The organism is Microcoleus asticus IPMA8, assembly GCF_013179805.1.
Taxonomy (GTDB): domain Bacteria; phylum Cyanobacteriota; class Cyanobacteriia; order Cyanobacteriales; family Microcoleaceae; genus Microcoleus; species Microcoleus asticus.
Genome location: NZ_SRRZ01000005.1, coordinates 57672 through 102818 on the forward strand (window position 1 = coordinate 57672; position 45147 = coordinate 102818).

The following is a 45147-nucleotide window of genomic DNA, read 5'->3' on the forward strand; positions in this document are numbered from 1 at the left end:
ATAAATCAGCATATCCGAACCCTCTAAGTGCGCCGTTACTTTTTGCAACACGCCCCCTTTCGCTGACACTACAGCATCAATCGACGCAAACACCCGAGAAAAACTTACTACCAGATTGACTTCTTCCTCCGGCGAAGCTTTGTCCACAGACTCCGGTAAACCAATCAAGTTGACAAACATCACCGTCGGTTCAGGAAAATCCGGCGGGATTTTCCGCCTGTCAGCATTTTCCACCAGCAGCCTCAGAATGGCTTTGGGAATATAACTAGCAAGGGGTTCAAGCCGCTTGACAGATTCCCCGATTTCTTTTACCAAGCCCGAAACGCTGCGATCGAGCAACACCGAACTCGGCATCCGCCGCCGAGTCAAAGTGATATCATACTCTCCGAGTTTATCGTCCGTTAAATCGTCCGCCACCAAAAAATAACCCGGTTTCCCGGATTCAAAACGAAATTCCTCTCCCAAAGACTCTTTAGCAGTTTCAGTCAAACACACCCGCCCCACAGTCCCAGAACCCTCAGCTTGCTTGGCTTGCTGGACTGAATGCCCCAGCAGTACGTAAGCCATCCGCTGCGGGGTACCAATGTCAGCACTAATGTAGCGGCCGCAGTGGATGCCCACCCGCATCTTCAAAGACAAAACACCCCGCGCCGTTTCAATATTGGCAAATTCAGCCATAGCCCGCTGCATCCGCAAACCCGCCCGCACCGCCCTCGCTGTATCCTCTTGGTGAATTCCTGACAGAAACTGCACCAGCATCGCATCTCCGGTAAACTCCAGCAAGTCCCCGCCCGATTTGCTGACAATTTCAATCATCGAGGCAAAATAGTCGTTAATCACCCCCAGCAGCGTTTCAGCTCCCTTGCGCCCCTCGGCCGCATTCGCTTCCAACAGCGACGTAAACCCGGCCAAATCCGTGAACAACAAGGTGCCTGTTTGCCACTGGTAGCGTACCTCGCCCGGGTCGGGCGGAGATTCGGACACGGGTCTGGGTACGTAGTCGTGGAGGATGTAGCGGAGAGTGCGCAGGTGATCGAAAACCGCCATTAGCGTTGCGGGGGACGGATCTACCCACGCAGCAGCGTACAGTTGGGCGGAAAGGAGCGATCGCAGCCGCAGTTCGATCGCAGCTAAGGGAGGATTGTAGGTTAATCTATTAATAATTTCCACCTAGTCTATTCTTAAAAAATAAGGTAAGTTCGATCGCTCTAGAGGCAACACAAATAGCTCGACTTAATACCATTATGATAAGTTTCCCGTGAACCCATACCAACCTAACCCAGAACCCACGATAGAAACTTCCGAAAGTCACAGTTTGCTAGCTCCCGATTTGATCAAAGCTGCTCGATCGGCCTATGGTATGTATCTAAAAGTGCATTCCGACCAGATGCAGCGTCCGGCCGGTGTAGTTGTCAGTCAAGGCAGCGATCGAGGTCAGCTAATTTTTGCTTCGCAGCCCGTTTTGTTGCCCGGTGAACGTTTTGTTACTTTTGACGAAATAGAATCTCAAATGTATTAATGAGTAATTGGTAATTGGTCATTAATCATTGGTAACTAATATTATGTCCGCTCAAACGCTCGCAATAAAATAGGTTTCTAGTGCAGGCCTAAGTTTTCAGGATTTTATGAAAACTTGCATTCTTGACTATTAACACCTTTTATGATTGGTAATTGACCGGACACGATCTAAAAACTAACAACTAACAAGTGACACATAATCACAGTCAACAATGAACAGTCAACAGACAACTTAATGGAAATAATTTTTAATTGCCTTGTCACGGCGATCGTCTTTATTGTCGGATCTGCTATTGGCAGCTTTCTAAATGTGGTAGTCTATCGGTTGCCTGCGGGTTTGTCGGTGATACACCCTCCTTCTCGCTGTCCCAAATGTTTAAATCAACTCAGAAGTTACGAAAATATACCCGTTTTCGGTTGGTTGTGGCTGCGGGGACGCTGCAATCACTGCCGCAGTCGCATTTCTGCCCGTTATCCCCTGGTGGAAGCAGCTACGGGTTTGCTGTTTTTGCTAATCTTTTGGCGGTTTGGCGTAACAGTGCAAACTCTGGGTTTTTGGGCTTTGTTTAGCTGGCTGTTGGCTTTGTCTTTGATTGATTGCGATACAATGACTTTGCCTAATTCTTTAACTCGATCGGGTTTGGTGCTCGGATTGGTTTTCCAGGTGGCGAAAGGTTGGTGGCCGACATTTAGTCCGATCGACTCGGTACACTATCTGGTACTCGACGGGATCGCGGGAGCAGTTGTCGGGTTGTGGCTGTTTGACGCGATCGGACTCGCCGGGACGATCGGTCTGGGGCAGAATGCTATGGGCGCCGGAGATACCAAATTGGCCGCCTTGATGGGAGCTTGGCTGGGCTGGAAATACTTGCTGCTAGCGGGATTCATCGCCTGTGTAGCCGGGGCTTTTGCCGGTGGCGGGGCGATCGCTCTGGGGTTGCTCGATCGGCGTCAACCCATGCCTTTCGGCCCGTTTCTGGCTCTCGGTGCAGCACTTACTGCTCTGTGGGGCGAAGCCATCTTATCTACTTACTTGCAGTTGTTTTTCCCTAATTTTAGTTTCTGATCTGCCGGTAGTCTAGCGATCGAACTTAATAATATCGGTTCATAAATTGGTAAAATTGTCCCGTGTCTTGGATTACACTTAAAACCACTAGCTTTCGCTGGGAAGCGGAATTAATGCAGCAGCTCCTGGCTGCTCATCAAATCCCCGCCCGGATTGTAGACTTGGGCATAGCATCTTATTTGGGTGCTGGAAGTGCTACAGCCCTGCAAGTTCTTCCAGAACACCAGCGAACAGCATCGCTCCTCATCAGTCCAGTTGAAGATGAGCCAGAATCTGGTGATTAGTCATTAGTCATTAGTCATTAGTCACTAAACAACTAGCAATTGACAACTAGCAACTGACAACTAACAATTACTAATTACCAATTCCAAATTACCAATTACCAATTACCAATTACCAAGTTTTAATGTCTCTATTTGATTGGTTTGCAAATCGACGAAAATCAGTACCGAACTCCCAAGAACGGCCGGAACGAGAAATTGCGGACGGACTTTGGAATAAATGCGAAGCTTGCGATGCCCTGAGTTATACCAAAGACCTGCGAGCAAATCAAATGGTTTGCTTGGAATGCGGGCATCATATCAGAGTTTACAGTGACGATCGCATCGAGCAGTTGATCGATCCCAATACCTGGATGCCCATTAACGAAGGACTGCACGCCACAGATCCCCTAAAATTTCGCGATCGCAAAAAATATAGCGATCGACTGCGAGAATTTCAAGAAAAAACAGGCCACCTAGACGCCGTAGAAACAGGCATCGGCAAACTCGAAAATTTGCCAGTCGCCCTCGGAGTCATGGAATTTCAGTTCATCGGCGGCAGCATGGGCTCAGTAGTCGGAGAAAAACTGACTCGCCTCATCGAACACGCCACGCGGGAACGCTTGTCCGTGCTCATTGTCTGCGCTTCTGGCGGTGCGAGAATGCAAGAAGGAATGCTCAGCTTGATGCAAATGGCTAAAATTTCCGGGGCTCTGGAACGCCACCGGGAAGCGAGACTGCTTTACATCCCGATTTTGACCCACCCGACCACCGGCGGCGTCACCGCCAGTTTTGCCATGCTGGGAGACATTATAATTGCAGAGCCAAAAGCTACTGTAGCCTTTACGGGCGGCCGGGTAATCGAGCAAACTCTGCGCGAAAAGCTGCCGGAAAATTATCAAACTTCCGAATACTCCTTCGCCCACGGTTTTGTAGACTTGATCGTACCCCGGACTCAATTAAAGAAAACTCTCGGTCAGCTCATCAGCCTCCACCAGCCCCAGCCGTTCTTGGCAGGCTCGGAATTGTCCGCCCTCGATGGCAGCGACGGCCACGCTGTGCGCCCGCAGACTCACGCTTTCAAGCTTTCTCCCTAAGCAGCAACGCCGGATGATTGTCTGTTGGTAAGTCCGGGGGAGAGACGAAAAATTTCTGAGCAATTGCTCAAAACCCGGTTTCTCGCAAAAATATTGAGTTTGGTAGCGAGACATTCACGCAGACACTAGGTTTTGAGCCCCGCGCGCAAGTCCTATTGGTAATAACGACGCAGCAGTGGGATGATATTGATCGGAAGTTGATTGGCCCTGAAGTTGGGCTGGGCAAAAATGCCTAGTCGCAGTTAGCGGTTAGTTAGCTGGCGATCGAACAAGATCTCAGAACAAACTAACAGAACAAGCTAACAGCGCTTTCTGAAATTGTCCGGCTTTCAGTTAATAGCCGTCAACTCAATTTTGACCTGTCAGCGACCTAAAAATTATGGGTTTTGCAGACCTGTCCATCGCAGAAATAGCAGAGGACTTCAACGTCCCTGTTGAAGACGTGATCCGCTTGTGTGACGAGTTGGAAATTGCCTACAAGCACCCTCAAACCCGTTTGGCTTTGGAGGATGTTAAGGCAATTATGTCTACTCTCGAAAAAAGGCGCGACTCAAAACTTCTTGCAGATTAGATCGCAAAATTCCTCTACCTTTAAAGGTATGGCTGCACTAACTTTCGCCAGTTGTTGCAGAAAGAGGGAATTTTGAACAGAAATCTGTTTGCCAGCTATGCTCTCTTAGCGTTCAATAATTTGCCGGATTTTTTTAAGGAGAACCATGCTTAAAAGATACTTAATTGCTCTGACCGCTGTATTCTTGACATTTCAGTTATTTGTCAGCAGTGCGATGGCTGTCGAACTGAGTCCTGAACTTCGCACTGTGACTTTGAATGACAAGGGTGCTCCGGTAGTGCTGAGCCTCAAACAAGTTCAGCAAGGCAAACGCCTGTTCAATTCGGCTTGCGCTCAATGTCACGCTGCGGGCATGACAAAAACTGACCCCAACCTGAATTTGAGCCCGGAAACTCTGGCTTTGGCCAACCCGCCCCGGAATAATATTGAGTCGCTGGTGGACTTTATGAAAAATCCCACCACTTATGACGGGTTTGAGGAAATTTCGGAAGTGCATCCGAGCATGAAGAGCGCGGATATTTTCGCTGAGATGAGAAATCTCTCGGATGACGATTTGTACGCGATTGCCGGTCACATTCTGTTGCAGCCGAAAATTGTTGCCAAGCAGTGGGCTGGTGGCAAAGGCGCTCGCTAATCGATTTTAGATTTTAGATTTTGGATTTTGGATTGGGGATGGAGCTGGGGTTTGGCAAGGATTGCTGGCTGGCTGTTTTTCTATCTAAAATCTGAAATCTAAAATTTACCCCCTGCTCATTGATTCTCGCCAGTCGAACCCGCCGACTTAAGCTTGTGGACTGGTTGAGGGCGACGAAAGCCAGAGTGAAACAAGAAAATTCGATTTTGCGAGCAAATGTTAGTGAATTATTGACAGTTCTACGCCCTTATGCTGCATCGTAGTGTTTTTGTCTGCTTTCTGTTGGGGATGTTAATTATTTTGCCGCTCGTGCTGTTGGCTCCTCAACCTGTTTTGGCTGCTGGCGATTCTTACGTGAATAGGTATTTAGAAGCCAGCGAACCTGTGCCTTTGGAGTTGGACTCTCAGGGGAATACTCGGTTGTTTTCGGCTCAGGATTTGTCTGCGGGCAAGGTGTTGTTCGAGCAAAGTTGCATGAATTGTCACGTCGGAGGAGCTAATTTACCAGATCCCACGATATCTCTGTCTTTGGCTGACCTGAAGGGGGCAACCCCTCCCCGCAACAACATCAATAGTTTGGTGGCGTTTCTGAGAGAACCGATGACTTATGACGGTACTGAGGAGAGTTTTTGGTGCCGCCAAGTCCCGGAAAGCTGGATGCCGCAGGCAGAAATCGAAAATTTGGCGGCTTTTGTGATCCGGGCCGCTCAGAAAGCTCCGGCCTGGGGCGTGGAGAATTTTGAGAGTTGAACTACCGCTGCAAAAAAGTGGTAAATTACTCGGGAGAACGCGATGCGACTGCGCGATCGCGCCTGTTTTAACAGGTAAAATATCTAAAGAATCACCCTTTCCGTGTCCATTAGAGGAGAACTGCGTTGAAAAGACTCTTATCGATCGCCCTGTTAGCGTTCGCAATTTTTACCGTCGGCTTTGGCCGCCCTGCTTTGGCAGGAGATGCTGCTAAAGGAGCTAAAATCTTTAGCTCAAACTGTTCTGCTTGTCACATCGGTGGCGGCAACGTGGTTATGGCCATGAAAACCTTGAAATCGGCTGCTCTTGAGAAGTACGGCATGAATTCTATCGAGGCTATTACCACTCAGGTAACTAAGGGCAAAAATGCTATGCCTGCTTTCGGTGCCAAGTTGAAGCCCGAACAAATCGAGGATGTAGCAACCTATGTGCTCGAACAATCTCAGAAAGACTGGAAAGGCTAAACTGCCTCTTTGAAGTCGGACAAGCTGGGCGGGCTTGATTTAATTTAAAACTTGTCCTCCCGATCGCACCCTCTCTCTCTCTTTGGCGAATAAATGTCGGTTTGCAGCGATCTTAACCTGTTTGGGAAAGATCGCCAGAAATCGGATTTTTATTAGCCCAAGGGCGAGGGAGGGTAATTCGATTTTAGATTTTAGATTTTAGATTTTAGATTGAAGATTGAAGATTGAAGATTGAAGATTTTAGATTTGAAATTTGAGATTGCTAAATGCTGACTTTGGATAAATTGTTCAGCACCTTACATTAACAAGGCTTACACATGGGGGCTAGAAACTCGGTTTATACGAAAAATCCTGGGTTTTAATTAGAGAAATATAGGAAGAAACCGGGTTTCTGAGGTCGCAAGTGCGATCGAGAATTAATTAAAATTTATAATTTATGCGGTTAATAAATTAAAGTGTGTGCTAGGATATAACCCCTTATTAGCAAAGCTTTGAAATCGAGATTAAAGTCGATCAGCAAAGTGGACTCTACACCTGCCATGAATATAAAAACATCAGCAAAAGTTAAAAGTCAAGTTAAAACTCTCGGAGACGCAGCCTCAGAGGCGATTGAGAAATATTTCCGCAAAAGTGTAGCGCACGAGGCTGAAGTTATCAAAGACAAAGACGCGGAAGAACTTCATCAAATGCGCGTGGGATTGAGACGTTTGCGATCGGCTGTAACGGGTTTTGCTCCGGTTTTAGACTTGCCAAAAGAGGCTTCAGAACGCAAAATTGGTAAGGTTGGGCGGGTTCTGGGAACGCTCAGGGATTTGGATGTGATGCTCGAAAGTCTCCAAAACCGCTATTACCCGAATTTGCCGGCTGACGAACAGGAAGTTTTAGATAAGGCTTTGTTGAATTTGCTCAAACAGCGGCAGCGGGCTTTGAAAGGGGTGAGGGCTGTTTTGGATGGCAAAACTTACCAGTCGCTGAAGCAGTCGATCGAGGATTGGCTGGAAAAACCGCAGTATCGGGCGATCGAACATTTGCCAATTGCTGAGGTTTTGCCGGATTTACTGTTACCTCAAGTCAGTGAGTTTTTCCTGCATCCGGCTTGGCTGTTGGGAACGGAATATGAGGAGGGCAAAGTTAAAGTTGCTGATGATTTGAATGCTGAGGCTGTTGAAGAGAAGTTAGCAGCGGAGGGAACTATTCTGCACGATTTGCGGAAGCAAGCGAAGCGGGTTCGCTATTTGATGAATCTGTTTGGGGATTTTTACGGCGAGACTTACGAAGTTTATGTCGAAGATGTGAAAGCTGTTCAGGAATGTTTGGGCGATATTCAAGACAGTGAAGTTTTAGGGGAGTTTCTGACAGATTTTGTCGATCGCGATCTGAAAAAAGAGTTGCCGAAATTGGCTGATATTTTGGCAAAAAATCGCTACGCAGCTTGGCAAAAATGGCAGTTTTTGCAGCGCAGGTATTTGAATTCGGAAATTCGGAAAGGTTTGCGATCGGTATTAATTCATCCTGTGGTTGAAGATGCTGTTAAGGTCGATTAGCAGTCGGAATTTTAGTGGTTTGCAGTTAAGCTTGGGCGCGGTTTGGGCGCAACTGCAAGCAACAGAGAAGTAGCTCGTTCTAATTAAACGTAAGGCGCTCTAGATTCGCGTATCCCTACCCCCTGCTCTTAAAATTTTGATTGCCTATATTAAAATTCTTGCCGACAGGGAGAGTCCCCCGCCTGTCAAGATTTTGGTTGAAAGTAAACAAAAACTTTAGTCATGGAAAAGAAAATGAGTAGCCAACTTAACAAACCTCTGGAAATATGGATCAATGAAGATTTACTACTTCCTGGTGTACGCCCAGCCCCACTGCTAATGCACCTCAGCCCGCCGGACACTAATCCAAAGTTACAGTTTTGGAATTTGCTCAGGGGTAAATTGCCGGATCTAGTCAAGATTCACCGATTTACAAACTTGGCAGATGCAGGCAAGATTGTGGTAACTCCACATTTTATTTCAAGTTATTATAGCTTTAAGAAGCAAGGTAAATTTTATAAATTCAAACGCCAAGTATTAGGATCGCAACGAACTCTCGTCACCTTTTCAAACAGTATGGAGTTTAAGCCTTCTCAAGGAGAAATATTTTTTGCATCTGCCACTTACAATGATAAAAAAGAAAAATCAATACCTACGCCCCAATGGCTTTAGGAATTAGGAGAGAAGGTAAATATATCAAAGCCATCAATTCCTACTGTCGGTTTTGTGGGAAATATTGAATACCCATCCAGACTAAATTCGCTGATATTACGTTATATTAATTTTTCGGATTCTATGGTTAACTGGATGGCAGGCAACCTTTCTGTTAATCGTAATTTGAATTTGGGAAGGCGAATGTTGATTGCAGCATTAGTCCGAAAAAAAATAATTAATGAATTGCGAAAAGCGAAAAATCTACAAACATCTTTGATTGAAAGAAAGGGAGAGTTTTTTAGTCTGCCATTGGAAGAAAAAAAACGCCAAAGAGCCGAGTATATCGAAAATATCGAGAATAATGCTTATATCTTGGCGATGAGGGGAGACGATAATGGCTGTTACCAGCTCTTGGAGGTGATGTCAGCAGGAAGAATTCCGGTTTTCATTGATACCAATAGATTGTTACCGGAGTTGAGAGGGATGAAATGGGAAGATTTTTGCGTTATCGTTCCTTTTTCGGAAGTGCATCGGATTGGAGATTATATCCAAGCTTTTCACGATAAACTTTCGGATGAGGATTTTGCTCAGGTCTGCCGGAAATCTCGCGCTGCTTTCGATCAGCTACTCCCTCACAACTTTGTTGTGAGGATTTTGGAAATAATTGCCAAAAGTACCAACTAATGATGTATAAAAATGGCGATAGAAGGGCGGCTAAGAATGTCAGAGTTAATTTAACTATCGGAGGAAATTACAGCATTTATTAATCATTTGCCCGATTTCTCTCCGGCAGATGTGTTAGAGTTGGCTAGTTCTTTTTATTGGCGGGAGTTGATCTCAAGAAAAAGCGATCGCTTTTTTCTTAAGAGAAAATCACGACTGCAACCACTTCATAAACTTATTCGTCGCAGTGCCGATCGACTGTCCGACCTGTTTCTTCAAACGCCACCGCTGAAAGGCTTGTTCGTAATCTTCCCCTTCAGTTTGATAAACATTCCAAGCATTCAGCGACAATCCTAATCCCCACGTTAGTAAAATAAAAAGCGACCAAGAAAGCTCGTGCGCTGCTGCTAGATTAAACAAAACTAAAAAAGTATTGATAATGCCGTACTTGGTCACATTTTTCTGCAATTTGCGACGACGGTAAGTGTTAAAAACCAGCTTTTCTTGAACTTCTCCTCTAGTTGCTAACCATTGCTGTTCCGCCGCCAGAATATCCTGTTCGGAAATGCCCAATTCCGCCGCAATCTCGAAAAGCTGGACTCTGGATAATTCCCCTTCATCCTGGCGCCGCGCGATCGCAAGCTGTAAAATACCTTGAGCATCCTCTGATCCGTAAATTTGATTTATTTGACTTTCATTTGTCGCCATAACAAGTTTCCTATAATTCCTGACATCATTTCTATGATAGAGATAACCGCAGTTAAACGGCAGGTAGTGACATTGGCGGATTTCAACACCCGGAAAATGAGGAGGCGATCGCACTTCCCACAGTCGCCAACCGTGTAGGTAGTTCACCCCAAAGTATACATCCAGCCATCCCTCGCACAAACCCTCACAATTCCGTCCCAAACTACAGGTGTCGCCTCAAATGATAAACCGGGTTTAAATCTCCCCGATTCTATTACATTCAAACGGTAAAACTCGCCTTTAGCATTTCTCAAAGCATTCTGATCCCCAGACTTCGCTCGTTCCCAATTTAAATTGAACAAATAAACACCGTTGTATCCCGCACTGATCAGTTTATTGCCATCGGTAAAAATCGGAGTAGAAATTGAAGAACCAATCGCTTTTTTAAATACTATTACCGGAGTATCGTAAGACTGCTTCCGCCAAGGTACAGCAATTTTTTTGCCTGTAACCATATCTTGGGAACCGATGTATAAGTTGCCGTCGATCGCATTTGTGGCAAACAGGGCCGGAAACTCACCTGGATTGTACTCGTCATTCAACGCCACCGAGCCAATTATTCCGCCTTCCCAGCTAGAAAGTCGGCGATTTCCCGTCGGGAAAAACCATTCAACACAGGCATTCGGCTCCTTGTTTGGATTCAGCTTCAGCACTCCGCCGTTGCCCTGAATGTATTGTTTTTCAATCGCACAAAACAGTTTACCAGATTTAGAAATTACAGCACTTCCGTCCAAATCAGAACCCGTATAGAAATCCCAGACTATCTTTTTAGTTTCAATGCTAATACCGTAAATATGACCGGAACCAGCAGCTATAAATATTCTATCTTTGAGCCTCGATGGCGATGATTCCGCTACCAAGTTTCCGCCGTGCTTGCTGATATCTGCTGCTGCATAAAGCTGTACTTCCGACAAGATATTTGGCTGCTTGATTCCTTGTTTAATTTTTGCTTGGCTTGTGGAACTATCGAGAAAATAGCCGATCGCATTTTCCCCCGCATTGAACAAAACGCCACCGCCGATGTCCAAAGCGCTGCTGTCATTATCCCGGCTGTAGCTGGGCGTTCTCCTGATGTCCAATTTCCAAAGTTCCTTGCCAGTTCTAAAAGATATTGCCCTAAAACTCGGCACGACATTTTTGCCACCACCGCCACTGCGGCTTCCCTGCAAAATCACAATTCTGTTTTCGGAGCTGGCTTTTTCATCGATATAAATCGTTGATGAACCTTTAATTATATCATCAAATTTATAGCGCCAAACTTCTTTATTTGTAGCAATATCTATTTTGCGCAAATTGTGGTCGTAAGCACCTATAATTAAATAAGTTTTCCCCCCGTCTCTGGTAATTGTCGGCTGTCCAGTCCAACCGGCGCCGCTCCAAACTACAGACCGCCTTCCCAGAAAAGTCCGGCCGCTGCCGAGTTGAAATTTGTCGATTAACTTCAAACTTTTCGGAACACCTCTGCCGTAGAAACGGCGCTTGTCGTTACCTAAAAATGTCGGGACTAATAATTCTATTTCTGGCTCAGCTTTTGCCAGAGAATTGTTAAGATTAGTTTCTAATAAAGCTTGTTCCGAAGAGGCAGTTTGGTACAGTTTGAGAACAGCAGGAGGAACAGCGGCGCTCAGCAAAAATTGTCCGAGCTGTTGATTGAAGGTTCTCCGAGATGATAAACTCATGTTAAATCGAGATAATCAGCCATAACATTAAAACACAATTATCAGCAACAACTCAATTAAAACATCTCGCGCTAAACTGCTAGAGAACTGACAAGCTTACCCAGTACGAGTGAAAGTGGATTTGATTATGGTCAACCGTCTTGCTCAATCCCAAAGCCTTTACCTGCGGAAACACGCCGAAAATCCGATCGACTGGTGGCCTTGGTGCGACGAAGCTTTGGAAGCGGCCCGAAGCGAAAATAAACCGATTTTCCTGTCAATTGGCTACTCTAGCTGCCACTGGTGTACGGTGATGGAAGGAGAAGCATTTTCCGATCGCGCGATCGCTCAATACATGAATTCGCACTTTATACCGATAAAAGTCGATCGCGAAGAACGCCCGGATATCGACAGCATTTATATGCAAACCTTGCAAATGATGACCGGTCAAGGCGGTTGGCCGCTCAACGTTTTTTTGACTCCAGACGAGCGAGTTCCCTTCTACGGAGGCACTTATTTTCCCGTAGAACCGCGCTACGGACGACCGGGATTTTTAGAAGTTTTGCAAGCAATTCGCCGCTTTTACGACACAGAAAAAGGAAAAGTAGAAGCCTTCAAAGCAGAGATTTTAAGCAACCTCCAACAGTCGGCAGCGCTGTCAGGATTAACCGCCGAATTAAATCGCGAAGTTTTTCAAAAAGGCTTAGAACTTACCACCGGAATTATTGCCGGCAGCAACCCCGGCCCCAGCTTTCCGATGATACCTTATGCTGAGCTAGCACTGCGGGGAACGCGATTTAATTTTGAATCAAAATACGACAGCAAACAAGTCTGCACTCAGCGCGGATTAGACTTAGCATTGGGCGGTATTTACGACCACGTAGGAGGCGGATTTCACCGCTATACGGTTGATGCGACTTGGACTGTGCCACACTTTGAAAAAATGCTCTACGACAACGGTCAAATTGTTGAATATTTGGCGAATTTGTGGAGCGCGGGAATACAAGAACCCGCTTTTGAAACTGCGATCGCGGGGACAGTAGAATGGTTGAAGCGAGAAATGACCGCGCCGACAGGCTATTTTTATGCTGCACAGGATGCGGACAGCTTTAACACTTCTGAAGAAGTTGAACCGGAAGAAGGAGCATTTTATGTCTGGACTTATGCCGAACTAGAACAACTGTTAACTGCTGAGGAACTGGCGGAAATTAAAGCCCAGTTTACTGTTAGTCGCAGCGGCAATTTTGAAGGTCAAAATGTATTGCAGCGCCGCCATCCGGGAAAACTGAGCGACACGGTAGAAACGGCTTTGGCTAAACTCTTTGCTGTTCGCTACGGTGGCAATCCCGATACTGTAAAAACTTTTCCCCCAGCCCGCAACAATCAAGAAGCTAAAAATGACAGTTGGCCGGGTAGAATTCCCGCAGTAACTGACACGAAAATGATTGCTGCTTGGAATAGCTTAATGATTTCGGGTTTAGCCCGCGCTGCGGCTGTTTTTGGCAATTGGGAATATCTGGAATTAGCTATGACAACGGCTAATTTTATTTTAGAGAATCAGTGGACGGATGGGCGATTTCAGCGGTTGAATTATGACGGAAAATCTGCTGTAACCGCGCAGTCGGAAGATTATGCTTTGTTTGTGAAAGCTTTGTTGGATTTGCATCAAGCGAGTTTGACTTTAGGAAAGGGGGAAGAAGCAAAACAGTTGCCAAATTCTCAGTTTTGGTTGGAGAAAGCTGTGCAGGTACAAGAAGAGTTTGATGAGTTTTTGTGGAGCGTGGAATTGGGAGGATATTACAATACTGCTAAGGATGCTAGCGGAGATTTGTTGGTGCGAGAACGCAGCTATATAGACAACGCAACTCCGGCGGCGAATGGAATTGCGATCGCCTCTTTGGTTCGTCTCGCACTGTTGGCGCAAAATTTGGAATATCTCGATCGCGCGGAGCAAGGTTTGCAAGCTTTCAGCAGTATTGTACAAGATTCTCCGCAAGCTTGTCCGAGTTTGCTTTCTGCTCTCGATTGGTATCAGCATTCTACCCTAATTCGCACGACTCCCGACCAGATTTCGGGGTTGATTTCCCAGTATTATCCGACTGCTGTCTGTCAGATTGAGGCTGATTTGCCTGAAGGGGTTATTGGGTTAGTTTGCGAGTGTTTGACTTGCAAAGAACCGGCGAAAAGTCAAGAGAGGCTGTTGGCAGAAATTTGGCAAAGTCAAACCCGAGTTTAGCACGGGGAGCGGGTTTACGAGATTCTTAGTTTTCAGGCGACGCATTTTGTCTGGCGCGTCGCCTATGAGATTATCGAGCTTATTTTGATATGTTTTCAGGCGGCGACGCACCCTACGTTAGTTGTTAGATGAGCGCCATTTGTGAACCCTCAATCTTCCAAAATTTCAACTAAATCTTCCATTGTCACGTCGAAGGCGCGGGCTATTTTGTAGACAGCAGAGAGATCGACTGTGTTTAAAGCATCCCGCCTCCCGTAGCTTTTTACCGTGTTGTAGTTGACTCCAGAGCGATCGGCAACTTCTTTAAACGTCCAACCTCTTTGCTGAGCTAGTTCTCGAATCCGCAGTCTAACGTAGCCCATTAGTGCGATCGCCCCTACTATTCCAAAAACTCGACCAAATCTTCAATCATTACGTCAAAAGCAAGGGCGATCTTCTGAACGGCACTCAGATATACCATACTCATGCCGTCATCTCGTCTAGCATAACCCTTAATCGTGTTGTAATTAACCCCTGAGCGCTCGGCGACATCTTGCAGCGTCCAGCCCTTTTCTTCTGCCAATTCTCGAATCTTTAGCCTAACTCGCCCCATTTGTGCGCCCTCAATCTTCCAAAACCTCAACTAAATCTTCCATAGTCACATCGAAGGCGCGGGCGATTTTGTAGACAGCAGAAATATCGGCCGTGTTCAAAGCATCGCGCTGAACGTAGCTTCTAACAGTGTTGTAATTCACTCCCGATAGATCGGCAACTTGCTTTAGAGTCCAACCCTTTTGCTCAGCTAGTTCTCGAATCCGCAGTCTAACATATCCCATGCTTTAGCTTGACATTGATGCGTATGCAACATACAATAGCTATGTACACTGAAAACGATCGCCCTCCTAGCCTGGAAAACTTAAGGGCGATCGCCTTTTCTATCACTCTCCGCTAACGCGGGGAAGGATTACCCTATGATACCAACATCAAAGCCCAAATTAAACACTCATCCCTGGTGTATCGTGCGACAATTGCCAAATATGCAGCGATTGGTTGTGGCAAGGTTCCACCGCCGAGGCGATGCAGAGGGATATCTCCAGATTTTACGGCGGTTGTTGCCGGCGGCCAAACACGCGATCGTATTTGATACGACTGGGGCAGAGAAATTGCCAGAAGTTCGATCGGCTCAATGAGAGCAAATGTTGTAATTGATGGGAGCGAGATCCTTTTTTGTTTTAACTAGAAAACCGATTAATAGAAAAGGGAACTCGTCCTTTCCTGACAAAAAGGAAGTAAGTCGCTCTAATTAAACGTCAAACGTTTTTCTGTTAGATACCCCACTTCTTAAAGAAGTGGGGTATCTGAGTATTCTATTTTTTTAGGTGGGCTTTTAGCTTTAAATGCTTAAGAATCCCCATGCAGCTAACAACTAGCCATTAGCAACTAACAACATAAGCTTTTTTTATCTTGACGGCACACAAGTTATTAACTATAATTACCAGACCAAAAATAACAAAAATCTTACGCCTAACAATTTTTCTCAAATAACCGTTAAACTATTCTAACGTTTGCGCGTACCCAACGTCGCAAGCCAAACCTATATCTGTTAAGGATTCGTCCTGATTCACAGGAGCAAGATTTTAAAATATGCATCTGAGCGAACTGACTCACCCAAACCAATTACACGGTCTCTCGATTCATCAACTCGAACAAATTGCCCGACAAATTCGAGAAAAGCATTTAGAAACTGTAGCAGCCAGCGGCGGGCACCTCGGCCCCGGATTGGGTGTAGTGGAACTGACCTTAGCACTTTACCAAACACTTGACCTCGATCGCGACAAAGTTACTTGGGATGTCGGCCACCAAGCTTATCCTCACAAATTGATAACCGGCCGCTACAACCAATTCCACACCCTCCGCCAAAAAGACGGCGTTGCAGGCTATCTCAAGCGCTGCGAGAGCAAATTTGACCATTTTGGTGCCGGTCACGCTTCCACGAGCATCTCAGCAGCATTAGGGATGGCGATGGCGCGCGACCTCAAGGGCGAAAACTTTAAGACTGTAGCAGTCATCGGCGACGGTGCATTGACTGGCGGCATGGCACTCGAAGCGATCAACCACGCGGGCCATATGCCGAAAACCAATCTGATGGTAGTGCTCAACGACAACGAGATGTCAATCTCGCCCAATGTCGGCGCGATTACCCGCTATTTGAACAAGATGCGACTCTCGCAGCCGGTGCAATTTCTCAAAGATAACTTAGAGGAACAATTCAAACATATTCCCTTTGTCGGCGAAACTTTTACCCCAGAAATGGAACGCCTCAAAGAAGGGATGAAACGCTTGGCAGTCTCGAAAGTTGGAGCCGTAATTGAAGAATTGGGCTTTACTTACATGGGCCCGGTAGACGGACACAATTTGGAAGAGTTAATTGCCACTTTCAAACAAGGTCATACCATCCAAGGCCCGGTGCTAGTTCACGTTGTGACTGTGAAGGGCAAAGGATATGCGATCGCCGAAAAAGACCAAGTAGGATATCACGCCCAAAATCCCTTTAACTTAGCCACCGGCAAAGGCATTCCCTCTACAAAACCCAAGCCTCCTGCTTACTCGAAAGTCTTTACCCACGCCCTAGTCAAGCTAGCAGAAAATAATCCAAAAATTGTCGGCATTACCGCTGCAATGGCAACCGGAACAGGTTTGGATAAACTTCAGGAAAAACTGCCTAAACAGTACATTGATGTCGGCATTGCCGAACAGCACGCCGTGACTTTATCGGCTGGTTTAGCCTGCGAAGGAATGCGCCCCGTTGTAGCAATTTACTCGACCTTTTTGCAGCGGGCATACGATCAAATAGTTCACGATGTCTGCATCCAAAATTTGCCCGTTTTCTTCTGTTTGGATCGAGCCGGCATTGTCGGTGCTGACGGCCCCACCCACCAAGGAATGTACGATATTTCCTACTTGCGCTGTCTGCCAAATATGACAATTATGGCACCCAAAGACGAGGCTGAATTGCAGCGGATGATAGTCACGGGAATCAACCACACAAGCGGCCCGATCGCCATGCGTTACCCGCGCGGCAACGGTTACGGCGTGCCTCTGATGGAAGAAGGTTGGGAAGAGTTGCCGATCGGCAAAGCCGAAATTCTCCGCAACGGCGATGATTTGCTGATATTGGGTTACGGTTCAATGGTTTATCCGGCGATGCAAACTGCCGAGATGCTGAGCGAACACGGCATTGAAGCCACTGTAATCAATGCGCGTTTTGTCAAGCCTTTGGACACCGAATTAATCTTGCCTTTAGCACAGCGAATCGGGCGAGTTGTCACTTTAGAAGAAGGCTGTTTGATGGGCGGTTTTGGTTCAGCAGTAGCCGAATCTTTGTTCGACAATAATGTCCTCGTTTCGCTGATGCGGCTGGGCGTACCGGATACATTAGTAGATCATGCAACGCCAGAGCAATCATTTGCCAGTTTAGGGCTAACTCCACCGCAAATGGTCGATCGCATCTTAGCAACATTCAGCCGCAAACAGTCACCTGTTAGCGTGAAATAGCTAGAATTGTAGGGTGCGCCTAGCGCACCTTACTCTTCGATATCCGATCTATGACAGTGAAAGAGCAGCATGATTGAAGGAAGATTTGAGGATAAGGGAGAAAAAACAATGACTAACGTGAAACCAAATCGTACCGTGCGGCGGGGAAGACTGTTCCCAGAAATTCAGTGGTCAGAAGAAAAAAAAGCCCAGTGGCGAGCCGAAAGAGAAACATTTTATCAGCGCTGCAAACCAATTTTCGATCGCCTTAAACCAGAATTAATCGACACTCACTACAACTGGTACATGGCCGTTGAACCCGACAGCGGGGAATATTTTATAGACAAAGATGATATGCAAGTTGCAAACATAGCCCATGAGAAATACCCGAAAGCTAAATTGCACGTTTTTCGGATCAATGAAACCGGAGTTTGTGGCACAATATGATTCAAGGAAGATTTGGTGATGAGGACGAGCTATTTTTTGAACTTGAACTGATTGCTGATAACGGCTTAGAATTACCTGTTGATGCTCTGCTTGATACAGGTTTTTCTGGCTGGTTAGCAATGGACAGTCAGGATTTAGAGGGACTTGATTGGACATATGTGAAACAAGAAAAAATGCGAACAGCTAAGGGAGAATTTGATTTTGAACTTTATGTAGGAAAAGTGCGTATTGAGTACCTAGAATTTGACATTCCCGTTCATGTGGGTGAGGGAGTACCGGAAATTTTAATCGGTCGCCAGTGGCTGAAAAATCGGCGCTTAGTAGTTGATATGCCTGCGGGTGTTTTGACATTGGGAGCGAGTTAAAATCAAAATGAATTTAAAAAGTTTTGACATAGTAATAGTAGGAGCAGGCCCAGCAGGCGGTCACTGCGCGAGAATCCTAGCCCAATCCGGCCACAAAGTCTTGCTGGCAGAGCAAAACGACAATTTTAATAAAAATGACTTTTCCAGCGCCGCCACGCCTCTAGAAACCCTCTCTAAATTTGATTTACCTGAATCCGTTATCGGCAGTTTTTGGCACAAACTTACTATTGAAACTAGCAAAGTCAGTCAAAGTTGGGAGTCTCCCGAAAGCTTGGGAGTTGTTCTCAACTTTGCTAAATTTAGAGAATTTCTAGCCAGCGAAGTTGAGCGATTTGGCGGTGAAGTTTGGCTTGGTTATCGTTACACCGGACATTCACCAGCCAAGGGCGAAACAACAGTAGAATTTAAACAGTTATCCGACGGTCAAGTTATCAAAGTTGGCACGAAAGTATTGGTTGATGCTACTGGCTTTGCTAGGGCGATTATGTACGAAAAAGAGAAAGATAAGCCAGATTTTTTGTCGGGAACCGGCATCGAATATTTAATTGAAGTAGAGCCAGAAGTTTACAATAAATACAGCGGTGATTTAATCTTTTTTTTGGGCGATAAATGGATGCCGAAGGGTTATTCCTGGATATTCCCAATGGAACAGAACAGGCTGAAAGTGGGTGCGGGTCGCATTTTTTTAGATCCGAAAACGGTGAGGCATTTGTCACCGCTGAAAAAATATATTGATTTACTGATTGATGAATATCTGAAGTCAAAAAATTATCAAATTATTGACAAACACGGTTCGACACTGAAGTACAGTCCTGGTTTGAAAGATATTTATTGTATAAATAATATAATTGCGATCGGCGATAGTGTCTCGACAGTAAATTTTTTAGGTGGCGAAGGAATTAGACACGGGATGGATGGTGCGGAAATAGCGGGGAAATATATTCAAAGGTATTTGGAGGGTAAAATCTCAGATTTTCGGGATTATGAGACGGAAATGCACCGCAAGTTTGATAAAAAATGGAATATTTCGGAAAGGTTGGCTGTGAGAAAATATATCGATGATGTTAATGATGAACTGACAGATAAAATGATTTCTTATTTAAAGTATATGAAAACAGAAGATGTTATGGGTATTTTATTTTATTATAAGTTTGAGAAGATTTCCAGAGGGTTAGGCGGTTATTTGCAGCGGAAAATCAAGGGATTGATTAAGCGATTTCACTTGTAAGGTGCGCCAGTTGAGAAATTTGGGTTGAGGGGAAAATCTCGCTGGCTGACGCACCCTACAAACCTAATTGCCATAAAAATTTTTCTGCTGTAACTTGAATGCGCGGCAGCGACAATAAATCATCGTCAAAACTGCTAAAATTTGACCTATATGATACACCAAAAGTATACCCAGTCGCTCCAATTAAATGCGCTACAATTGGATCGACATCCCCGTAAGGATAGGCAAAACATTTAACAGATTTTTCTAATTCTCGTTCCAAGATAGCACGGGATTTCGCCCCCTCCCGCACACTTTCTGTCGGCGACAATGCAGTTAGAGGTTGATAAGTAGCAGACATAGAACCGAATTCAATCCCTGCATCCCGCAGTTGGTGAATTTCCGGCCATCCCATTAACTGCACTTCTTCAAATTCGGCTTTTTCCCAACTATTTGTCTTTCCTATCGACTCCGCTACCAGAAAAACAGTCGCTGTAAAATCAAAGCGTTTTAGCAGAGGCCAAGCATATTGGAAAAAGTCGAGATAGCCACCGTCAAAAGTGATCAATACAGCTTTACCGGGTAAAGGAGTTTTATCCAGTTTCGCACTTCGCCAATCTTCCCAACTCGCACTATAATAAGCACGATCTTTGAGATACTGCAATTGTTGTTCTAAAACCTGCGGAGTAACTGCGTCTAAACCGTCAGGAGAAATGCGACGGTAGGCGAGAATGGGCAGCCTTTGTGTAACGCTATGATTGTCAAAAACTTGAGGTTTCACCGAGTGAGAAACTTCCCCATACGGCGATTTTCGCCCAATAATTTCCGGTGCGTAAAATACTTGCTTTGGAAACTCGTTTTCTGAGGCAATTTCCATTGTTGTTTCCCCCGCAATTGCCGCCGCTGACGCGATTTCCCGCAGCGCCGCCGCAGGGAGTGCGGCCCGGCGGCTGACACTCGTCCCGATCGCACCCGATCGCCTGCCGAACATCGCCGCATTTGGCGGGTAAATGCCCCCAGCACTCGGTGCATTCAACGAGTCGGGCAAATCAGACCTTTGTTTAGCACAAGAGGCTAAGCGCGATCGCAGCGATTGCTTGCCGTTGAGCGGTTTTCCCAGCAAAGCTTCTCGCACGCTCGCGACGCACAACTCAAAACCGCTATTTCGAGTAATTGTCGATCGCAATTTTTGAGCAGAAACAAAATTATTTTCCACAGCAACACTGACAATACCGACAGCAACGCCGCCTACTTTCACCAGCACGTCAATTTCAGAAAGCTCAACTTGTATATTAGCAAAATCCTCGCTAACTTCTAAGACAATCAAATCTTTTTCGAGGGTAATTGTTGCGACTTCCTCTGCTATTTCTGGCTTGTAGAAATCCTCCAAATGCCAATGCGGACGCCCCCATAATTCTTGCAAAAATAGCGTCCAGTCATTGTTTTTGTGTAATGGTTCCAGCAAAGTTTCCCACAATTTATTACCTTTTTCGCAGCGATTGCGTTGAAAGAAGCGATCGAGAATGGGCCAAGCAAACTGGGCTGCGATCGCATCCGCCAAAACCGAAGTCGCAACCATGCCATCGCAAATCGGCAATTCAATAATACCGAGTTTAATTCCTTCTAGTTGGATCGTACAGCACAGGCGATCGCATATTTGCGGAATATCGCAAATATCGGAAATTGGTTCGCTCACTTCTACCGTAACTTTCCAGGCAATTTCACCCTTGACTCGCTTAATCTTATCTAAAATATATTTAATTTCATTTTTCGTAAAAATTTTATGATATTTGTGAACCTTATTACTTTGAACCTCTCTCTCAATCCCTTGGTGCCAAGGTAGATTTAAACTGAGGTTAACGGCTTTTTCTTGATAAAGTTTCAGCATTTTTTCATCATAGGCAACGCCCATAAAATCACAAATTTCTTTTAATTTTTTTTCTTTATCATCTACAATCTCTTCATATTTGACTAATATGTGATTAGATTTTTTAGCATATTTGTGACTAATTAACATCGCCTCTTTCCAGCGAGTAATACAGTGGTTTAAATCCCAACCTGGCCCCCACAAATCATGAGAACTCCTAGTAGCCTCATGCAGAGAAGCTATTGTATCCATACTGTTTCGCAAAATATGTATAAATTTAGCATCCGGCAAAAAGCGCTGTATATCCTCAATAAAATATATGTGTTCCGGCGTTTTTTCCAACCAAATACTTTTGTTTTGTTCCGCAGCCAAACCATCCAAAACTCCGACAAACCAACTAACTTTAGTTGCCACAGTTTGACTATCATCAAAATCTTGTAAAAGTTCAGGGCGATTAATCTCATCCTTAAAAAAAGCTTCCATCCTACCTGGCAACTTTCCCGCAAACTTATTGTACAGTAAATAATGAAAAAACTTAGATTCAGGAAAAGAAATAACTTCAGGATGAGCGGCTAATAAACTTTGAAGCATGGTTGTGCCGCTTCTCGGACAGCCTAGTAAAAATATCCGTTTCATTTTTATAGCTGATAAATGGTTTGTGAATTAGATTTTTTTGATTAAAAGAAGAGAGCGCTAACTGCACAGATGAAGAGAAGAAACTCCTATGATTTATGTATTATTTATTAGAAATCATTGATAAACTTTTATTTTTTATTCCAGATACTAAAAGTTTTTTCCTAACTCCAATTATAGTTTTCTTTCAACAAATCCGAAAGTTCTTGATTGTAAGGTTTGAAATAATTTATCAATTTTTGTTCGATTTCTGGCGGCATTTGGCTGTAGCGATCGATATGATTTATTTGATATTCTTTAATTGCACTCGCACTAATATCCAAAAAATTCAATACTTCCGAAAATACTTTGTCGGTATTTGCGTAAAAATCTTCGGTTTTGAGAATTAGCAACTGTTCCCTCGGAAAATAGTCGAGCCAATTTTTGATTTGTTCTACATAAATTCCCCGCGACAAATAGGAATAATGCTGGTGATTAAAACTGTAATAATTTTCATCAGCTTGGATTTTTTCAATCTCACCTTTGAGTCTATCAGGTTCAGAAGCGATCGCCTTTTCAAAGTCCAACTTTTCGCAGCCACTTGCCACTTCTAAATGATAGTGCATCCATGCTCGTTTTACCGGGTTTTGCAGCATCACAATCAGCTTAACATCCGGGAAACACTTGTAAACTCGCTCCGCCACCAAAGGATGATAAATATAGTAAGGAGTCATCTCCCACAGCAGCACCTTGTCACCCGCGACACTCCGCGTCAACTGCTTGCTGTACCACTCAACACCACGCTCAAAATTCAAATCAAAAAAGTGAATGTCCCGGGAACCTTCTTTAATAATTTGCAAATGATTTTCGAGATTGCTGTATAGATATTCCGTGCCGCCGTTTTGAGCGCCAACAATTAAAAAGTCAGGTTTTTGCTGATTTTTCAACTGAGTCGAAATCTTGGCGTAGCCGGGATTATTCTTATCCAAATCGTAAGTAAGAGAGGCTAGTTCAGGTAAATCCCGAAGCGGCATTTTGCCCTCAAATTCCCAACGGTACGGCGGACAAAGAATCGTTTTTTGGTTGACAGTCGATCGCACGTACAGCGGATAAACCTGCCAATGATAATCGTAGGCGTAAGCCAAAGTTTCCTCGTAAACCCCAGCATTCACGTAATACTGACCGTTTCCTAAATCCAGCCTGTCGATTTGCAGCCGGATTTTGCCTTTCCCTTTCACCAGCGGCAGCAGTCTGCCCATTTGATTAGTATTAGTCTCAAAACAGCTTTGACCATCTTCCCTGCTGATTGTCACGGCAAAAATAGCAGCAGAAATTTCCTGCGACACCGAATAATGAATTTCAATGCTAATAGCATCACCGCTATCTATTTCTGAATCTGGCAACACTTGAACATCGGTAATTTCTACTTCCATAGAACCGAAGCGATTCTGATTACCTCCCTGTGACGAGCCGCTACTCGTAGCTTCAGCAGCACGCAGGGGAGTGCGATTTGATGTGGACGATCGCATTTCTGACAAATACTGACCGACTACCACTTCTGGTTCGCCATAAGCCACGATTTCACCTGATTTCAGCCACAAAGCCCGATCGCACATTTTCTGAATTTGCGACGCGGTGTGAGAAATCAAAACAATCGCACATCCTTGATTCTTAAACTCAGTTATCTTATTCAAACATTTAGTTTGAAAAGCCACATCACCAACCGACAAATGTTCATCAACTAACAGCACTTCGGGATCGGTATGCACCGCCACCGAAAAAGCCAGCCGCATTTTCATCCCCGTACTGTAAGTCCGCGTCGGGCTGTCAATAAACTGTTTTAACTCTGCAAATTCCACAATATCGTCAAACCTGCGCGCCACTTCCCGGCGAGTCAAACCTGCCACCACCGCACCCACAAACACGTTTTCTCTGCCCGTTAGATCCGAGTGAAAACTCGCACCCAAATCCAACAAGCCGCCAATTCTGCCGTTAACTTTAATAGATCCTTCCTCAGCCCGGCAAATACCGCCGACAAGTTGCAGCAGCGTTGATTTTCCCGCGCCATTCTTGCCAAGAATTCCCAGCATTTCGCCAGGAGAAACAGTAAAATTTATATTCCGCAGCGCCCAAAAACTCGCCTCCGGCTTCAGCTTCCACCAACCGGACAAAGCGGCTTCCATAATCGTATAAGGTTTCGCGGTAGAGTAGCGGTTAAAACGCTTACCCAAACCTTTGACAATAATTGCTTCACGCATTTACACTTCCTCCACAAAATGAGCGCTTTGCCGTCTAAAAATTCCCAGTCCGATGGGTAAAAGAGCCGCCACAGCCAAGCTCAAAATTAACAGAGCCGACCAATCCGGCTGCATACCTTTAAGAAGTATGGCGCGGTAAGCTTCAATCAGGGGCACCATTGGATTTAAGTAATAAAAAATCTTAAATTTTTCCGGGACGCTGCTGATGTCGTAGAAAATCGGAGTCAGGTAAAACAGCATCTGCAAAACTACTCCCAAAGTGTGCTGAGTGTCGCGGAAAGTGACATTCAAAGCGGCAAGGGGATAAGCAAAACTAACTGTTAGGAAAAACTGAATAATCATCAGCAGCGGCAACAACAAGAGCACTGCATTCAGAGGAACGCCATCAATTGCCAGAAAGATAAGTAACACTGGCAATGCTAAGAAAAAGTGAATGAGCCCCGTCGTCGTCGCGACTACCGGCAAAATTGCCGGGGGGAAATTTGGCTGCCTGATTAGTGGCTTATGATTGGTAATTAATGCCGTTGATTTAAATAATACCGTTTGAGACCAATTCCAGATTAACAAGCCGCTGAAAGCAAAGGAAGAAAATTTTGGAATATTAAGGGGTACGACAGAGCGAAACAAAAAGGAAAATACAGCCAACTGTAACAGCGGACTGATTAAAGTCCAAGCAATCCCCAAGGTCGATCGCTTGTAAAGTAATTTCATATCGCGATCGACCAACACCCGCAGCAAATCGAACCAATGAGCAATTTTGCGCCGATAAACCAGCGTTCCCGCATTTCTCACCGCACACCTCCGGCACATACCAGCGGTTCAACCCCAAGAACCGCAGCCAAACACTGGGCTTGCAAGTGCGCTTCCCTGTAAGCAAAAGGACTTTGCAGAACTCCCAGCAACTCACTCACTACCAATTTGCAGGTCAACTGGCCAGGAATCATCAAACGACGCAATAGCATCCTGTTCAGCCAGTGAGAGCAAACAAAATTCCAAATTTCCAGCCGCGGCACAGTGCGGTTGCGCGTGCAGATGACAACGCTCATTGACGGCAGGTGGCGATGGGAAACTGCTGCTGGTTCCTGGCCGAAGAGCTCTACCAAAGTCGATCGCACGAACTCTTTGCCTAACTTATCCACAATTGTTTGTGGCACTCGATCTGTCGCAATTGTTTGTTCCCAGGGACTGTTACTAACATCAGCCCAGCCCAGAGGTCGTCCCCGGTAGCGAACTAAAATGCGAAATCCTTCATATTTTCCGAGTTTTTGAATCGGATTAATCTGTTCGGCCAACTCAATTTCCATTACTTTTATTGCCATAAGTTGCTCCTAAAAATAGTGCAGCGGGAACTAGAGAGAAAAGTTCTCAGTTTTGAGTTGGGAGTTTTGAGTTGCAATTTCCCAATTTTCCAATTTCCCAACTTTTGAGGTTGGAGTTTTGAGTTTAAAGTCCCCGACATACTTATTAATTGCTAATTCGTACATTTTAAAAGCAACTAAAGGCTTTTCTTCGATCGTTTCAGCCTTGCAGGGCATACCGTTAACCCCGATCGCCCGAGCTAGGGGTTCGGCAAAGTGAAGCGCCAGAATCGATCGCAAGTGAGCGCCTCGCAGCGGTTCCGCGCCCGCTTGCGGAAAAATGTGGCCTACTTCCTGTTGACCGTAATACAGGTAAACCCCAGCCGGTCGTTCCGCGTCCAGCAGGCTTTCTGCAGCTTCCCAACCTTGCTCCAAATCGATGTTAATTTCATGTCCGCCCAAATCGCCGCGGGTCGGGGTTCCTTGCATAAAACTAGAAATTGCCGATCTACTTTTCAACTCATCGATAACACCCCGCAAATACCAATAACCGCGCAATTTTGCCCGCAACCACCGCCAAGTTCCCCGCATCCGCAAGCTTTCGAGTAAATCAAGGGATTTCCTCAGTCCCAGAACCAGCCAATCCACAGCAGCCGGGCAGAAAAACGTGACAGCTACCAGAATTTTATCTACCAGCGAGTAAGCAGTTTCGTAGGCTGCTATCGGCAGTGTCGGTTTAAGTTCCGGGTGTCGGTGGCCGATCAAAACATCCGATCGCCCTTCCTGACGAAATCGGCGGAAAGAGCGATCGATATTGTTGGTTTCGTGTTCGTAATGATAGCCCACTGCTTCAGCAGCCACAACAACAGGTACATCAGCTTTCAGCAAACGCACCCCAAACTCGTAATCTTCCCCGCCGCAGTTCCCGAAAGCCGAATCAAAGCCATCAAGACGAGCAAACAGTTCTGCATCCAAAGAAAGGTTGCCGCTGAGCAAATCTTTATAAGTAAATCGGTGACCGGGCTGGCTCATCTGATAAAACTTGTCTTCCCACCACGATCGCACTTCCACGTCAAAAAGTCTAGTTCCTCCGTGCAACTTAGGCGGATATGGGCCCATGACAGCCGCTCCCGGACGCTCTCGGTGAGCGCGCGCGTGGCTTTCAACCAAAGGCGGCAGGGCTTCGATATCGTCGTCGAGAAACAGCAGCAATTGCCCCGTAGCCGAAGCCGCTCCCGTATTGCGGGCGATGGCAGCACTCCGGCAATTTACCTCGAGCGCGTGCAGTTTAAACGGAGCTTTGTAGTCTTGTAGCATTGCCAAAGTATCGTCTATGCAGCTATCTGCCACTACAATAACTTCGATCAGCTCGATCGGATAAGTTTGCGAGTGCAAAGCATCCAAAGCCCGCCGCAGCGAAGAACTTCGATTGTGAGTGGGAATAATTACGCTAACAGTCAAATTTTCCATATTTACATTACCAAAATTAACTTCATCTACATTTCATCTGCTTTCATCTGCGGTTAAAAATAATCTAAAACTCCCTATTCATTGCTCCCCTTAATTTCTTGCAACCACTTCCGAGAAGCAAAATAAGCCATCGGCCCACTGACACAGCCTCGCAGTTGAGCCAACAGCAAATCGCTCGGAATCGACTCGGGTTGCTTTCGCAAAGAAGCAAATAATTCAGGAATTTGCTTGGAATGCAACCATCCCCAAGCTAACCGCAGCACACTGAATTCCCTGTTGATTACAAACATCCGCGTCCAGAAAGCATAGACTCCGATGCCGTAGCCTTGGAGCGTTTTTTGCAATTCTTCCCAGGTGCGCCGATGGCGGTGCCAGCTCAAAGCTCTCGGCTCGTAGACGATGCAGTAGCCCGCGCGCAAAATGCGGGCAAAGAGTTCACAGTCTTCCCCTCCGACAGTGGGCGTTCCCGCCCCTAAAGCCTCGTCAAACAAGCCGATACAGTCGATCGAACTTTTCCGCAAAGCCATACTCGCCGAAACCCCCACAGGAGCGACAACCAGCGGGTTGCAGTGCGCCCCGTCAAAAATTCGGCGCTCGAAGCCCCGCCCGTGGGGGCTATAGCGCTCGAACCATTCTTGCGCTTCGGTTTCTAGTTCCAAGGGCATCAGCAGCCCAGTGACGCACATCACTCGCGGATCGCTAAAATTCCACAAGAGCGATCGCAGCCAGTTGGGATCGGGGGCCGCGTCGTCATCTGTAAAGGCTACGAATTCGTGTTTAGCTTCGCGTAAAGCTCGGTTGCGGGCAGCGCTGGAACCCGGTACGTCTTCGCGAACATAGCGGACTTTTGGGTAATTTTTGACCAGTTCCTCGGTAGCGTCCGTGGCGGGACAATTGTCAATTACTAAGTATTCCTGACCGTCGTCTGGGAGCTGCATAAACGCTTCAAGAGTGCGCCGCAAATCTTCCGGGCGATCGCGCGTGCAAACCGCTACTGTGGCGATCGGGATTGCCTGCAGGGACCCGCGTTCGTCCCATGCGAGGGAATCGTAGAGCCAATTTTTCCAAAGATTCTCCCCCGCAGCATTCATCAGTGTTTCCTGCAATTGAGATCCCTCAATGCTACCTCTGACTACCGAAAGTAGAGCTTGGCCGATCGGTTTTCCGTGCAGTCGAATTAAAACCAAAGCTTTGCTGTAACGCTCCTCAACCGTAATTGCGGGCGGAAGTTTGGAGATTTCCAGGTCAAGAATAGCTGTTGCCATGAGTTATGCCATCTTAAGATTGTAGATTTTAGATTCTAAATTTTAGATTGTGAAAAACTCATAAATAATCCGTATTTCCCCGGATGTTTTTTAGCCAAAATTGTTTTATAAGATAGCAATTTATTAATGCTATACTTGTCGCACCCGGCTTGCGAATCAAACATAAAGCCTCATTTTTGTTATTGCTGTTATTCATATTTTAACTTTCGATGACCTGCTGATGTCAAGTTTTTTTCGTACATTATATTTGCCGTCAAAAACGAGCGCTCGTTGAGGCTTGTGTCAATTGCAGATGCTATAGGCAGCCGTTGCGCTAGCAAGCCTCGCCATTAATGCCACATCTAAAAACCCGATTTTTTGAGAAAACCGGGTTTGTGGGATCGCTTCTCACTCATTTCAGCTTTAATTGCGATCGGGTACTATGCTCGACAACATACCAAACAATTAAAAACTCTCGCAATTCCAACTTTCGCGAGTAGTAGTTCTCTAGCAATCCCAAGTCCGTTGCGATAATATAGATGCAGTAAATGAAATACTAATTTTTGGGAATAAATCCCCATGCCAAGTAGAACATCACAAAAAACAATAATATTTTCTATGGTCTTGTAGATACTGTCTTGACCTGTCAACCGGTAGCGATCGCATAATTGGGGTCGAAAGGCTTTTGGGATTTTTAAATCCCAAAAGCCAAATGCACCAACTTCCGATATCATTGCACCAATCACCTGCATTTTGACCTTTCCACAACCCAATAATCGCACAGCGAGTTGCTTTGAGTAACGGATTGCAGGGCATCGCCACCACAGCCAGCAAATACAAAGCTTTTTGCAGTCGGATATTGCCGGCGTATGAGAAACGAGTTTTGCCTTTAATAGAAGTCCCAGAATTGCATTCGCAGGGAGTGAAGCCTGCATAAACTGCTAATTTCCAAGCATTCTCACAATCAAAAACCTCACCAATGTACGGTAATAATATGGATGCCGTTTGTTCACCAATTCCGGGAATTGAGGTCAAGATTTCACCCTTTTTTTTAAAATGGGGGTTTTGGTCAAAATGGTCACTAATCAGTTATTTTATCGGTTGTTATTACTGTTTAAGATACTCCAAATATGCTAGCGTAAGGGAAGCAACAGTTGATCTAGCTGTTTCCAGACGGTTCTGTTATTGAGTTGACATTGCGATCGCAGATTCGACCGATCGCAAAGCTAGCTTGTAATTCCTTAACTTCTGGTGCAGTAGGTGTCGAAAATGAGGGTTTAACAGATGCACAAAAACGAGCAATCAGTGTCGCATCTACGGAGTCGGCTTGGGTTCGCAAAAGTTCGCTTTTAGCAAACCCTTTAATCCTGGCAGGATTGACGATACTAACCTGATAACCAGCAAAATGGAGGAATTCGGCTAAGGCTTCCCCGTAAATGCTAGTAACTTCCATGCAATCAGGGAGTTTGAGTACACGAAGTTGTTTCAGACGGAACTTACCCCGCACACGGGGTAAGTTCCGTCTGAAACTGGTAGATAGACGAGGTTCAGTCGGTTATTTACAATCTGCGCAAAACGCAGCAGTCGTTTGCTGGCTGCCGTCAAAAAACTGGAATATCACTGAACTGCAAGGATACATATTTGAGAACTACGATGTGGTATTTGACTCCACACAAAGCTATTCCACAAAGTTTAACCAGGCACGAATTAGCTGAAAAAAACTTAAAAACGCAACCCTAAATAAGACCCAGCAATGATAAAAAAACAGCACATTACAGGTGGGTTGGACACTCACCGAGCCGAGATTACTTCTGGCAAGTTAGTGGTATTTTTACAGGATGAATATCATCTATTGTCGGAATTGATGTGGCTGTGTTGGGGGTAAAACAAAAGAACGTATCGTTTTGTCCCCTAGTCAATGAGCGGAGTAAACAAACCTATTATGGGGCAGTCAGGCGATGTGAGATTTGAGGTTTGAGACTTCGGTGTGAGACTTCGCCGAAACGTTCGACGCTCAGCGCGACTAGGCTCAAACGTTCGGCGAGCACTCAGCCGAGTCGCGCTGAGTCGAACGATTTGAGATTTACTCCCGATGAATCTGGGAACTAGAACAAGAGTCTACAACTTTGGGTGGCTGGCGACTACTGTCGGAAACTTGTGTCCGTTTTTGGGCGGGGTCAAAAATCCATTTCAACTCTCTCCAGGATAGCCACAAGGTTTGCTTAGAAGAATGTATCAAACTTTTACAAAGAAACCAATCGAACTCATAAAGCCTCTCTCTGCTCTGACAACAGCAGTTAGCTAGCACGATTCTTGTTCTCCAAGTTTTTCAGATTGGACTATACACCGCCCTCAAAAACCAAAAAATGAAGATTTGTAAAGTTTTATCAAGATGTTTGGGCATCTGAATTAAAATCTTCTCATAAAAAAGACCAGCTTTTAGCAGGCGCAAATTGTGGAAAAAGGTTTAAAACTCAGAATATGAGATCGAGTTCGCTGATCTTACATGGTTCAATAAAATGTAACTTTTGATGCCAGAACCAGTAGCATGAACTTTGTCGAAGGCCGAATGCCCGTCAGGCCAATGCCTTCGGAAAATCGCTTTCCTGGCGCTGCATCAAATCTTAAGTGCAATTACTTTCCTTGCACGGGAGCCGGAGCCTTCGAGCAAACATTTAACTCCAGGGCTTACGCACCACAACTTTACAGAAACCGGGTTTTTTACCCGGAGCGAGGGCGGCAACAAAGTGTTTCCGTCCATCAAACCCGGTTTCTGTGTCCGGGAGTGAACTCGATCGAATGAATGCAGTCGCAACCGATGTTTAAATGTGGCGATACTGCAAGTTGCGTGCAAAGCAGGGAGCTAACCGCAGTGATGGATCTCGATTGTTTACCTTACGGCGCAGGCCACGCACAGGAAGGGGTCTGTCTGCTAGTCCGAATGGGGCCGCACCGCATTTTACTCGACTGCGGTATAGAGGATATTGCACCCCTGTCAGCGACACTAAATCGATCGCTGCCAGCCGATTTTGTGGTGTGCACCCACGCCCACTCTGACCACGCCAGAGGTTTGCTAGCACTCCATCAATCTTTCCCCCACTTGCCAATTTACGCCAGCGAAGTGACAACGCGGCTGCTACCGCTCAACTGGCCATCCCGGTCTCAGCAGCCAGAGTCTCGGTTCTGTCAGGCACTGCCCTGGCAGTCGCCGATCGAACTGCGCCCGGGACTTAGCGTGCAGTTGTTCCCGTCGGGCCATTTGCCCGGAGCGGCGACTGTGATCCTGACTTATGCCGCCCCCCACCGCACCTACACCCTGGTTTATACCGGCGACTTTTTCCTGTCCAATTCTCGTTTGGTGGAAGGTTTGCCACTGGGAGAACTCAGGGGCATGAAACCCGATGTTTTAATTTTGGAAGGCAGTTACGGCACGGCGCGCCACCCTCACCGCCGACAACTGGAAAATCAGTTAGCCGATCGCATCCACCGCGCCATCGCCGACGGTTACTCGGTACTGCTGCCCGCGCCGGCACTCGGTTTGGGCCAAGAACTGCTGATGCTGCTCCGCAGTCACCACTACTTTACTGGCCGCGACTTGGATATTTGGGTGGACGGCACTGTCGCCGACGGGTGCGACGCTTATCTGGAACTGTTGCCCCAATTTCCCACCGCCGTCCAAAATTTTGCTCTGCACCAACCTTTGTTTTGGGACGAAAGGGTGAAACCCCGCGTCCGCCGGCTGTCTGCCGAACAGCGCCTCGGATTGGGTTCCACGCCGTGTATTGTGATTACTGACCAAATTGCTGATTTGGCTTTGTATGTTGCCGATCGCACAAATCCTTGGATTTTGCTCGCACCTCAAAAACCCGGATATCCCGTCAGCAACTGGCCCGAATCTGGAGTCAGAAGCGTCGAAACTTATCTGCTAGCCGAACACTGCGACGGCCCAGGGACTACCCAGCTCATCCACAATTTGCGTCCCCAGCACGTAATTTTACTCCACGGTTCCCCTGCATATTTGGCTGACTTGGCTAACTTGGACGAGCTGCGAAACCGCTACCAGTTGCACACTCCGGCGGTCGGAACACTTGTAGAACTGCCGATCGGGGAAATGTTTTTGCAGCCCGCTATCCCGGAAACTAACTATGAGGGAGAACTCAGCGAATTGGGGACAGAAGTAGCAATTAGCTTGCCGAGTCCGATTACAGCCGACCCTCGGTGGGCCAATTTTGCCGATACCGGTTTGGTAGAAGCGCGGTGGCAAGGCGAAGAACTGGTACTGCGGGGCATCTCCCAGCGGGAACTGCTTTTTCAAGGCAGCGCCGTTCAGGCAAACCTCGAATGCTGCGGCAATTGCCAGCACTACCGGGGCCAGCGCTGTTGGAACCAATTATCTGCTTTGTTTGGCTTTAAAGTTACCCCCGACGGTTTCTGTCCGGTGTTTAAAGCGATACCGGAGTCCGAACTTTTCCTAGATGGGGAAACAGACGGCGAATAAGCTGTCGGGCACCTCGAAACCAGCCAGCAGGCAAAGAAAACAAAAAAACAGTCCTAGACGTACACAGACAAAAAACCCCGTTTAACCAGGGGTAAGGTATCGCGCATTGAATAATTTTTCAACTACTGTGTACTTAAGCTCTTGTGGGGTGGGCAGGAGAGCCCGCCATAAAGCTTAAATTTAAAGGCAAAATACCTTATTTGGTCACAACCGAGAATATTTTTGGTCTAAACCGGGTTTTTTGCGTAATTCCTCCAGGAAAAAGGGAGAAAAGTCGTTTTCTTTTCTCTCAAGTTTTCCTTGTGCCTCAAGCGCGAGCTCAAAACTATTCCAAATTCGAGTCCGGGTAGTGATTGCGAATTTGTTCGGCTTCGGGACAATCGTCAGAAACTAGGGGCTCGCAGTTAGTTCTGGACACCGAAGCCAACTTCTGGGACACAGCTCCAATACTTTCGAGACGCACCATTTCTTCCCAGGAGCTGATTTCGTCTTCTTCGTCGGTTTCGTAGCGCAGCGTGACTAGATCCCCTTCAATATCTAGGATACGAGCGCGCTCTATCCAACGTTGCTGATCTCGAAGAAAAATAGAAACCTCACGACCATCACAACAGAGTTGATAGATTTTGCGCTGTAGCATTTGTCAGTTCTCCTGCGCAGTTTAACTTGCTTAAAATATGGCCTGTTTACCGTAACGTACTTTGGGTTTTACATCGGAAGGCACAGCCGTATGGACTGGCCATTTTCACGTTTTCCGAAACTTTTGTACCGATGGGAGTTACCAAACTTGATTTTACCACCAAATCTATCTAGTACGCCATTTATCCAATTACAGGTTGTGCAGCCAGTGGCATCCCTCGCGGGAGGCATTTGCCAGCACAGATCGGAGCATTAGAACTTGACTCCCGCGATCGCGATTAACAGCGACAATAAAAACAGACTCTGCCTCAGAAATCTCCCTCTCAGGGTCTCAATTCCCCCAGAAACCTCTTGTTTCGACGTTTGTTCGATCGCGCCCACTAACGTTTCTTGACTCAATCTCAAATCTCAAAGCTCCAAAGCTCCAAAGCGACACTCAAACAGCGACAATAAAAACAGACTCTGCCTCAGAAATCTCCCTCTCTTGTGCCTCAATTCCCCCAGAAACCTCTTGTTTCGACGTTTGTTCGATCGCCCGCTAACGCCTCTTGGCTCAATCTCAAATCTCAAATGTCAAAGCGAAAGCTCCAAAGCGACACTCAAACAGCGACAATAAAAACAGACTCTGCCTCAGAAATCTCCCTCTCTTGTACCTCAAGTCCCCCAGAAACCTCTTGTTTCGACTTTTGTTCGATCGCCCACAGTACCGCGTCTTTCCTCAATCTAAAACCTAAAACCTAAAATCTAAAATCTAAAATCTAAAATCTAAAATCTACAGACCGGAGTGTGATAAAAATCATTGACAGCAGGCAGGCCCTGAATGTAGAAAATGGTGGCGGCCAACAACTAGCTTCAAAACGGGCAGCGGAACCTGTGGCGGTTAAGCTAAAAGAATTGCGGTTCCGTTCAAAACAAATAGGAGTCATCGCTCGTGGGTATTAAGGAGGCTAATTGATGGTGTACGCAGAAAATTGGTCGCAGCCGTCTATCTTGGATCTAGCGCGATCGGGCAACTTTCAAGCCCTCAATTACTGGATTGACAGCTTGCTGCGACCCGAAGGGATTTATGCCCGCGTCGAACAGGCTCAGGCCGGCTGCGTCCAAATCCTCGTAGAATTTCAGCGCGAATTTGCGCCAGATACTAGATTACTGGGGAGCACTCTCCGGGAAGGCTTAGTCAAATTTATTTGCCACCAACTCTGGAGGCTCAACTCGCCAGCAGTACAAGGAGTGCGAATTCACGCGCGCTTGGCTGGGGAACCAGAAATTCTCTGGAAACAGTCAGTGCGAATTGTCACTCCGGCAAACCGCCAGCGGCGGCGTTACCGTTCCCTACAGGCCGTCGATTGGGTTAAATTTAAAACGTATCGTTCTCTGCTGCTAGTGGGCTCGGCACTTGCCTCATTTATTTTAGGGTGTTGGGTGAGCTACCACGAGGCTCTTACCCTGCGGTTAGTATCCCCAGTATCCGGGTATCAGCAAGCTGGGGTAATATCGGGGCCGCCTCCAAAACGTGCGGATACGGTGCAAGCGGCCTTAGAAGTGGTACCAGTAGTACAGCAAAAGCAAGTTGCTAATCCTTACGACCCAACCGTAACGCTGATGTTCGGAGGAAATGTGAATCTATCGGATGCGCTCGGAGCATCTGCTGCAGGCAAGGATTACCATTGGGCTTTCGCCAATATGGACGAGTACCGGCAAGCAGATGTGGCAATGGTTAACCTAGAAAACTCTCTGACTCGCTCTACATTGGGATCGGGCAAAAAACAATTAAATTTTAAAGCCGATCCAGAATCGGTGAAAGTATTAACAGCAGGAGGAGTGGATATTGTCAATCTGGCAAATAGCCACGCTATGGATTACGAGGAACCGGGGCTGGTGGAGACTATAAATACTTTAGATAATAGTCGGCTTCAACACCTGGGAGCCGGTAGAGATATTAAGGAAGCAAGGCGTCCAGATATTATTGAGGTTAAGGGTCAGCGGCTCGCCTACCTCAGTTATTACGATGCCGACCTTCACGCCGCCGACCAAGGCAAAGCGGGCACTAACCCCCGCCGCAACAATCGCGTAGCAGAGGATATTCGAGCTCTCAGGGGTCAGGTAGACTGGATAATTGTTAATTACCACTGGGGAGTCGAATTGGCAGATTATCCGGGGGACTGGCAGATTGATTTGGCTCGGTTCACGATCGACCAAGGAGCTGATTTGGTAGTGGGACACCACCCCCAAGTCCTGCAAGGTGCAGAAATTTACAAGGGCCGCCCGATTGTTTACTCGCTGGGTAATTTTATATTCGGCGGGAATGCTCGCAGGGATTATGATACCGCAGTCCTGAAAGTATCGCTCAAAGACAGGAGTATGAAGGTAGAGTTTCTGCCTGTGGAGGTGAAAAAGTTTCAGCCGAAGGTGGTGGAGGGAGCCGCAGCAGATCGCATCCTCAAACACGTTGAGCAAATTTCTAGTATTTTCGATCGACCGATGCGATCTTCTGTAGTTCTTGATGCCCTAGTCCAGCCAGGAGCAGCACCAAAAACTCCAACTTCTCCGTTGCCCGGAGCAGCAAAGAGCGGTACTTACCAGCCCGGGCGGGGTTCCGGGGGAACCTCCGGTGAAAGCACTCTGCAAGACCCCGGACAACCCAAACCAACTTTGATTTTGCCGGCTTTGCCGGCTGCGCCCAAACAGCCGGACAACTCTTCATTGTTCCCGAACGGGACGGGGCCTGCAATTGAGTCCAACCCGCCTGCGAATCAAAATTTGCCGCCGCGCATCTACCCGACTCAACCTGAAAATCCCAGCCGGGAAGCAGAGCCGTTTACCAAAGAGCCATTCATCAAAGAACCGTTTATTGCGCCTCCATCTCCCAGTCAAGGAGCAGTGCCGAGTCCCCAAAGCTATCTTCCCCCCACTCGGGCTGTATCTTTTGAAGTCGCACTCAAAGAGCAGCCGACCTCCGCGATCGTTCCAAGTACAAGCAGTAACCGCTCCAAGCAGCGGATCGCCCTGCCTTCTATAGCTGGAAGCATTGGTTAGTCGCTGGGGGTCGGAGCGAGGAGGCAGGGGGGAGGATAGGAGCGGTAATGGGTGAACATCAACATACCGGCGACCAATTATTAACGACTGATTTACTGACAACCAATGATCGATGACCTACTACCGATGACAAATGTGTTTGCGATCGCGCTCAAGCAAAAGCAGTACAAAACCTATATCCTCTCCGACGAAACCGCTAACTCTACTCTAGAAGTTGTGCCGGAACGGGGCGGTATTGCCACTAGCTGGCTGGTTGAAGGCAAAGAAATCTTATACTTGGACGCGGAACGGTTCGCCAATCCCGATCTGACTGTACGCGGCGGGATTCCCATTCTGTTTCCGATCTGCAGCAATCTCCCCGACAATACTTACACCTACAAGGGAGTGCAGCATAAGCTCAAACAGCACGGCTTTGCGCGAGACTTGCCTTGGAGAATAGGCGAACAAGTTACGGAGGGTTGCGCCGCTCTTACCCTGATTCTCGACAGCAGCGACAAGACGCTGGCTGTTTATCCCTTTGATTTCCAACTCGCCTTCACTTATCAGATTAAAGGCAATTCTTTGGAAATTTTTCAGCGATACACCAATCTGTCTGCCGAACCCATGCCGTTTTCTAGTGGTTTGCACCCCTACTTTTTGGCGACGGACAAATCTAAGCTCCGGTTTGAGATTCCGGGGATGCAGTACAGAGATCAGAACACGCACCAAAAAGGTTACTTCACCGGCGTTTTTGACCCGATGCTGGATGAAATTGATGTTTCCTTTGACGAACTCACTGGTCTTGCTGCTACTGTCACTGACGCTGCCCAGGGCTTGCGGCTCACCCTCAGTTACAACTCCAGCTATGGGAAGTTGGTTTTCTGGATGGTGAAGGGCAAGGATTTTTACTGTTTGGAACCTTGGACTGCTCCTCGAAATGCCCTCAATACTGGCGAACACTTGATTTATTTGCAGCCGGGAGCGACTTGCGAGATGCTGGTTCGCATGACTGCAAATTTTATTTAAAAAACACTTGCTATTTGAAATGAGGGGTGCTACTATTAGAAATTGTGTGCGGTAACAATGTTTTCTCGGGTCGCTAGCTCAGCGGTAGAGCATTCGGCTTTTAACCGATTGGTCTCGGGTTCAAATCCCGGGCGACCCATAAAAAATTGGTGAGTTAAAAATTTTGAGTTTTGAGTGGAATGCTCGGAACTCAAAATTTTGTTTTTTGAACTTTTAAGTAAATCTGGAAAGATAGTGCGCGATCGGTGGCAAATTGTCTTAATATTATCGTAAGAATTGAGCTTGTCCAAAATTCACTGCCCAAAAATCACAAATAATTAGGAGGAATATCTATGGCGCTTGTACCTATGCGATTGCTGCTCGACCACGCGGCTGAAAATGGTTACGGCCTACCGGCTTACAACGTCAACAACATGGAGCAAATCCAAGCGATCATGCGCGCTGCTGACGAAACCAACAGCCCTGTGATTCTGCAAGCTTCTCGCGGCGCTCGCTCCTACGCTGGCGAAAATTTCCTGCGCCACTTGATTTTGGCAGCAGTTGAAACCTATCCTCACATTCCCATTTCCATGCACCAAGACCACGGCAATGCCCCCGGCACTTGCTATTCTGCCATGCGCCAAGGTTTCACCAGCGTGATGATGGACGGTTCTCTGGAAGCGGATGCTAAGACTCCCGCCAGCTACGAGTACAATGTTCAAGTTACTCGCGATGTGGTGAATGTTGCTCATTCGATCGGCGTTAGCGTTGAAGGCGAACTCGGTTGCTTGGGTTCTCTGGAAACAGGAATGGGCGAAGCAGAAGACGGCCACGGCTTTGAAGGTGCGCTTTCTCACGATCAGTTGCTGACAGATCCTGAACAAGCTGTTGATTTCGTTGAGCAAACCGGCGTTGATGCTCTAGCAGTCGCGATCGGCACTTCTCACGGCGCTTACAAGTTCACTCGCAAGCCGACTGGCGAAATTTTGGCAATCAGCCGCATTGAAGAAATTCACCGCCGCTTGCCGAATACTCACTTGGTAATGCACGGTTCTTCTTCTGTGCCCCAAGAATTGCTGGAAATCATCAACAGCAACGGCGGCAAAATCCGCGAAACCTACGGCGTACCTGTGGAAGAAATCCAAAAAGGCATCAAGTGCGGCGTTCGCAAGATCAATATCGATACTGACAACCGTTTGGCGATTACCGCTGCGGTGCGCGAAGCTTTGTTTGCCAAGCCCGACGAGTTTGACCCCCGCCACTTCTTGAAGCCGTCGATCAAGTATATGCAGAAGGTTTGTAGCGATCGCTACAACTCTTTTGGTTGCGCCGGTAACGGTACAAAGATTAAGCAAGTATCTTTGGACGATTTTGCAGCTAAGTATGCTAAGGGCGAATTGAGCTCTTCTGCTAAGAAGACTGTAGCTGTTTAAGAATTTGGGGTTTTAGATTTTAGATTTGTCTGAGGTCTAAAGTTAGGATTGCCGGGTAGCTGTGGAGTTGCCCGGTTTTTGTTTGTGCGATTTTATGTATTTAGTCACTCGGCGATTCAAATTCCTATTATACAAACTAAGTCTGCCTCCGCAGACTAAGAGATATCAATTACACCGCCTGGGCGATCGCATATTGCCTCAGTACAGGTGAAATCGTGTAAAAATTTGCTTGTTGTTCTATCCAGCAGCGCCGCGATAGAGATTGCAGCGCATTTAGCAAATCTGAAGCCGGAATTATCTCATTTTCTAGCAATTTGGCCCGGTTGATTGGCTGGCTTTCTTTCGTTAACAAGGAGATTACTTGTTTTTCCAGTTCCGATAGGCGATCGAACTACTGCTGTAAAACATCTTTCAAATCTTCTGGCAACAATATAGTATCATTTGGTAATAACTCTGTCACGCCTCCACCCAAGTCTTGAATCAGATTCGCCACGCTTTTTAACCATAGGGGGTTGCCTTGGTAACGATGAATGAGTGCTTCACTGTTGTCGCTTTCTTTTAACCCATAATCTCTAAGAATTTCCCGTGCGGCTGCGATGTCTAAACCTTTGATCTGTAAGGTACGAATAGAAGTATTTTGGCTTTTAACTTGAGTCACTTCTCTGGGTTGTTCCCAACCGATTAACATAAAGCAACTTTGATGGGATAATTTTTCTATTTGTTTGAATAAAGAGCGATATTCTTCGGATTCTGGTTTATATTTTCCTGCCAATTCGCCGCTACAGAAAAGGTTGTGAACGTCATCTAAGATTATTAAACAGCGATGGTTTTGTAAATACTTAATCAGCGGTAAGGGTTTTTGGTTTGTTGGGGGTGAATCTTGTTTTTCGGGATTGGAAAAAAGCTGTATTAGGTTAGATTGAAATTTGTCTAGGGTGGGGAATTCGTCTAGAGTATACCAAACTGCGTACTCAAACTCGTCTTTAATTTGTTGTACGAGTTGTACTGCTAGGGTGGTTTTGCCGATACCGCTGATGCCGGCGAGGGTGATAAGCCGACAGCGTTGTTGTAGAATCCAGGTGGTGAGGGTTTGGAGTTCGGGAGTGCGATCGTAGTAATCACCCAACTCCGGCATTTCGCTTAAATCTTGATGCGAAGTTTTAGTTTGTTTTGAGTTAGATGTTTCCTGATTTGGTGGGTTTGAGTTTGGTATATCTGGCCGGTGTCTACCTTCTCCACAGATGTTAATGCTACCAACTCCGATATAATCTTGTACGACATTGGAAAATAAGGAGACTTGCAATCTCTCCATTGCCGATCGAACATGCGATTTACTAACATCTTCTCCCAACTCTTCTGAAAGTATCTGCCATAATTGCGAACCTGCATTCCTAACACGACTTTCAGAACAGTCAAAGTCTTTGGCTATTTGCTTATATGTCTGATGTTGTATAGTTCCACGCAGTAACGCTTCTTGTAAATCGTCAAGGTGTCAACACATAACCTGATTTATGATGCGATACAAGCTTCTGCTGCTGATGGTGAATACGCTGAAGGAGAAAAAGAAGTGATTCGTGAAGCAGCATCTATCTTAGGAATCTCTGAGGATGCAGTTAAGCAGCTTGAGGAACTCTACGAAGAGGAACAGAAACTGTTTGCCAAGAAAATTCAGTTGTTTTTTCCCAAAGGGAAGCCTCAGTATTGACACATGGATTCTTATGCAATTTTCAATAGCAAATGTATCTTCCGTAACCCTAATCCTTAGTTTTTTTTAGAGTTACTGCCTCCTGAAGCGGAAGTTCCCTCGCATCGCGAGGGAACTTCTGGTTGAAACCATTTACCCGCTTTGACTTTCCAGAATTCGGGAAAATCAGTTACAAATTAAAGAATTCTATGTATGCGGATAAAACCTAACTCTCTGAGCTTCACGGTGCTTCTTGGCTTACTTGCTGCACTGCCACCTTTATCAATAGATATGGCACTACCAGCATTTCCCACCATTGGCACCTCACTAGACGCGCCCCCTGCTGCTGTGGGACTAACACTTAGTCTGTTCATGGTTGGCTATGCTACATCGCAACTCGCCTTTGGTCCATTTTCTGAGCGATACGGACGCAGACCAGTCTTACTAACAGGATGCGTAATGTTTGCCTTTGCCAGTGCTGCTTGTGCCTTCGCCCCATCAATTAATGCCCTCGTGGCTTGGCGCTTTTTTGCGGGTGCGGGTGCGGGTGCTGGTATGACACTGATGCTGGCAATGGTTAGCGATCTCTTTGAAGGTGTTACTGCTCGCGCCCAACTCTCCTATATTAACCTGGTGATGACCATAGCACCAATGATCGCACCAACAATAGGCGGGGGAGTATTGGCGATCGCTAACTGGCGAGCTATCTATGGGGTATTAGCTGTAGGAGGACTGGTACTCATATTGGCTATTGCACTCGGACTGGACGAATCAATTAAAAGTCGGGATGTAAATGCTCTCAAACCACATCGGCTAATCGAAAATTATCTGCGTGTTCTTAGTAACCGAGTTTGCATTGGATATGCGCTTGTCAATGCTCTCAGTTTTGGATGTATGTTTGCCTACGTTGCGGGTTCACCACTGGTAATGCTCAAGGTTCTGGGTATCTCAAAAACAACTTATGGGTTGCTCTTTGCTTCAACTGCGATCGGTACTATGGCTGGTTCGTTCCTGAGTGGACAATTGAACACTCGTGGCGTGCCACCAGCACGATTGCTGGGCTTTGGGTTAGCACTTGCTGCTACCTCAGCTATTGCACTTGTAGTAGTGTCGGTTAGTGGTGCTGCTCAGGTGCTTACACTATTACCTCTGCTCATAATTAACACATTTTGTTATGGGCTAATTGCACCCAATGCTATACATAATGCACTTCACTCAGTACCAGAGATGGCTGGCAGTGCTGCCGCAATAATAGGATTTCTGCGGATGTTGGCCGGTGCGCTGGCAAGTGCCCTGATTGGCTTTTTCTTTGATGGACACACCGTAAATGTGATGTCTGAGGTAATGGCATTATTTGCGATCGCTTCGCTTGCTACATATACTCAACTGCAATTTCATAAATAAACATCTCCGAAAAATTAGAGAGGGAAAAGCCCTCAGAATCTTCTCAAACTAATAGACAGGGTAAACGCATCTTAACTGGAACCCAAAATATGCTACAGTTAAATCAGACTAAATTTCAATTTAGTTATTGTAGTTTATTGGTGCTAAGCTGTCAAACATCTAAACTGCATTAACCAAGTTACCTTTATTTTTTATTTTTCGGTTCCATGACAGGAGCAATTAAATCTCCTAAGATTTGACCGCTTCCTTTCATTGCACCAAAGGTGGGGCGTGGAGCTTGGGTGGTCGCAGGATAAATAATCACTAATGCTTTTCCTTCATGGATGACGGTTAGAGGGGTTTTGGTACGTCCCACCTCTATAAATAGAGTCTGGAGAGTTTGGGGTAATTCAGTCGTGCTAATTTGTGCCATTTGTTGAGCGTTGACAATCTTATTCTATTTCTACTATGATAATGCGACGATTAGACGGAAAGCGATGCTTGAGTGAAAAAAGATCGATCGCCCCTGGCACCAAATACCAAACACTGCGATGATTCTACCGAGTGTGATCGCACATAATCATCATCCCTAATGTGCGATCGATCTCCGGCATCAATTCTCAACAAAGCATCCGGCTGAAATTTGTTATCTGCGTCCAAGCACACAGTAGCATTCTCGCCCAATTCCACCCCAGCCAACGTAGAATTTGATTGTGTGGTTCGCCGTGACTTCTGAATGTTACCGATAATGCCAGATAAAATATTTTTTCAATCTATTCAGTTGGTGAGGAAAATTTAAGCAAACATAGCATCGCGGGGGCGAGTTTTGCCGCACTCAACTCGCTCCTAATATCAAATTCTAACTAAATCCACCCCTTAAACCTTCTGCTTCTTCCTTCGGATCCTCCGCCTCTTCGCGGTTCGTTTCTAACGCAAATACTCAATCCAAGCCGGCAAAACCTCCGGCGAACCGTACCACTTCCCCGGAGAACGAGGCGAATGCCAAACCCCCTCCAACACCAAATTTTCGGCCCCGTCCAAAACAGCAGCTTCTACCGGCGTAATTCCATCTCCCCAAGTTTCGCCCTTCCCCACAGTCAACTCGTAACTTTTATAAGCCAGCCAAGTCCCTAAACCGGGCTTGCCAAAAACAGCCTTCCCAGCAGCGCACACGTAGCGCACCTGCGGGTGAAAAGCCCCCGGATAGTGAATTTTGACAAAATCTAGATTTTTGCGAGTCCAGCGCTCTTGAGAGACGTGCGGCGTGCCTAAAGTAATTAAAGTATTCACATAAGGGTGAGCTTCCCACAAACCCGCATCCTCAAGCACGTCGCCGTGAATGGTGTAAGGCTTTTCGCCCAAATAGATACGAGAAATCCAGCCGCCGGCGGAATGACCGACGAGATTGATCTGGGGAACGCCGTATTGCTGTAACATTTGTTTGACCGTGCGATCGAGCTGTCGCAAAATTGGCACCATCGATCGCCCGCCAAAAGTCGGCAACCAATCTCCCTTGCCCAGAGGCACTGTTACTGTTGGGAAACCTCGATCAACCAGAGACTTTTCTAATTCGCGATAGTCGGAAGCAGCAGCAAAATATCCTGGTAAAATCACGGTTGGTAATGGCATTGTCAATTTTAGATTTTAGATTTTAGATTTTGCGGCCGGAGTGCTACGATCTGTTTTTCAAGTTCAAAGACACTTGCCGAAGCATTCTTTGGATTGCTAACATCTGCCGCTCGTTAAACCTTTTGCTTAGGGAATATCTACTTCTATGGCTCGCGAGCCGATTCAAACATGGTATTTTACCCTAGTTGTCGTTCACTTAGAAGACCGTTTTCTACTGGTACAAGAGCGCAAGTACGAGCAGCAGTGGTATCTCCCAGCAGGGCGAGTGGAAAAAGGGGAGACTTTGCTCGAAGCTGCTATGCGCAATACCATTGAGGAAGCGGGCATTTCCGTCATCGTTGAGGGAATTCTCAGGGTAGAGCACACAGTGATGCCTAGGGGTAATGTGCGCCTCCGAGTCATTTTTGTGGCTCGTCCAGAAGATAAGACGCCCCCCAAGAGCAAGCCGGATGAGCATACTTTGTGCGCTGGCTGGTATTCTCTCAAAGAATTAGACCAGTTGTCTCTACGGGGAGAGGAAGTTCGGGAAATGTTTCAATATATGGCAAGCGGCGCTCCCATTTATCCCATCGACTTGCTCACCATCGAGGGAGCTCCTTTTAAAAATTACCGCTATCGCTGGTGAATCCATCGATTTTGGATTTTGGATTTTGGATTTTGGATTGAATAATTACTTCCAAGGATGAATCCGGTTGTGTAACCGAATTGGAAACAGGGGTCGATCGAACGGATTGATCGTGTTTAATGAATTAGTGGCGCTCCAGATCCCGGAAAAAGACGGTATAGCAGCGGCGCAGTCTGTTTTTTGCTCGCCCCAGTCCTGCCCGTCTGACGCCCCGCTCACCATTCTCAACAATAGCTGAGAAACCGAGTATAGGGTTCGGCAAAAGGCATTCGGGAAGAAAAACAATGCTTTCAGCAATTAAGAACGTCCTAACCCTATTGACAGTTGCTACAACAGCGAAGAAAAATCTCGGTTCTCAGGTTGAATCAGTCAAGAAACCCGCTTTCTACGCTTGAGTGCTTGAGTTGAGGGTCGTGGAATCTAAATAAAAGTCGATCGGGCAATTTCGATACCGACCGTGCTAAAATTATACCTTTGAATTCCCAACCTCTCCTCATTAAAACGAATTCACACTCAATCACAACCACAACAATATAAATTACCAATCCCCCAATCTCTCAATCCCCCAATCCCCCAATCCCCCAATCTTAAAATCTAACCATCTCCCAATCCCCCAATCTAAAATCTAACCATCTCCCAATCCCCCAATCTAAAATCTAAAATCTAAAATCTAAAATTTAAATGACTGACTCTTCCTCTCTAGCCAACACCCTTTCCGAACCGCTGCGCCAGCCTTATTGGTGGGCAGCTTTAGCTTCTGTGAGCCTTCACGGAGTCCTCGGAGCAACCGCCCCGACGCTCTCAAGCATACTTTATGGTGGAAATTCCTCAAAAAATATCCCCGGTTCTGTCGGCTTGGTAGAACTAACTCCCACAGAGGCCGGCCGCCTGCCACAAGCCATACCCCCGCGCCCGTCCAATAAGCCGTTTTTGATCGCACCAGTTCCCTTGCCCGCCTCGCCCAAGTTAGCCCCGCCCTTGGCGGGGGCGGGCGCTCGCGGGATCCGGCCGCCACCATCGGGGCGGGGTCGCGGGGGCACGTCTGCCGGTGGGGACGGGCGGGGGCGGGGGGGGGGCGGGGGGCGCGGGGGCGGGGGGGGGGGGGGGGGGGGGGGGG

Annotated in this window: 48 protein-coding genes, 1 tRNA gene and 2 pseudogenes (1 of these 51 cut by a window edge); 29 read left to right on the forward strand and 22 right to left on the reverse strand. The window is 46.5% G+C overall.

Annotation, left to right across the window (positions count from 1 at the left end; translation table 11 throughout):
• A protein-coding gene (locus E5S67_RS02360; RefSeq protein ID WP_172185097.1) for an adenylate/guanylate cyclase domain-containing protein crosses the window boundary here: on the reverse strand, positions 1-1170 show its 5' portion. It extends 408 nt beyond the left edge of the window; the window shows 1170 of its 1578 coding nt (coding positions 1-1170); the start codon lies at positions 1168-1170; its stop codon lies beyond the left edge, outside the window.
• Positions 1171-1258: 88 nt separating this feature from the next.
• Between E5S67_RS02360 and E5S67_RS02365 the strand changes: the two genes are divergently transcribed.
• The 11 genes from E5S67_RS02365 (at position 1259) to E5S67_RS33075 (ending at position 9221) form a co-directional block, all read left to right on the forward strand.
• A complete protein-coding gene (locus tag E5S67_RS02365; RefSeq protein ID WP_172185099.1) occupies positions 1259-1519 on the forward strand; it encodes a hypothetical protein in 261 nt (86 codons plus the stop codon).
• A gap of 234 nt (positions 1520-1753) precedes the next feature.
• Positions 1754-2584, forward strand: coding sequence for a prepilin peptidase (locus E5S67_RS02370; RefSeq protein WP_172185101.1), 831 nt, complete (start codon positions 1754-1756; stop codon positions 2582-2584).
• Between the two features lie 62 nt (positions 2585-2646).
• Positions 2647-2868, forward strand: a complete 222-nt coding sequence (locus E5S67_RS02375; protein ID WP_172185103.1) for a hypothetical protein — start codon at positions 2647-2649, stop codon at positions 2866-2868.
• A gap of 122 nt (positions 2869-2990) precedes the next feature.
• The gene (gene accD, locus E5S67_RS02380; protein WP_172185105.1) at positions 2991-3941 is read left to right on the forward strand and encodes an acetyl-CoA carboxylase, carboxyltransferase subunit beta; all 951 of its coding nucleotides are present in this window, start codon (positions 2991-2993) and stop codon (positions 3939-3941) included.
• 379 nt (positions 3942-4320) lie between these two features.
• On the forward strand, positions 4321-4512 hold the full coding sequence (locus E5S67_RS02385; RefSeq protein WP_006633443.1) for a hypothetical protein: 192 nt from the start codon (positions 4321-4323) through the stop codon (positions 4510-4512).
• A gap of 145 nt (positions 4513-4657) precedes the next feature.
• Complete coding sequence (psbV, locus tag E5S67_RS02390) at positions 4658-5146, forward strand: photosystem II cytochrome c-550 (protein ID WP_172185108.1); 489 nt, start codon at positions 4658-4660, stop codon at positions 5144-5146.
• A gap of 249 nt (positions 5147-5395) precedes the next feature.
• Positions 5396-5896 carry a photosystem II cytochrome PsbV2 gene (psbV2, locus tag E5S67_RS02395; RefSeq protein WP_172185110.1) on the forward strand — a complete coding sequence of 167 codons (501 nt, stop codon included), beginning with the start codon at positions 5396-5398 and terminating at the stop codon, positions 5894-5896.
• A 125-nt stretch (positions 5897-6021) separates the two neighbouring features.
• Positions 6022-6360: a cytochrome c6 PetJ gene (gene petJ / locus E5S67_RS02400; RefSeq protein WP_172185112.1), complete on the forward strand. Its 339-nt coding sequence runs from the start codon at positions 6022-6024 to the stop codon at positions 6358-6360.
• Positions 6361-6899: 539 nt separating this feature from the next.
• Entirely contained in the window at positions 6900-7904 is a 1005-nt protein-coding gene (locus E5S67_RS02405) for a CHAD domain-containing protein (RefSeq protein WP_172185114.1), read from the forward strand.
• Positions 7905-8126: 222 nt separating this feature from the next.
• On the forward strand, positions 8127-8555 hold the full coding sequence (locus E5S67_RS33070) for a hypothetical protein (RefSeq protein WP_246276590.1): 429 nt from the start codon (positions 8127-8129) through the stop codon (positions 8553-8555).
• A 123-nt stretch (positions 8556-8678) separates the two neighbouring features.
• On the forward strand, positions 8679-9221 hold the full coding sequence (locus tag E5S67_RS33075; RefSeq protein WP_246276591.1) for a hypothetical protein: 543 nt from the start codon (positions 8679-8681) through the stop codon (positions 9219-9221).
• A 189-nt stretch (positions 9222-9410) separates the two neighbouring features.
• Here E5S67_RS33075 and E5S67_RS02415 read toward each other — a convergent pair whose 3' ends face one another.
• Positions 9411-10055, reverse strand: coding sequence for a 2TM domain-containing protein (locus tag E5S67_RS02415; RefSeq protein WP_339382873.1), 645 nt, complete (start codon positions 10053-10055; stop codon positions 9411-9413).
• Complete coding sequence (locus E5S67_RS02420; protein ID WP_172185116.1) at positions 10052-11626, reverse strand: outer membrane protein assembly factor BamB family protein; 1575 nt, start codon at positions 11624-11626, stop codon at positions 10052-10054. The genes E5S67_RS02415 and E5S67_RS02420 overlap by 4 nt, the downstream gene beginning before the upstream one ends.
• A 127-nt stretch (positions 11627-11753) precedes the next feature.
• Here E5S67_RS02420 and E5S67_RS02425 point away from each other — a divergent pair, with 127 nt between their 5' ends.
• Positions 11754-13841: a thioredoxin domain-containing protein gene (locus tag E5S67_RS02425; RefSeq protein ID WP_172185118.1), complete on the forward strand. Its 2088-nt coding sequence runs from the start codon at positions 11754-11756 to the stop codon at positions 13839-13841.
• A gap of 149 nt (positions 13842-13990) precedes the next feature.
• On the opposite strand, the gene E5S67_RS02430 is transcribed toward E5S67_RS02425, so the two are convergent.
• From E5S67_RS02430 to E5S67_RS02440, 3 genes are read right to left on the reverse strand one after another with little or no spacing between them, the layout of a single operon-like run.
• Positions 13991-14203 carry a helix-turn-helix domain-containing protein gene (locus E5S67_RS02430; protein WP_172185120.1) on the reverse strand — a complete coding sequence of 71 codons (213 nt, stop codon included), beginning with the start codon at positions 14201-14203 and terminating at the stop codon, positions 13991-13993.
• 17 nt (positions 14204-14220) lie between these two features.
• A complete protein-coding gene (locus E5S67_RS02435) occupies positions 14221-14433 on the reverse strand; it encodes a helix-turn-helix domain-containing protein (protein ID WP_172185122.1) in 213 nt (70 codons plus the stop codon).
• Between the two features lie 10 nt (positions 14434-14443).
• Entirely contained in the window at positions 14444-14656 is a 213-nt protein-coding gene (locus tag E5S67_RS02440) for a helix-turn-helix domain-containing protein (RefSeq protein WP_172185124.1), read from the reverse strand.
• Between the two features lie 135 nt (positions 14657-14791).
• Here E5S67_RS02440 and E5S67_RS02445 point away from each other — a divergent pair, with 135 nt between their 5' ends.
• The 5 genes from E5S67_RS02445 (at position 14792) to E5S67_RS02465 (ending at position 19394) form a co-directional block, all read left to right on the forward strand.
• Positions 14792-15010 (forward strand): hypothetical protein, encoded by a 219-nt coding sequence (locus E5S67_RS02445; protein WP_172185126.1) that lies wholly within the window; start codon positions 14792-14794, stop codon positions 15008-15010.
• A gap of 454 nt (positions 15011-15464) precedes the next feature.
• Positions 15465-17375: a 1-deoxy-D-xylulose-5-phosphate synthase gene (gene dxs, locus E5S67_RS02450; protein WP_172185128.1), complete on the forward strand. Its 1911-nt coding sequence runs from the start codon at positions 15465-15467 to the stop codon at positions 17373-17375.
• A gap of 108 nt (positions 17376-17483) precedes the next feature.
• Complete coding sequence (locus E5S67_RS02455) at positions 17484-17801, forward strand: hypothetical protein (protein ID WP_172185130.1); 318 nt, start codon at positions 17484-17486, stop codon at positions 17799-17801.
• Entirely contained in the window at positions 17798-18166 is a 369-nt protein-coding gene (locus E5S67_RS02460) for an aspartyl protease (RefSeq protein ID WP_172185132.1), read from the forward strand. Before E5S67_RS02455 ends, E5S67_RS02460 begins: the two co-directional genes overlap by 4 nt.
• Before the next feature lie 7 nt (positions 18167-18173).
• A complete protein-coding gene (locus E5S67_RS02465) occupies positions 18174-19394 on the forward strand; it encodes an NAD(P)/FAD-dependent oxidoreductase (RefSeq protein WP_172185134.1) in 1221 nt (406 codons plus the stop codon).
• 55 nt (positions 19395-19449) lie between these two features.
• On the opposite strand, the gene E5S67_RS02470 is transcribed toward E5S67_RS02465, so the two are convergent.
• The 8 genes from E5S67_RS02470 to E5S67_RS02505 form a co-directional block, all read right to left on the reverse strand.
• A complete protein-coding gene (locus E5S67_RS02470; RefSeq protein WP_172185136.1) occupies positions 19450-21876 on the reverse strand; it encodes a sulfotransferase in 2427 nt (808 codons plus the stop codon).
• A gap of 161 nt (positions 21877-22037) precedes the next feature.
• Entirely contained in the window at positions 22038-24110 is a 2073-nt protein-coding gene (locus E5S67_RS02475; RefSeq protein WP_172185138.1) for a Wzt carbohydrate-binding domain-containing protein, read from the reverse strand.
• Positions 24111-24902, reverse strand: a complete 792-nt coding sequence (locus E5S67_RS02480; RefSeq protein WP_172185140.1) for an ABC transporter permease — start codon at positions 24900-24902, stop codon at positions 24111-24113. It lies immediately after the preceding gene.
• Positions 24899-25429, reverse strand: a complete 531-nt coding sequence (locus tag E5S67_RS02485) for a hypothetical protein (RefSeq protein ID WP_172185142.1) — start codon at positions 25427-25429, stop codon at positions 24899-24901. Before E5S67_RS02485 ends, E5S67_RS02480 begins: the two co-directional genes overlap by 4 nt.
• A 30-nt stretch (positions 25430-25459) precedes the next feature.
• Positions 25460-26878, reverse strand: coding sequence for a glycosyltransferase family 2 protein (locus E5S67_RS02490; RefSeq protein ID WP_172185144.1), 1419 nt, complete (start codon positions 26876-26878; stop codon positions 25460-25462).
• Between the two features lie 74 nt (positions 26879-26952).
• Positions 26953-28143: a glycosyltransferase family 2 protein gene (locus tag E5S67_RS02495; protein WP_172185146.1), complete on the reverse strand. Its 1191-nt coding sequence runs from the start codon at positions 28141-28143 to the stop codon at positions 26953-26955.
• Between the two features lie 573 nt (positions 28144-28716).
• Entirely contained in the window at positions 28717-29157 is a 441-nt protein-coding gene (locus E5S67_RS02500; protein ID WP_172185148.1) for a transposase, read from the reverse strand.
• A gap of 124 nt (positions 29158-29281) precedes the next feature.
• The gene (locus E5S67_RS02505; RefSeq protein WP_172185150.1) at positions 29282-29575 is read right to left on the reverse strand and encodes an IS110 family transposase; all 294 of its coding nucleotides are present in this window, start codon (positions 29573-29575) and stop codon (positions 29282-29284) included.
• A 300-nt stretch (positions 29576-29875) separates the two neighbouring features.
• On the opposite strand from E5S67_RS02505, the gene E5S67_RS33930 reads away from it, so the two are divergent.
• The 3 genes from E5S67_RS33930 to E5S67_RS02515 all read left to right on the forward strand — a co-directional run bounded on the left by E5S67_RS33930 (position 29876) and on the right by E5S67_RS02515 (position 32620).
• On the forward strand, positions 29876-30007 hold the full coding sequence (locus E5S67_RS33930; RefSeq protein ID WP_281363510.1) for a hypothetical protein: 132 nt from the start codon (positions 29876-29878) through the stop codon (positions 30005-30007).
• A gap of 663 nt (positions 30008-30670) precedes the next feature.
• Positions 30671-30925 (forward strand): hypothetical protein, encoded by a 255-nt coding sequence (locus tag E5S67_RS02510; RefSeq protein WP_172185152.1) that lies wholly within the window; start codon positions 30671-30673, stop codon positions 30923-30925.
• Positions 30926-30997: 72 nt separating this feature from the next.
• Positions 30998-32620: an MBL fold metallo-hydrolase gene (locus tag E5S67_RS02515; protein WP_172185184.1), complete on the forward strand. Its 1623-nt coding sequence runs from the start codon at positions 30998-31000 to the stop codon at positions 32618-32620.
• Positions 32621-32945: 325 nt separating this feature from the next.
• Here the strand turns inward: E5S67_RS02515 and E5S67_RS02520 are convergent, their stop codons facing one another.
• Both E5S67_RS02520 and E5S67_RS02525 read right to left on the reverse strand, forming a co-directional pair.
• On the reverse strand, positions 32946-33257 hold the full coding sequence (locus E5S67_RS02520; protein ID WP_006633466.1) for a DUF6679 family protein: 312 nt from the start codon (positions 33255-33257) through the stop codon (positions 32946-32948).
• A gap of 251 nt (positions 33258-33508) precedes the next feature.
• Positions 33509-33655, reverse strand: a complete 147-nt coding sequence (locus tag E5S67_RS02525) for a hypothetical protein (protein WP_172185154.1) — start codon at positions 33653-33655, stop codon at positions 33509-33511.
• Between the two features lie 387 nt (positions 33656-34042).
• Between E5S67_RS02525 and E5S67_RS02530 the strand changes: the two genes are divergently transcribed.
• From E5S67_RS02530 to fba, 5 genes are all read left to right on the forward strand, one after another.
• Positions 34043-34198 (forward strand): hypothetical protein, encoded by a 156-nt coding sequence (locus E5S67_RS02530; protein ID WP_172185156.1) that lies wholly within the window; start codon positions 34043-34045, stop codon positions 34196-34198.
• 12 nt (positions 34199-34210) lie between these two features.
• Complete coding sequence (locus tag E5S67_RS02535; protein WP_172185158.1) at positions 34211-36292, forward strand: CapA family protein; 2082 nt, start codon at positions 34211-34213, stop codon at positions 36290-36292.
• Positions 36293-36427: 135 nt separating this feature from the next.
• Positions 36428-37297 (forward strand): aldose epimerase family protein, encoded by an 870-nt coding sequence (locus E5S67_RS02540; RefSeq protein ID WP_479686964.1) that lies wholly within the window; start codon positions 36428-36430, stop codon positions 37295-37297.
• Positions 37298-37364: 67 nt separating this feature from the next.
• Positions 37365-37436 (forward strand) — tRNA-Lys (locus tag E5S67_RS02545).
• Between the two features lie 193 nt (positions 37437-37629).
• A complete protein-coding gene (gene fba, locus E5S67_RS02550) occupies positions 37630-38709 on the forward strand; it encodes a class II fructose-bisphosphate aldolase (protein ID WP_172185162.1) in 1080 nt (359 codons plus the stop codon).
• A gap of 169 nt (positions 38710-38878) precedes the next feature.
• Here fba and E5S67_RS35005 read toward each other — a convergent pair whose 3' ends face one another.
• The 3 genes and pseudogenes from E5S67_RS35005 to E5S67_RS35010 form a co-directional block, all read right to left on the reverse strand.
• The gene (locus E5S67_RS35005; RefSeq protein ID WP_479686962.1) at positions 38879-39061 is read right to left on the reverse strand and encodes a hypothetical protein; all 183 of its coding nucleotides are present in this window, start codon (positions 39059-39061) and stop codon (positions 38879-38881) included.
• Between the two features lie 39 nt (positions 39062-39100).
• Positions 39101-40021, reverse strand: a complete 921-nt coding sequence (locus E5S67_RS02555; protein WP_479686963.1) for an NB-ARC domain-containing protein — start codon at positions 40019-40021, stop codon at positions 39101-39103.
• Between the two features lie 48 nt (positions 40022-40069).
• Positions 40070-40174 (reverse strand): annotated as a pseudogene (locus E5S67_RS35010) (helix-turn-helix domain-containing protein); the annotation flags it as partial.
• A 24-nt stretch (positions 40175-40198) separates the two neighbouring features.
• Between E5S67_RS35010 and E5S67_RS02560 the strand changes: the two are divergent.
• Positions 40199-40414: a TerB family tellurite resistance protein gene (locus E5S67_RS02560; RefSeq protein WP_172185164.1), complete on the forward strand. Its 216-nt coding sequence runs from the start codon at positions 40199-40201 to the stop codon at positions 40412-40414.
• A gap of 192 nt (positions 40415-40606) precedes the next feature.
• Positions 40607-41797 (forward strand): multidrug effflux MFS transporter, encoded by a 1191-nt coding sequence (locus tag E5S67_RS02565; protein WP_172185166.1) that lies wholly within the window; start codon positions 40607-40609, stop codon positions 41795-41797.
• A gap of 184 nt (positions 41798-41981) precedes the next feature.
• On the opposite strand, the gene E5S67_RS02570 is transcribed toward E5S67_RS02565, so the two are convergent.
• From E5S67_RS02570 to E5S67_RS02580, 3 genes are all read right to left on the reverse strand, one after another.
• Positions 41982-42209: a type II toxin-antitoxin system Phd/YefM family antitoxin gene (locus tag E5S67_RS02570; protein ID WP_172185168.1), complete on the reverse strand. Its 228-nt coding sequence runs from the start codon at positions 42207-42209 to the stop codon at positions 41982-41984.
• Positions 42210-42259: 50 nt separating this feature from the next.
• The gene (locus E5S67_RS32180; protein ID WP_216670144.1) at positions 42260-42475 is read right to left on the reverse strand and encodes a hypothetical protein; all 216 of its coding nucleotides are present in this window, start codon (positions 42473-42475) and stop codon (positions 42260-42262) included.
• Positions 42476-42703: 228 nt separating this feature from the next.
• Positions 42704-43405, reverse strand: a complete 702-nt coding sequence (locus E5S67_RS02580; protein ID WP_172185170.1) for an esterase/lipase family protein — start codon at positions 43403-43405, stop codon at positions 42704-42706.
• Between the two features lie 145 nt (positions 43406-43550).
• Between E5S67_RS02580 and E5S67_RS02585 the strand changes: the two genes are divergently transcribed.
• Together E5S67_RS02585 and E5S67_RS02590 are read left to right on the forward strand one after the other, a co-directional pair.
• Positions 43551-44030: an NUDIX domain-containing protein gene (locus tag E5S67_RS02585; RefSeq protein ID WP_172185172.1), complete on the forward strand. Its 480-nt coding sequence runs from the start codon at positions 43551-43553 to the stop codon at positions 44028-44030.
• A 681-nt stretch (positions 44031-44711) separates the two neighbouring features.
• Positions 44712-45147 (forward strand): annotated as a pseudogene (locus E5S67_RS02590) (hypothetical protein); the annotation flags it as partial.

Bases quoted from the DNA above. Each gene is read 5' to 3' on its own strand.
- E5S67_RS02385 (WP_006633443.1), top strand. From the start codon at position 4,321: ATGGGTTTTGCAGACCTGTCCATCGCAGAAATAGCAGAGGACTTCAAC.
- dxs (WP_172185128.1), top strand. From the start codon at position 15,465: ATGCATCTGAGCGAACTGACTCACCCAAACCAATTACACGGTCTCTCG.
- E5S67_RS02370 (WP_172185101.1), top strand. From the start codon at position 1,754: ATGGAAATAATTTTTAATTGCCTTGTCACGGCGATCGTCTTTATTGTC.
- E5S67_RS02440 (WP_172185124.1), bottom strand. From the start codon at position 14,656: ATGGGATATGTTAGACTGCGGATTCGAGAACTAGCTGAGCAAAAGGGT.
- E5S67_RS02565 (WP_172185166.1), top strand. From the start codon at position 40,607: ATGCGGATAAAACCTAACTCTCTGAGCTTCACGGTGCTTCTTGGCTTA.
- E5S67_RS02585 (WP_172185172.1), top strand. From the start codon at position 43,551: ATGGCTCGCGAGCCGATTCAAACATGGTATTTTACCCTAGTTGTCGTT.
- E5S67_RS02520 (WP_006633466.1), bottom strand. From the start codon at position 33,257: ATGCTACAGCGCAAAATCTATCAACTCTGTTGTGATGGTCGTGAGGTT.
- E5S67_RS02490 (WP_172185144.1), bottom strand. From the start codon at position 26,878: ATGGAAAATTTGACTGTTAGCGTAATTATTCCCACTCACAATCGAAGT.
- E5S67_RS02475 (WP_172185138.1), bottom strand. From the start codon at position 24,110: ATGCGTGAAGCAATTATTGTCAAAGGTTTGGGTAAGCGTTTTAACCGC.
- E5S67_RS02445 (WP_172185126.1), top strand. From the start codon at position 14,792: ATGATACCAACATCAAAGCCCAAATTAAACACTCATCCCTGGTGTATC.
- E5S67_RS33075 (WP_246276591.1), top strand. From the start codon at position 8,679: ATGGTTAACTGGATGGCAGGCAACCTTTCTGTTAATCGTAATTTGAAT.
- fba (WP_172185162.1), top strand. From the start codon at position 37,630: ATGGCGCTTGTACCTATGCGATTGCTGCTCGACCACGCGGCTGAAAAT.
- E5S67_RS02535 (WP_172185158.1), top strand. From the start codon at position 34,211: ATGGTGTACGCAGAAAATTGGTCGCAGCCGTCTATCTTGGATCTAGCG.
- E5S67_RS33930 (WP_281363510.1), top strand. From the start codon at position 29,876: ATGATAAAAAAACAGCACATTACAGGTGGGTTGGACACTCACCGAGCC.
- E5S67_RS33070 (WP_246276590.1), top strand. From the start codon at position 8,127: ATGGAAAAGAAAATGAGTAGCCAACTTAACAAACCTCTGGAAATATGG.
- E5S67_RS02570 (WP_172185168.1), bottom strand. From the start codon at position 42,209: ATGGCACAAATTAGCACGACTGAATTACCCCAAACTCTCCAGACTCTA.
- E5S67_RS02420 (WP_172185116.1), bottom strand. From the start codon at position 11,626: ATGAGTTTATCATCTCGGAGAACCTTCAATCAACAGCTCGGACAATTT.
- E5S67_RS02555 (WP_479686963.1), bottom strand. From the start codon at position 40,021: ATGGAGAGATTGCAAGTCTCCTTATTTTCCAATGTCGTACAAGATTAT.
- accD (WP_172185105.1), top strand. From the start codon at position 2,991: ATGTCTCTATTTGATTGGTTTGCAAATCGACGAAAATCAGTACCGAAC.
- psbV2 (WP_172185110.1), top strand. From the start codon at position 5,396: ATGCTGCATCGTAGTGTTTTTGTCTGCTTTCTGTTGGGGATGTTAATT.
- E5S67_RS02510 (WP_172185152.1), top strand. From the start codon at position 30,671: ATGAACTTTGTCGAAGGCCGAATGCCCGTCAGGCCAATGCCTTCGGAA.
- E5S67_RS02435 (WP_172185122.1), bottom strand. From the start codon at position 14,433: ATGGGGCGAGTTAGGCTAAAGATTCGAGAATTGGCAGAAGAAAAGGGC.
- psbV (WP_172185108.1), top strand. From the start codon at position 4,658: ATGCTTAAAAGATACTTAATTGCTCTGACCGCTGTATTCTTGACATTT.
- E5S67_RS02460 (WP_172185132.1), top strand. From the start codon at position 17,798: ATGATTCAAGGAAGATTTGGTGATGAGGACGAGCTATTTTTTGAACTT.
- E5S67_RS02515 (WP_172185184.1), top strand. From the start codon at position 30,998: ATGGATCTCGATTGTTTACCTTACGGCGCAGGCCACGCACAGGAAGGG.
- E5S67_RS02465 (WP_172185134.1), top strand. From the start codon at position 18,174: ATGAATTTAAAAAGTTTTGACATAGTAATAGTAGGAGCAGGCCCAGCA.
- E5S67_RS02405 (WP_172185114.1), top strand. From the start codon at position 6,900: ATGAATATAAAAACATCAGCAAAAGTTAAAAGTCAAGTTAAAACTCTC.
- E5S67_RS02495 (WP_172185146.1), bottom strand. From the start codon at position 28,143: ATGGCAACAGCTATTCTTGACCTGGAAATCTCCAAACTTCCGCCCGCA.
- E5S67_RS02485 (WP_172185142.1), bottom strand. From the start codon at position 25,429: ATGGCAATAAAAGTAATGGAAATTGAGTTGGCCGAACAGATTAATCCG.
- E5S67_RS02580 (WP_172185170.1), bottom strand. From the start codon at position 43,405: ATGCCATTACCAACCGTGATTTTACCAGGATATTTTGCTGCTGCTTCC.
- E5S67_RS02505 (WP_172185150.1), bottom strand. From the start codon at position 29,575: ATGGAAGTTACTAGCATTTACGGGGAAGCCTTAGCCGAATTCCTCCAT.
- E5S67_RS02470 (WP_172185136.1), bottom strand. From the start codon at position 21,876: ATGAAACGGATATTTTTACTAGGCTGTCCGAGAAGCGGCACAACCATG.
- E5S67_RS02430 (WP_172185120.1), bottom strand. From the start codon at position 14,203: ATGGGCTACGTTAGACTGCGGATTCGAGAACTAGCTCAGCAAAGAGGT.
- E5S67_RS02455 (WP_172185130.1), top strand. From the start codon at position 17,484: ATGACTAACGTGAAACCAAATCGTACCGTGCGGCGGGGAAGACTGTTC.
- E5S67_RS02425 (WP_172185118.1), top strand. From the start codon at position 11,754: ATGGTCAACCGTCTTGCTCAATCCCAAAGCCTTTACCTGCGGAAACAC.